Annotated in this window: 55 protein-coding genes and 2 pseudogenes (1 of these 57 cut by a window edge); 33 read left to right on the forward strand and 24 right to left on the reverse strand. The window is 66.9% G+C overall.

Annotation, left to right across the window (positions count from 1 at the left end; all coding sequences use genetic code 11):
• From Q0Q48_RS22445 to Q0Q48_RS22460, 4 genes are all read left to right on the forward strand, one after another.
• Window positions 1-683: FAD-binding oxidoreductase (locus tag Q0Q48_RS22445; protein WP_295142910.1), on the forward strand; the 683-nt coding region annotated here is incomplete at its 5' end.
• Entirely contained in the window at window positions 664-957 is a 294-nt protein-coding gene (locus tag Q0Q48_RS22450; protein ID WP_295142912.1) for a (2Fe-2S)-binding protein, read from the forward strand. The genes Q0Q48_RS22445 and Q0Q48_RS22450, both read left to right, overlap by 20 nt.
• On the forward strand, window positions 954-2,363 hold the full coding sequence (locus Q0Q48_RS22455) for an FAD-dependent oxidoreductase (protein WP_295142915.1): 1,410 nt from the start codon (window positions 954-956) through the stop codon (window positions 2,361-2,363). Before Q0Q48_RS22450 ends, Q0Q48_RS22455 begins: the two co-directional genes overlap by 4 nt.
• A gap of 1 nt (window position 2,364) precedes the next feature.
• Window positions 2,365-3,480, forward strand: a complete 1,116-nt coding sequence (locus Q0Q48_RS22460; protein WP_295142917.1) for an FAD-dependent oxidoreductase — start codon at window positions 2,365-2,367, stop codon at window positions 3,478-3,480.
• A gap of 13 nt (window positions 3,481-3,493) precedes the next feature.
• Here the strand turns inward: Q0Q48_RS22460 and Q0Q48_RS22465 are convergent, their stop codons facing one another.
• The 3 genes from Q0Q48_RS22465 to Q0Q48_RS22475 form a co-directional block, all read right to left on the reverse strand.
• Complete coding sequence (locus tag Q0Q48_RS22465) at window positions 3,494-4,429, reverse strand: glutathione S-transferase family protein (protein WP_295142918.1); 936 nt, start codon at window positions 4,427-4,429, stop codon at window positions 3,494-3,496.
• On the reverse strand, window positions 4,426-5,223 hold the full coding sequence (locus Q0Q48_RS22470; protein WP_295142920.1) for a phytanoyl-CoA dioxygenase family protein: 798 nt from the start codon (window positions 5,221-5,223) through the stop codon (window positions 4,426-4,428). Before Q0Q48_RS22470 ends, Q0Q48_RS22465 begins: the two co-directional genes overlap by 4 nt.
• Window positions 5,224-5,304: 81 nt before the next feature.
• On the reverse strand, window positions 5,305-6,309 hold the full coding sequence (locus Q0Q48_RS22475) for a 2-oxoglutarate and iron-dependent oxygenase domain-containing protein (RefSeq protein ID WP_295142923.1): 1,005 nt from the start codon (window positions 6,307-6,309) through the stop codon (window positions 5,305-5,307).
• A gap of 158 nt (window positions 6,310-6,467) precedes the next feature.
• On the opposite strand from Q0Q48_RS22475, the gene Q0Q48_RS22480 reads away from it, so the two are divergent.
• On the forward strand, window positions 6,468-7,637 hold the full coding sequence (locus tag Q0Q48_RS22480) for an alpha-hydroxy acid oxidase (RefSeq protein WP_295142926.1): 1,170 nt from the start codon (window positions 6,468-6,470) through the stop codon (window positions 7,635-7,637).
• Between the two features lie 86 nt (window positions 7,638-7,723).
• Window positions 7,724-8,518, forward strand: a complete 795-nt coding sequence (locus Q0Q48_RS22485) for a ZIP family metal transporter (protein ID WP_295142929.1) — start codon at window positions 7,724-7,726, stop codon at window positions 8,516-8,518.
• A 23-nt stretch (window positions 8,519-8,541) separates the two neighbouring features.
• Here the strand turns inward: Q0Q48_RS22485 and Q0Q48_RS22490 are convergent, their stop codons facing one another.
• Window positions 8,542-9,432 carry a LysR family transcriptional regulator gene (locus Q0Q48_RS22490; RefSeq protein WP_295142934.1) on the reverse strand — a complete coding sequence of 297 codons (891 nt, stop codon included), beginning with the start codon at window positions 9,430-9,432 and terminating at the stop codon, window positions 8,542-8,544.
• Window positions 9,433-9,643: 211 nt separating this feature from the next.
• Here Q0Q48_RS22490 and Q0Q48_RS22495 point away from each other — a divergent pair, with 211 nt between their 5' ends.
• The 5 genes from Q0Q48_RS22495 to Q0Q48_RS22515 are packed head-to-tail and all read left to right on the forward strand — an operon-like array spanning window position 9,644 to window position 13,681.
• Window positions 9,644-10,435 (forward strand): transporter substrate-binding domain-containing protein, encoded by a 792-nt coding sequence (locus Q0Q48_RS22495; protein ID WP_295142937.1) that lies wholly within the window; start codon window positions 9,644-9,646, stop codon window positions 10,433-10,435.
• A gap of 39 nt (window positions 10,436-10,474) precedes the next feature.
• Window positions 10,475-11,125, forward strand: a complete 651-nt coding sequence (locus Q0Q48_RS22500; RefSeq protein WP_295142940.1) for an amino acid ABC transporter permease — start codon at window positions 10,475-10,477, stop codon at window positions 11,123-11,125.
• Window positions 11,122-11,754, forward strand: coding sequence for an amino acid ABC transporter permease (locus Q0Q48_RS22505; protein WP_295142944.1), 633 nt, complete (start codon window positions 11,122-11,124; stop codon window positions 11,752-11,754). The genes Q0Q48_RS22500 and Q0Q48_RS22505 overlap by 4 nt, the downstream gene beginning before the upstream one ends.
• Window positions 11,747-12,541: an amino acid ABC transporter ATP-binding protein gene (locus tag Q0Q48_RS22510; RefSeq protein ID WP_295142946.1), complete on the forward strand. Its 795-nt coding sequence runs from the start codon at window positions 11,747-11,749 to the stop codon at window positions 12,539-12,541. The genes Q0Q48_RS22505 and Q0Q48_RS22510 overlap by 8 nt, the downstream gene beginning before the upstream one ends.
• Window positions 12,542-12,565: 24 nt before the next feature.
• On the forward strand, window positions 12,566-13,681 hold the full coding sequence (locus Q0Q48_RS22515; RefSeq protein WP_295142951.1) for an alanine racemase: 1,116 nt from the start codon (window positions 12,566-12,568) through the stop codon (window positions 13,679-13,681).
• 116 nt (window positions 13,682-13,797) lie between these two features.
• Here the strand turns inward: Q0Q48_RS22515 and Q0Q48_RS22520 are convergent, their stop codons facing one another.
• Window positions 13,798-14,988, reverse strand: a complete 1,191-nt coding sequence (locus Q0Q48_RS22520; RefSeq protein WP_295142953.1) for an acetyl-CoA C-acyltransferase — start codon at window positions 14,986-14,988, stop codon at window positions 13,798-13,800.
• A 112-nt stretch (window positions 14,989-15,100) separates the two neighbouring features.
• Window positions 15,101-17,194 carry a 3-hydroxyacyl-CoA dehydrogenase NAD-binding domain-containing protein gene (locus Q0Q48_RS22525; protein WP_295142955.1) on the reverse strand — a complete coding sequence of 698 codons (2,094 nt, stop codon included), beginning with the start codon at window positions 17,192-17,194 and terminating at the stop codon, window positions 15,101-15,103.
• 181 nt (window positions 17,195-17,375) lie between these two features.
• On the opposite strand from Q0Q48_RS22525, the gene Q0Q48_RS22530 reads away from it, so the two are divergent.
• Window positions 17,376-18,380, forward strand: coding sequence for a tripartite tricarboxylate transporter substrate binding protein (locus Q0Q48_RS22530; protein ID WP_295142957.1), 1,005 nt, complete (start codon window positions 17,376-17,378; stop codon window positions 18,378-18,380).
• 3 nt (window positions 18,381-18,383) lie between these two features.
• Here the strand turns inward: Q0Q48_RS22530 and Q0Q48_RS22535 are convergent, their stop codons facing one another.
• Window positions 18,384-19,769: an amidase gene (locus tag Q0Q48_RS22535; protein ID WP_295142960.1), complete on the reverse strand. Its 1,386-nt coding sequence runs from the start codon at window positions 19,767-19,769 to the stop codon at window positions 18,384-18,386.
• 41 nt (window positions 19,770-19,810) lie between these two features.
• Window positions 19,811-20,899, reverse strand: a complete 1,089-nt coding sequence (locus Q0Q48_RS22540; RefSeq protein ID WP_295142962.1) for a mandelate racemase/muconate lactonizing enzyme family protein — start codon at window positions 20,897-20,899, stop codon at window positions 19,811-19,813.
• A gap of 199 nt (window positions 20,900-21,098) precedes the next feature.
• Between Q0Q48_RS22540 and Q0Q48_RS22545 the strand changes: the two genes are divergently transcribed.
• Together Q0Q48_RS22545 and Q0Q48_RS22550 are read left to right on the forward strand one after the other, a co-directional pair.
• Complete coding sequence (locus Q0Q48_RS22545; RefSeq protein ID WP_295142965.1) at window positions 21,099-21,674, forward strand: fasciclin domain-containing protein; 576 nt, start codon at window positions 21,099-21,101, stop codon at window positions 21,672-21,674.
• Between the two features lie 126 nt (window positions 21,675-21,800).
• On the forward strand, window positions 21,801-22,367 hold the full coding sequence (locus Q0Q48_RS22550; RefSeq protein WP_295142968.1) for a dihydrofolate reductase: 567 nt from the start codon (window positions 21,801-21,803) through the stop codon (window positions 22,365-22,367).
• Here Q0Q48_RS22550 and Q0Q48_RS22555 read toward each other — a convergent pair.
• The gene (locus Q0Q48_RS22555; protein ID WP_295142969.1) at window positions 22,364-23,101 is read right to left on the reverse strand and encodes an MBL fold metallo-hydrolase; all 738 of its coding nucleotides are present in this window, start codon (window positions 23,099-23,101) and stop codon (window positions 22,364-22,366) included. The genes Q0Q48_RS22550 and Q0Q48_RS22555 overlap by 4 nt on opposite strands.
• A 3-nt stretch (window positions 23,102-23,104) precedes the next feature.
• Window positions 23,105-23,995: a TauD/TfdA family dioxygenase gene (locus tag Q0Q48_RS22560; protein WP_295142971.1), complete on the reverse strand. Its 891-nt coding sequence runs from the start codon at window positions 23,993-23,995 to the stop codon at window positions 23,105-23,107.
• A 73-nt stretch (window positions 23,996-24,068) separates the two neighbouring features.
• On the opposite strand from Q0Q48_RS22560, the gene Q0Q48_RS22565 reads away from it, so the two are divergent.
• The 4 genes from Q0Q48_RS22565 to Q0Q48_RS22580 all read left to right on the forward strand — a co-directional run bounded on the left by Q0Q48_RS22565 (window position 24,069) and on the right by Q0Q48_RS22580 (window position 26,291).
• Window positions 24,069-24,632: a chromate transporter gene (locus tag Q0Q48_RS22565; RefSeq protein ID WP_295142975.1), complete on the forward strand. Its 564-nt coding sequence runs from the start codon at window positions 24,069-24,071 to the stop codon at window positions 24,630-24,632.
• The gene (locus Q0Q48_RS22570) at window positions 24,629-25,159 is read left to right on the forward strand and encodes a chromate transporter (protein WP_295142978.1); all 531 of its coding nucleotides are present in this window, start codon (window positions 24,629-24,631) and stop codon (window positions 25,157-25,159) included. The genes Q0Q48_RS22565 and Q0Q48_RS22570 overlap by 4 nt, the downstream gene beginning before the upstream one ends.
• A 165-nt stretch (window positions 25,160-25,324) precedes the next feature.
• Window positions 25,325-25,633 (forward strand): metalloregulator ArsR/SmtB family transcription factor, encoded by a 309-nt coding sequence (locus Q0Q48_RS22575; protein WP_295142981.1) that lies wholly within the window; start codon window positions 25,325-25,327, stop codon window positions 25,631-25,633.
• Between the two features lies 1 nt (window position 25,634).
• The gene (locus tag Q0Q48_RS22580) at window positions 25,635-26,291 is read left to right on the forward strand and encodes a cation transporter (protein ID WP_295142984.1); all 657 of its coding nucleotides are present in this window, start codon (window positions 25,635-25,637) and stop codon (window positions 26,289-26,291) included.
• Here the strand turns inward: Q0Q48_RS22580 and Q0Q48_RS22585 are convergent.
• Genes Q0Q48_RS22585 through Q0Q48_RS22600 form a run of 4 tightly spaced genes read right to left on the reverse strand, consistent with a single transcriptional unit; the run spans window position 26,270 to window position 30,471 of the window.
• Complete coding sequence (locus tag Q0Q48_RS22585) at window positions 26,270-27,901, reverse strand: long-chain-fatty-acid--CoA ligase (protein ID WP_295142987.1); 1,632 nt, start codon at window positions 27,899-27,901, stop codon at window positions 26,270-26,272. The genes Q0Q48_RS22580 and Q0Q48_RS22585 overlap by 22 nt on opposite strands.
• 13 nt (window positions 27,902-27,914) lie before the next feature.
• A complete protein-coding gene (locus Q0Q48_RS22590) occupies window positions 27,915-29,063 on the reverse strand; it encodes a mandelate racemase/muconate lactonizing enzyme family protein (RefSeq protein WP_295142989.1) in 1,149 nt (382 codons plus the stop codon).
• Between the two features lie 50 nt (window positions 29,064-29,113).
• Window positions 29,114-29,482 (reverse strand): glyoxalase superfamily protein, encoded by a 369-nt coding sequence (locus tag Q0Q48_RS22595; protein ID WP_295143227.1) that lies wholly within the window; start codon window positions 29,480-29,482, stop codon window positions 29,114-29,116.
• A gap of 5 nt (window positions 29,483-29,487) precedes the next feature.
• Window positions 29,488-30,471: a 2-oxoglutarate and iron-dependent oxygenase domain-containing protein gene (locus Q0Q48_RS22600; protein ID WP_295142992.1), complete on the reverse strand. Its 984-nt coding sequence runs from the start codon at window positions 30,469-30,471 to the stop codon at window positions 29,488-29,490.
• 115 nt (window positions 30,472-30,586) lie between these two features.
• Here Q0Q48_RS22600 and Q0Q48_RS22605 point away from each other — a divergent pair, with 115 nt between their 5' ends.
• From Q0Q48_RS22605 to Q0Q48_RS22615, 3 genes are read left to right on the forward strand one after another with little or no spacing between them, the layout of a single operon-like run.
• Window positions 30,587-31,078, forward strand: coding sequence for a heme-binding protein (locus Q0Q48_RS22605; RefSeq protein ID WP_295142995.1), 492 nt, complete (start codon window positions 30,587-30,589; stop codon window positions 31,076-31,078).
• Between the two features lie 22 nt (window positions 31,079-31,100).
• Complete coding sequence (locus Q0Q48_RS22610) at window positions 31,101-32,075, forward strand: tripartite tricarboxylate transporter substrate binding protein (RefSeq protein ID WP_295142998.1); 975 nt, start codon at window positions 31,101-31,103, stop codon at window positions 32,073-32,075.
• 7 nt (window positions 32,076-32,082) lie between these two features.
• The gene (locus tag Q0Q48_RS22615) at window positions 32,083-32,514 is read left to right on the forward strand and encodes a DUF1772 domain-containing protein (RefSeq protein ID WP_295143001.1); all 432 of its coding nucleotides are present in this window, start codon (window positions 32,083-32,085) and stop codon (window positions 32,512-32,514) included.
• Between the two features lie 28 nt (window positions 32,515-32,542).
• Here Q0Q48_RS22615 and Q0Q48_RS22620 read toward each other — a convergent pair whose 3' ends face one another.
• Window positions 32,543-34,189, reverse strand: coding sequence for a 3-(methylthio)propionyl-CoA ligase (locus Q0Q48_RS22620; RefSeq protein WP_295143004.1), 1,647 nt, complete (start codon window positions 34,187-34,189; stop codon window positions 32,543-32,545).
• Between the two features lie 83 nt (window positions 34,190-34,272).
• Between Q0Q48_RS22620 and Q0Q48_RS22625 the strand changes: the two genes are divergently transcribed.
• The 3 genes from Q0Q48_RS22625 to Q0Q48_RS22635 are packed head-to-tail and all read left to right on the forward strand — an operon-like array spanning window position 34,273 to window position 38,357.
• Window positions 34,273-36,300 carry a mechanosensitive ion channel domain-containing protein gene (locus tag Q0Q48_RS22625; protein ID WP_295143007.1) on the forward strand — a complete coding sequence of 676 codons (2,028 nt, stop codon included), beginning with the start codon at window positions 34,273-34,275 and terminating at the stop codon, window positions 36,298-36,300.
• 19 nt (window positions 36,301-36,319) lie between these two features.
• Window positions 36,320-37,270, forward strand: a complete 951-nt coding sequence (locus Q0Q48_RS22630) for an aldo/keto reductase (protein ID WP_295143010.1) — start codon at window positions 36,320-36,322, stop codon at window positions 37,268-37,270.
• A gap of 13 nt (window positions 37,271-37,283) precedes the next feature.
• Entirely contained in the window at window positions 37,284-38,357 is a 1,074-nt protein-coding gene (locus Q0Q48_RS22635) for an MBL fold metallo-hydrolase (protein ID WP_295143012.1), read from the forward strand.
• Here Q0Q48_RS22635 and Q0Q48_RS22640 read toward each other — a convergent pair.
• From Q0Q48_RS22640 to Q0Q48_RS22650, 3 genes are read right to left on the reverse strand one after another with little or no spacing between them, the layout of a single operon-like run.
• Window positions 38,354-39,223, reverse strand: coding sequence for an amidohydrolase family protein (locus Q0Q48_RS22640; protein ID WP_295143017.1), 870 nt, complete (start codon window positions 39,221-39,223; stop codon window positions 38,354-38,356). The two genes, Q0Q48_RS22635 and Q0Q48_RS22640, sit on opposite strands and share 4 nt — an antisense overlap.
• Window positions 39,220-40,476 (reverse strand): MFS transporter, encoded by a 1,257-nt coding sequence (locus Q0Q48_RS22645; RefSeq protein WP_295143020.1) that lies wholly within the window; start codon window positions 40,474-40,476, stop codon window positions 39,220-39,222. Before Q0Q48_RS22645 ends, Q0Q48_RS22640 begins: the two co-directional genes overlap by 4 nt.
• A 28-nt stretch (window positions 40,477-40,504) precedes the next feature.
• Window positions 40,505-41,779: an MFS transporter gene (locus Q0Q48_RS22650; protein WP_295143022.1), complete on the reverse strand. Its 1,275-nt coding sequence runs from the start codon at window positions 41,777-41,779 to the stop codon at window positions 40,505-40,507.
• Window positions 41,780-41,892: 113 nt separating this feature from the next.
• Between Q0Q48_RS22650 and Q0Q48_RS22655 the strand changes: the two genes are divergently transcribed.
• Complete coding sequence (locus tag Q0Q48_RS22655; protein ID WP_295143026.1) at window positions 41,893-42,846, forward strand: DUF4239 domain-containing protein; 954 nt, start codon at window positions 41,893-41,895, stop codon at window positions 42,844-42,846.
• A 17-nt stretch (window positions 42,847-42,863) separates the two neighbouring features.
• Here Q0Q48_RS22655 and Q0Q48_RS22660 read toward each other — a convergent pair.
• Both Q0Q48_RS22660 and Q0Q48_RS22665 read right to left on the reverse strand, forming a co-directional pair.
• Window positions 42,864-43,064: pseudogene (locus Q0Q48_RS22660) on the reverse strand (LuxR C-terminal-related transcriptional regulator); the annotation flags it as partial.
• 108 nt (window positions 43,065-43,172) lie between these two features.
• Window positions 43,173-43,871, reverse strand: a pseudogene (locus Q0Q48_RS22665) (AroM family protein); the annotation flags it as partial.
• Between the two features lie 145 nt (window positions 43,872-44,016).
• Here Q0Q48_RS22665 and Q0Q48_RS22670 point away from each other — a divergent pair.
• The 8 genes from Q0Q48_RS22670 to Q0Q48_RS22705 are packed head-to-tail and all read left to right on the forward strand — an operon-like array spanning window position 44,017 to window position 52,166.
• Window positions 44,017-45,096, forward strand: coding sequence for a DUF917 domain-containing protein (locus tag Q0Q48_RS22670; protein WP_295143028.1), 1,080 nt, complete (start codon window positions 44,017-44,019; stop codon window positions 45,094-45,096).
• Window positions 45,093-46,175: a DUF917 domain-containing protein gene (locus tag Q0Q48_RS22675; protein WP_295143031.1), complete on the forward strand. Its 1,083-nt coding sequence runs from the start codon at window positions 45,093-45,095 to the stop codon at window positions 46,173-46,175. The genes Q0Q48_RS22670 and Q0Q48_RS22675 overlap by 4 nt, the downstream gene beginning before the upstream one ends.
• A complete protein-coding gene (locus Q0Q48_RS22680; RefSeq protein ID WP_295143033.1) occupies window positions 46,172-47,728 on the forward strand; it encodes a hydantoinase/oxoprolinase family protein in 1,557 nt (518 codons plus the stop codon). Before Q0Q48_RS22675 ends, Q0Q48_RS22680 begins: the two co-directional genes overlap by 4 nt.
• A gap of 10 nt (window positions 47,729-47,738) precedes the next feature.
• Window positions 47,739-48,614 carry an ABC transporter permease gene (locus Q0Q48_RS22685; protein ID WP_295143036.1) on the forward strand — a complete coding sequence of 292 codons (876 nt, stop codon included), beginning with the start codon at window positions 47,739-47,741 and terminating at the stop codon, window positions 48,612-48,614.
• Window positions 48,611-49,426 (forward strand): ABC transporter permease, encoded by an 816-nt coding sequence (locus tag Q0Q48_RS22690; RefSeq protein WP_295143039.1) that lies wholly within the window; start codon window positions 48,611-48,613, stop codon window positions 49,424-49,426. The genes Q0Q48_RS22685 and Q0Q48_RS22690 overlap by 4 nt, the downstream gene beginning before the upstream one ends.
• Before the next feature lie 23 nt (window positions 49,427-49,449).
• Window positions 49,450-50,496, forward strand: coding sequence for an extracellular solute-binding protein (locus Q0Q48_RS22695; protein ID WP_295143041.1), 1,047 nt, complete (start codon window positions 49,450-49,452; stop codon window positions 50,494-50,496).
• 16 nt (window positions 50,497-50,512) lie between these two features.
• Window positions 50,513-51,493, forward strand: coding sequence for an ABC transporter ATP-binding protein (locus Q0Q48_RS22700; protein ID WP_295143043.1), 981 nt, complete (start codon window positions 50,513-50,515; stop codon window positions 51,491-51,493).
• Between the two features lie 4 nt (window positions 51,494-51,497).
• On the forward strand, window positions 51,498-52,166 hold the full coding sequence (locus Q0Q48_RS22705; protein WP_295143046.1) for an AroM family protein: 669 nt from the start codon (window positions 51,498-51,500) through the stop codon (window positions 52,164-52,166).
• A gap of 3 nt (window positions 52,167-52,169) precedes the next feature.
• Here the strand turns inward: Q0Q48_RS22705 and Q0Q48_RS22710 are convergent, their stop codons facing one another.
• The 4 genes from Q0Q48_RS22710 to Q0Q48_RS22725 form a co-directional block, all read right to left on the reverse strand.
• Window positions 52,170-52,535, reverse strand: a complete 366-nt coding sequence (locus Q0Q48_RS22710; RefSeq protein ID WP_295143049.1) for a copper resistance protein CopC — start codon at window positions 52,533-52,535, stop codon at window positions 52,170-52,172.
• A gap of 41 nt (window positions 52,536-52,576) precedes the next feature.
• A complete protein-coding gene (gene hisC / locus Q0Q48_RS22715; protein ID WP_295143052.1) occupies window positions 52,577-53,641 on the reverse strand; it encodes a histidinol-phosphate transaminase in 1,065 nt (354 codons plus the stop codon).
• Between the two features lies 1 nt (window position 53,642).
• Window positions 53,643-54,230 (reverse strand): DedA family protein, encoded by a 588-nt coding sequence (locus Q0Q48_RS22720; protein ID WP_295143055.1) that lies wholly within the window; start codon window positions 54,228-54,230, stop codon window positions 53,643-53,645.
• Window positions 54,231-54,298: 68 nt separating this feature from the next.
• Window positions 54,299-54,874, reverse strand: the 3' portion of a protein-coding gene (locus Q0Q48_RS22725; protein WP_295143057.1) for an OmpA family protein. 99 nt of this gene lie beyond the right edge of the window; the window shows 576 of its 675 coding nt (coding positions 100-675); its start codon lies beyond the right edge, outside the window — the gene reads right to left on this strand; the stop codon is at window positions 54,299-54,301.

Raw genomic sequence — 54,874 nt, forward strand, 5'->3', positions numbered from 1 at the left:
GCGGCAGCTTCTGCGAACTGGACGGGCACGTGAATTCGCTGCGCCTGTTCCGCACGCTGCATGCTGCGCTCAATGCCCGCGGCGTGACCTACCTGCCGAGCCATCGCGTCGAGGCGATCACCAAGGAGGCGGGCGAGTTCCGGCTCGCGACGCCCCACGGCGAAATCCGCGCAGCCAAGGTGGCGCTGGCGGCGGGCAATGCCAACATGCGCCTCGCGCCAATGGTCGGCCTCGACTGTCCGATGAAGCCGGAGCGCGGGCAAATCGTGGTCACCGAGCGGCTGCGACCCTTCCTCGACCATCCGGTCGTCACCCTGCGCCAGACCGACGAGGGCACGGTGATGATCGGCGACTCAAAGGAAGAGAGCGTCGATCCCAGCGGCCTGACGATCGGCGTCAGCGCGACGGAAGCCGAGCGCGCCGTGCGCCAGTTTCCGCTGCTTGCCAATGTGAACGTGGTGCGTACCTGGAGTGCTATCCGCGTCATGACCCAGGACGGTTTCCCGATCTACGACGAGTCGAAGACCCATCCCGGCGCCTTCACCGTGTGCTGCCATTCCGGCGTGACTTTGGCTGCCAACCACGCACTCACCATCGCGCCGATGATCGCGCGCGGCTCCCTCGACGCCTCGCTCGTCGCTCCCTTCAGTGCCCGGAGGTTCCATGTTCAAGCGGCTGGCTGACAGCAGCCCAGCGGTCGGCATCACCGTCGACGGCAAACCCATCTCGGCACGGGCAGGCGACACGGTCGCAGCGGCCCTCATCGCCGCGGGCATCGACCCTTGCCGCACGACACCCGTCACCGGCGCGCCGCGTGCGCCCTATTGTCTGATGGGAGTGTGCTTCGACTGCCTCGTCACGGTCGACGGCGTCGGCAGCCGCCAGGGCTGCCTGATCCCGGTGCGCGAGGGCATGAAGGTCGAGACCCAGCTCGGGCGCCGGGAGGCCGGACGATGATTGCTGCGGCGGACCTCGCTTCGTCGTACGAACTCGTCGTTATCGGCGGGGGGCCGGCGGGTCTCGCAGCGGCCGCGCTGGCCGCTCGGGCCGGCGTCTCGACGGTGCTGTTCGACGAGAATCCTGGCGTCGGTGGTCAGATCTATCGCGCTATCACGTCCACGCCGGTCACGGACCGCGCGATCTTGGGCGACGATTACTGGGACGGTGCGAAGCTTGCCGACGAAGCAAAGGCCAGCGGCGCGCTGATCGTCAATGGCGCCACGGTGTGGAGCCTCGACCGGCAGCGGCTGGTCGGTGTCTCGATCGGCGGCAAGGCGCGCGTGATCGAAGCTGGCCGGGTCATCATCGCCACCGGCTCACAGGAGCGGCCGTTCCCTGTTCCCGGCTGGACACTGCCGGGCGTCATGACGGCGGGCGCGGCGCAGACCGCGCTGAAGGCGCAGGGCCTGGTTGTCGGCGGCCGAACCGTGATGGCCGGGAGCGGTCCGCTGCTGTGGCTGCTGGCGGCGCAGACGCTGCGGGCGGGCGGCAAGATCGACGCGATCCTCGACACCACGCCGCGACGTAACTGGCTGCAGGCGGTCTTCCACCTGCCCGATTTCGCGCTGTCGCCTTACTTCGCCAAGGGTCTGGCGCTGTTGCGTGAGGTCCGGGCCAGGGTGCCGGTGCATCGCGTCGATGCGATGGAGGCCGTGGGCACCGACCGGGTCCGCGAGGTGGTCTTCTCCGGCGCCGGCGGCACGCGACGCCTGCCCGTCGATCTGCTGCTGCTGCACCAGGGCGTCGTGCCCAACGTCAACCTCGCCAATGCGGCTGGCGTGGCGCATGTCTGGAACGACCGCCAGCTCTGCTTCGTACCGGTGCTCGATGCCGACTTTGGCAGCTCGGTGCCGGGCATCGCGGTGGCCGGCGACGGGGCGGGCATTGCGGGCGGCACCGCCGCCGCCGAGCGCGGGCGCATCGCCGCCATCGCGGCGGTCCGCGCGCTCAAGCCCGGTGCCGTCGTGCCGGACACACAGGCGATCCGCCAGAGGCTGCAGCGCGAGGAGATGGGGCGCGCCTTCCTCGACTGGCTGAACCGACCGGCCGATGCCTTCAGGATGCCCGAAGGCGAGACGATCGCCTGCCGTTGTGAGGAAGTCACCGCGAAGCAGGTTCGCGACACGGCGAAGATGGGCTGCGAGGGACCGAACCAGATGAAGGCCTTCCTGCGCTGTGGCATGGGGCCCTGCCAGGGAAGGCTCTGCGGCCTCACCGTCACCGAGCTGATCGCGGCGGAGCGCAAGACCAGCCCGGACGAGGTCGGCTACTACCGCCTGCGCCCGCCGGTGAAGCCGATCACCCTGGCCGAACTCGCGTCGCTGCCGATCAGCGAGGCCGAACGCAAGGCCGTGGAGCGCTAGGATGGCCCGCACGGCCGATGTCGTGGTCATCGGCGGCGGCATCCACGGCTGCTCGACGGCGCTTCATCTGGCGCTGCGCGGCCTCAAGCCGATCCTGATCGAGAAGGACTATGCAGGTCGCCACGCCTCGGGCGTGAATGCCGGCGGCGTGCGGCAGCTGGCTCGCGACCTGCACGAGATTCCGCTGTCGATCTCGTCGATGGACGTCTGGGAGCGCATCGAGGATTTGGTCGGCGACAATTGCGGCTTCGAGGCCCACGGCACCGTGCTGGTGGCGGAGAGCGAGGCCGAACTCTCGGGTTTCCGCGAGCGTGTCGACGATCTCCGCTTGCGCGGCATCGAGCATGAGGAGCTGATCGACGCCGCCGAGCTGCGGCGCCTCGTGCCGGCGGTGTCGGAACGGTGTCCCGGCGGCGTGGTCTCGCGCCGCGACGGGGCTGCCGATCCGTTCCGAACGACCCAGGCCTTCCGCCGCCGAGCGGTCGAGAAGGGGGCGGAGGTGGTGGAGGGCGTGACCGTCACCGGCCTGTCGAGGAGCGGCGCCAACTGGCGGGTCGAGACGAGCGCCGGCATTTTCGAAGCGCCGAAGATCGTGAACGCGGCCGGCGCCTGGGCGGACCGCATCGCCGCCATGCTGGGCGAGCCGGTGCCGCTCGCCGTCGTGGCGCCGATGCTGATGGTGACCAGCCGCCTGCCGGCCTTCATCAAGCCGGTCGTGATCCTGCGCGGCCGCAAGCTCTCCTTCAAGCAGCTCGGCAATGGCACCGTCGTGATCGGCGGCGGTCATCTCGCAACGCCCTGGCGCGACAGCAACGAGACGGTGCTCGACTGGGAGAAGCTCGCGATCAGCGCCCGCACTGTCTGGGAGCTGTTCCCCGCGATGCACGAGGCCACGATCGTGCGCGCCTGGGCCGGCATCGAGGCCTACATGCCGGACGGCATACCCGTGGTCGGCCGCAGCTCGACCTCGGAGGGCGTGTTCCACCAGTTCGGCTTCTCGACCCACGGCTTCCAGCTGGGCCCGGGGACGGGCGCAGTGATGGCGGAACTCGTGGCGACCGGCTCGACCAACACGCCGATCGATGGGCTGAGCATCGAGCGGTTTGCCGCGAAGTAAGAGCGAGGAACCTTTAGGTCATTGGTCGCCAATCATATCCCAGCCGCGGAAAGTGCACCGCGATCAGGCCGGCCTCGTCGTTCTCGTGCAGCAGCGCGATCTCGTCGGCATCGATGAAGTGCACCTCGCCCTCGATCCAGTCCCTGGCATTGTCGGAGGCCCGAACGCGGGCGCGTTGGCCGGGCAGGGGATCGCCTTCCTGGGGCTCCGAGGGGCGCGGCGTCGACGGCGTCGCGGCCCGTGCCTCCGCCAGCGCAGCGTCGGCCTCGATGTTCGTCCGGTGTCCATGCCCGATGGCTGCCATACGGTCGCGCCAGGCAAGCAGGCGCGGATAGGCATTCAGCACCTCGCGGCAGTCGATGTGACGACCGCGGAAGAACCAGACGACGTGATAGGTCGCGAAGTCGGCGATGCAGGGCTGGTCGCCGAGCAGGTAGGGCCGCCCGTCCACCAGCATGTCGGCGATCCATTTCACTTGTGGCCGCACGAGCTGGAGGTTGCGGAAGGCGGCCTTGCGAACGGCCTCGATGGAGGGCAGCGGCAGGCCGTGCAGCTTGGCGCGGTCGGTGTGTAGCCCTTCGGGCATGTGGTCGGCATTGATGCCCGAGACGTAGAGCGCAGTCGGTCGCATGAACTGCTGCTCGGCCCACCAGGCGATGGCGTCGGCCATGCCCGAGGTATTCGGCGGGTAGAAGGTCGGCTGCGGCACGCGCCGTTCCAGTTCGCGCGCGATCAGCTTCGTGTCGCACCAGACATCGGCACCATCCTGCAGCACCGGCGTGCGGCGATAGCCGCCCGTCAGCGGCGTCAGCTTGGGCTTGGGCGCGATCGGCGGAATCTCGACCGCCCGCCAGGTGAGGCCTTTGAAGCCCATCATCAGGCGTGCCTTCTCGGCAAAGTTCGAGAAGTCGTACTGATGCAGGATCAGTGACGGTGGAACCGAACTCACGCCGCCTTCAGGACGCCGTCGTCCGCCTCGAGGGGAAGGGGATTCCAGTTGCGGGACACCACCCAGTCGGGCCGTGGGTTCTCGCCCAGCTGTGGCCTGTTCGCGACCGTGTTGCACGAGACGTAGATGTGCCAGCGATCCTCGGCCGAGAGATTGTGGCCCGAGGCGTGCAGCACGTTGCAGTGGAACAGAACGCAGGTTCCGGCCCGGCCGGTGACGGCCACGGGCTCGGGCGAGCTCTTCAGGATCTCGATCATGCGCTGCTTCGGCATCGCCCAGAACTTGTAGGAGGTCGACTCGTCGTAGACCGGTTCGATGCGGCCGAGCTTGTGGCTGCCGGGAATCAGGTAGAGCGCTCCGCCCATCTCGGTCGTGTCGGTCATCATCAGGTTGAAGGTGGCCATGTCGGGTTGCCGGCAGCCGTCGCGCATCCACGAGCCATAATCCTGGTGCCACTGCCAGACCGTGCCCTCGATGGCCGGCTTGGTGTTGATCTTGGTATGATAGACATAGACGCCGTCGTCCTTCAGCACCTGCTGCACCGGCCGCAGGAGGCGCGGCGTTCGGACCAGCGCATGGAAGGGCTTCGAGCGGGTCGCGCCATCCTCCTCGTGAACACGGAAGATCGTTCGAACGCCCCCGGTATGCTCGCGCACGACCTCCTCGCTGTCGATACCAGAGAGCCGGGCGACCTCGCGGCGCAGCACCGCCACTTCGTTGCGATCGAATAGGTCGGGGAACACGAGGAAGCCGTCGCGATCGAACTGCTCAATCTGCTGGTCCGTCAACTCCATGACGCGGCCTCCCTTGCTGCTCTTCGGCGTTCGGCCGACGCTAACCCAAGGGTTCGGTGCGGAGTAGAGAATTTGTCCGCGTCAGGCGGCGGTGACGATCGGCGCCGCCGTGCGGGCGAAGCGGGCGTTGCGATAGGCCGCGACGGTCACCGGCGGATATTTCGCCGGACGGTCGGCCGTGGCGCATCCCGGCAGGCATTCGATCTTCGCGTCGTAGGCCGGCGCCACGAAGTAGGCGATGGACAGGCGCCGCGCGCCGCCGCCAGAGCGCGGATTGGCGACCCGGTGCAGGGTCGAGCGGAAGCGGTCGTTCGACCAGCGCATCAGGAGATCCCCGATATTTACGATGAAGCCATCCTCGACCGGGGGCGCCTCGTGCCATGTGCCGTCGAGATCGCGCACTTCGAGGCCGCCGTCGGCGGCTTCGTTCTTGAGGATCGTCAACATGCCGAGATCGGTGTGTTCGCCGGCGCGCAGCTGTCCGGGTCGGGGTAGCTCGCGCTGCGCCGGATAGTTGAGCGCCCGCAGCATGCTGCAATGGCGTGCGAGCGCCCCCGCGAACCAATCCTCCGGCAGGCCGAGCGACAGGGCGAAGATGCGGCTGATCGTGTCCTGCAGGCCTTCCATCGCCGACCAGTAGGCCCGCCAGCCGGCCTCGAAGCCGGGCACGTCCGTGGGCCAGAGATTGGGGGCGTAGTTCGGATAGGCGCCGGGTGCTTCGTGGTACCAGGGATCGTCCGCCGGAACGTCGAGAGGCCCGATGGCGAACACCTCCTTGTAGTCGGGCGGGGTCTCGTTGCCGGCCAGCCGCGCCAGGGTCTCCGTGCCCTCGGCGTGATAGGCGCGGTTCTGCTCCGGCCGGGGGCGCGCAACGACCATCTTTCGGGGCGCAGGCAGGTCGAAGAAGTCCCGCGAGACCGAGCGCATCGCCCCGATGGTTTCGTCGAGGACACGATGTCCGACGATGGCGAAGAAGCCAGTGGATTCGCAGGCCAGACGGACCCGGTCCGCGACGGCCCGGCGGCCGGACGCTCCCCCCTCGAACCACGGCTCGAGATCGACGATGGGAAATGAAAAGCCTGCCATCCGGTGCCCCGTTCGCGATTTCAGCCGAAGGCAGCAAGCGGCATGCCAGTGGCGACCGGTACGGACGCGGGGCGGAACGGGGCTCTGGCCGGAGTCGCGAAAGCGGGTCAAACTGTTGCAAACGAATGGCAGCGGCCGACGGATCGAGGAGTGAGACGATGGACGGCGTGGTGAACATCGATGATCTGCGCAAGCTTGCGAAGAAGCGCCTGCCCAAGATCGCCTATGACTTCATCGAGGGCGGCACCGACGACGAGGTCGGCCTCGTCACCAACGAGCAGGCCTTCCGCAAGGCGCGCATCGTGCCGCGCTACCTGGTCGATGTCTCGGTGCGCGACCAGTCCACCACCCTGTTTGGCCGCACCTATTCCAGCCCCATCGGCATCGCGCCGACCGGCCTCGCCGGGCTGTTCCGCCACGGCGCCGACCTGATGCTGGCCGAGGCGGCGCGCGACGCCAACGTGCCCTTCATCATGTCTGGCTCCAGCACCGGCTCGATCGAAGATCTCGGCAAGCTGGCGCCCGACCATGGCTGGTACCAGCTCTATTCCGCCAAGGATCAGGCCGTCTCGGAGGACATGATCAAGCGGTCGGCCGACGCCGGCTTGCGGACCCTCGTCTTTACCGTCGATGTGCCGGAGGGCTCCAACCGCGAGCGCAATACGCGCAACGGCTGGTCGCGTCCGCTCAAGCTCACCTGGAAGACCAAGTTCGAGGCGCTGCTGCATCCGGCCTGGATGATGCAGTGGTTCCGTCACGGCACGCCCTATTTCGACAACTGGGCCAAGTATGCCGGCCCCGATGCGACGGCCGACAAGGTGGCCGACATGGTCGCCTACCAGAATCGCGCGCCGATGACCTGGAAGCATGTCGAGCGCTTCCGCGAACTGTGGAAGGGCAACTTCGTCCTCAAGGGCATCATGCATCCCGACGATGCGATCCGCGCCCACTCGCTGGGCGTGGACGGCGTCATGGTCTCCAACCACGGCGCTCGCCAGCTCGACCTGGCGCCGTCGCCGCTCGAGGTGCTGCCCGCGATCCGCGACGCGGTCGGCGACAAGATGACGGTGATGTTCGACGGCGGCGTCCGCCGCGGCCTCGACGCCATCATCGCCCTCTGCCTGGGCGCCAAGTTCGTGTTCGTCGGCCGGCCGACGCTCTACGGCGTGACGGCGGGCGGCGTTGAGGGCGCCAAGACCGCGCTCGGCATCTTCCGGCGCGAGGTCGACATCAGCATGGCTCAGATCGGCGCCACCAAGATCTCTGATCTCGGCCCGCAGTTCATGATGTGGAAGGACGAGGAGGATCTGCGCCGCAACCGGCGCTGATCGACCTATACTCAGGGCCATGTTGCGCTTCGGCGCGAGGTCGCGCTCTCTCGCCAGACCGGGTTCGTTCTGGTGAGGGAGTCCAGATGCTTGCCGCTTTCGTTTCGTCGTCGCCGATCCTGGCCGGTGCCCTCGCCAGCCTGTGCGCGGGCCTCACGACCGCGATCGGTGCACTGCCGATCCTGTTCATCCGCAGGCTCTCGGTGCAGGCGCAGGATGTCATGCTGGGCTTCGCCGCCGGCGTGATGCTGGCGGCCTCGTTTTTCTCCCTGATCATTCCCGGCATCGACGTGGCGCAGGAGCAGGGGGCGACCAAACTAGGCGCCGTCATCCTGGTGATCGCCGGGATTCTGTTCGGGGCCGCCAGTCTCTGGCTGGTCCATCGCTACGTGCCGCACGAGCATTTCATCATGGGCCGCCAGGGACCCGACGCGCCACGCTTCCGGCGCATCTGGCTGTTCGTGATCGCCATCACCCTGCACAACTTTCCCGAAGGGCTGGCCGTCGGGGTGGGCTTCGGCGGCGACGATCCCGGCAAGGCCATCGCGCTGGCCATCGGGATCGGTCTGCAGAACATGCCGGAGGGGCTGACCGTCGCCGTGGCACTGCTCAGCCTGAACTACGGCCGGGGACAGGCTTTCTTCGTGGCACTGCTGACGGGGCTCGTCGAACCGATTGGCGGACTGCTGGGATCAGGTGCGGTCACCATCGCGCAATCGCTGCTGCCGTGGGGCCTGGCCTATGCCGGCGGCGCGATGATCTTCGTCATCAGCGACGAGATCATCCCCGAAGCCCACCGCCGCGGCTTCGAGAACCACGGCACGGTCGGCCTGATGATCGGCCTCGTGGTGATGATGTTCCTCGACGTCATGCTGGGGTAGATGAAACGAGTTTCTTCCGGTGATCACGGAAGCGGTTCGGCAAATGCCTCGCGTCGGACCTCGTCGCGCAGCGTCTCGATGAAGGCGTCGGCGATCGCGCCGCCGTTGGGTGGCCGGGCGCGGCGCAGGAGGCCGACTTCCCGATGGAACGTATCGGCGCCGAACTCGAATTCTCGCACCAGCCCGGTGAACTCGCCCAGGGCTGTTCGCGGGATGATGGCGACGCCCACGCCGCTCGCGACCAGGGTGATCATCGTGTCGAGATAGTCGACCCAGATCGTGTCGCGAAGGGGCACGCCCATGCGCGACAGGAAGTCGTCGATCTGCACGCCGGCACTCCATGAGAGGTCGTAGCCCATGAAGGTGTGCATCGCCATGGCCTCGCGCCAGGTGCCGGCGCATGTCGCGGCAGGCGCGATCAGCACGAACGGTTTGCGGAACAGCGGGATCCAGCGGATCGTGCGCAGCAATGGCAGGTTCGGAAGGACCGAGGCGGCCAGGTCGAACTCCTCGCGTTCGACATCGCCGGCCATCGGGCCTTCGCGGCGAATGAGCCGGATCGTGACCGCGGGATGGGCGCGCCGGAAGGCGACGAGCGCGCGGGCCATCAGGCTGTTGTGGACCGAGGTGATCGTGCCCACCCGCAGGCTGCCCCGGAGCTGGCCCGCGCCATGCCCCGTGCGCATGCGATCGGTGATCTGCAGCGCTTCCTCGGCGAGCGGTCGCAGCGCCTCGCCCGCGGCGTTGAGGGTCGCCGACCGGCCGGTGCGGTGGAAGAGCTGCACGCCGGTGAAGTCCTCGAGCCGATGGATGTGATCGCTGACCGCTGATTGCGTCATGCCGAGGTGCCGGGCGGCGGCGGTGAACGTGCCCCAGCGGCAAACCGCGAGGAAGGTCTGGAACTCCCGCAGCATCGGCGATTCCCTGTGTAGTCCCAGTATCGCCAATGGCGATGCTCAGCATGGGATTAACGCGCTTTGCCCTGCTGGCGCAACATGTTGAACTCTTCCGCAGGGGAAATTTTCTGCGTTTGGGGAGTAGAATATGGGTCTTTGCCGCTCGCTGCTAAGATGGGTGCGCTTCGAGCATCGCACTTCGCTTTGCTTCTCTCTCGTTTTGGGTTTCGTGACGCTTGCTGCCGGGCTGAGCGCTGCGCAGGCGGAGGAATCGCGGCTCGACGCCATCCTGAAGCGCGACAAGCTGATCGTCGCCGTGAGCAACAGCACGATGCCCACCGGCTTCATCGACGAGAACGGTACCCATACCGGATTCGAGATCGAATTTGCCCGCCTGCTCGCCAAGTCGATCCTGGGCAGCCCCGACAAGATCGAGTTCGTCGTCGTGAACGCGGCCGGGCGGTTCCCGGCGGTGCTTTCTGGTCGTGTCGACTTCGGCATCGCCTCGGCCACCATCTACCCCGACCGCGCCGTGCGGCTGGCCTTCACGCGACCGTACATGGACTCGACCACTTTCGTCGTCGTGCCGAAGGGCTCTCCGATCAAGAAGATCGAGGATCTCGACAGCGCGGACGTTGTGTTCGGCGCCACCAACACCGCCGCGATGATCGATCGTGCTAAGCGCTACGCCCCCAAGGCCAAGGCGATGTACTTCGATACCGATAGCGCTGCGTTCCAGGCGCTGAAGAGCCGGCGGGTGGGCGCCGTGCAGGCCGATTCGGCCGCGGCCGAATTCCAGGTCGCCCGTTCCAATGGGGCCTGGGTCAAGCTGCCCGGCCAACTCGGCAGCCTGAACGGCAATGCGCTGTTCATGAAGCCTGGAGACTTCCAGCTCTGGCTCTGTCTCGACACCATCGTCGGCGAATACACGCATGGTTCGCGCTACGACGAATACGAAGCGCTCTATCGCAAGTGGTTCGGCGCCGCGCCGCCGCCGGCACGCTTCTATTCGGCGAAGTGACCCCGTCTGTCCGCTGATCCGATCTTACCCACGCGTTCGATGGACACCGCCTTTCTCCTGCGCATTCTCCCGGTCCTGCTGGAAGGGCTGGAGATCACCGTGGCGCTGACGGCCCTCGCGCTGGTCGGCGCGGCGATCGGCGGCCTCGTCGTGGTCGCCGGCCGGCGCAGCCGTTTCGCCGCGGTGCGTGCCGTGACCATCGCCTACATCGACGTGATGCGGAACACGCCGGTCCTGGTGCAGATCTTCATCCTGTATTTCGGCCTGCCCGAGATCGGACTCTACCCGGAGGCGTTCGTCTGCGGCGTCATCGCGCTGGTCCTGCAGAACAGCGCCTATGCCGGCGAGATCTACCGTGCGGGTATCGAGTCGGTGAAGCGCACGCAGACCGAGGCTGCACTGTCGCTCGGCATGATGCCGCGCCGGGCGCTGTTCGACATCGTCCTGCCGCAGGCGCTGCGCCGCGTTCTGCCTGTGCTCGGCAACCAGGCCGTCGTGATCCTGAAGGACAGCTCGATCGCTTCGACCATTTCGGTGACCGAGCTGACGCAGGCCGGCAAGCTGCTGCTCGATCGCAGCGCCGCGCCCTACGAGACCTTCTTCATGATGGCGGCGCTCTATCTGGCGATGGCGGCCATCATCCTTGCGGCGATGAGATTGCTGGCCTGGCGCTTCCCGGTCCGCACATGAAGCTGACCGTTCTCACCTACATGGCCTGGGGCGCGAGCGTCACCGTGATGCTCGCCGTCGCCGTGATCCTGCTGAGCTCGGTGCTCGGCATGGCCCTGGCGCTCACCCGGCTTTACGCCTGGCCGCCGCTGCGCGTTCTGGCGGCGGGATACGCACTGGTCACCCGCGGCATTCCGTTGCTGGTCCTGCTGATCGGCTGCTATTTCAGCCTGCCCTATCTCGGCATCACCCTGCCGGTCTATGCCGCCGCCATCGTGGTGATGGGCTTCTATTTCGCCGCCTACATGGGCGAAGTGTTCCGCGGCGCCCTCATGGCGGTGCCCCGGACGCAATGGGATGCGGGTCGCAGCGTCGGCTTCCGGAGCCTGCAGAACTTCAGCATCGTCATCCTGCCGCAGGCGCGGCGGCTCTGCGTGGCGCCGTTTCTCAACACCTCGCTTTCCGTCGTGAAGAACACGTCCCTGATCAGCGCCATCGGCGGATGGGAGCTGTTCTCGACCGGTCGCGAGATCGGCGAGCGCACGGGCGAACTCATGCCGGCCTATCTCGGTGTCGCCGCCGGCTATTACCTGATCTGTTTTCCGCTGGCGCGGCTGGCGAGCTACGTGGAGCGCCATTCGCATGCCTGAGCCTCTCCCAGAACCTCTCGTCGTCATCGACAGGGTCGGCAAGTCGTTCGGCGCCAACCGGGTCCTGAAGGAGGTTTCGCTCTCCGTCGGCAGGGGAGAAGTAGTGACGCTGATCGGGCCGAGCGGCTGCGGCAAGACCACGCTCCTGCGCTGCGTCAACTTCCTCGAAACCTACGACAGCGGCGCGATCAGCATCGAGGGCGAAACCGTCGGTATCCGCCTCAGCGCCGATGGCAGCCGCAAGCCGCGTCCCGACCGCGAGGTCGCCGCGATGCGCGCCCGCGTCGGCATGGTGTTCCAGAGCTACAATCTCTTTCCGCATCTCACCGTGCTCGACAATCTGACGGTGGCGCCGGTCAAGGTGCGCGGCTTGCCGCTCAGGCAGGCGCGGGAGAAGGCGATGGCGCTGCTCGAGCGCGTCGGGCTTTCCGAGAAGGCGGCACAGTATCCGGCGGCGCTCTCGGGTGGTCAGCAGCAGCGCGTCGCCATCGCGCGCACCCTGGCAATGGAACCTCACCTCATCCTGCTCGACGAGGTTACCTCGGCACTCGATCCGGAGCTGGTGGGCGAGGTGCTGGATGTCGTGCAGTCGCTCGCCGCCGACGGCATGACCATGATGATTGTCACCCACGAGATGCAGTTCGCCAGAGAGGTTTCGAGCCGCGTGGCCTTCATGGCGTCCGGCGAGATCGTCGAACTTGCGTCGCCCGCCGACCTGTTCGGCAGCCCGAGGAGCGACCGCCTGCGCTCCTTTCTTGCCCGCTATAAGGCGGCGCACCGCATTTAGCCAACCCTTTCCAGGAAAGACATGATGCACGCCCAACGCCCCACCTGGTGCGAGATCGACCTCTCGGCCATCAGGCACAATCTCGCCACGCTGGGCGAATTGGTCGGCCCGAAGGTCGGCGTGTTCGTCTGCGTCAAGGGCGACGCCAGCGGCTGCGGCGACATCGAGGTGGCCCGCACCGCCGAGCAGGCGGGCGCGGCCGGTGCGGCCTTCGGCAACCTCGACCGTGCGATGGCCGCGCGCCAGGCGGGCGTTCGCCTGCCGATTCTGCTCTATCCAACCTGCCTGCCCGATACCGCGCCGGCGCTGGAGGCGCACAACCTGATGCCGACGCTCTCGACGCTCGAAGACGTGGCCGCCTGGTCGTCGCATGCCAAGTCGCTGAAGGTGTTCCTCAAGCTCGACGGCGGCGGGTTTCGCGCCGGGGCTTTCCCTCATCATGCGCCAGCGGTGGCGCGCGCCATCGCCGACAGCAACACGCTCGAACTGGCGGGCGCCTACGGCCACCCCATGGCGTCCTACGGTCCGGTCGATCCCGTCTATACCGACGCGCAGGTCAATTCCTGCATCGACGCGCTGCAACGTATCGAAGCGGCCGGCATCGACGTTCCCGTCCGCATGGTGTCGAGCTCGGCCATCATCCTCAGCCATCCCGACGCCGACCTGAATGCCGTCGATCCGGGACGCCTCGCCATCGGCCAGAGCTTTCCCGCGGCCCCCAGGCGTGAGCGTGTCTGGCGCCACGCGCTGGCGGGCCTGCGCAGTCATCTCGTGATGGTGAAGTCGCTCGACGATATCGGCGACGTCATGCCCGCACCGTTCCTGCCGCGCCGGCCCGGCATGAAGATCGGCCTCGTGCCTTACGGCTGGTCTGATGGTTATCCGCGCAAGATCCCGGAGAACGCGACGGCACTGCTGCATGGCAAGCGCGTGTGCCTGCTGGGACCGACGCATTCGGAGTTGCTGCGCGTCGACCTGACCGACGTGCCCGAAGCCGAGCTCGGCGACGAGGTGGTTTTTCTCGGCCGCCAAGGCAGCGAGGAGATCGGCCTCGATGAGCTGGCCGCGCAATGGAAGGTCGGCGTTTCCGACCTGTACGGCGCCATCGGCAAGTCCGTGAGGCGCCACTACATCCGGTAGGCCGGCCCCGCGAGCCACCATCCGGAACGAAATCGGCCGCCCCTGACAGGGGCGGCCGAGCTCTTCATTCGGTCTCTACAGCTGTGCCGGAGATCGCCACCGGCGAGCTGTGATGTTCAGTGCACGACCTCGAACAGGCCGGCGGCACCCATGCCGCCGCCGATGCACATGGTCACGACAACGTTCTTGGCCTTGCGGCGACGGCCCTCGATCAGGGCGTGGCCGGTGCAGCGGGCGCCGGTCATGCCGAACGGATGGCCGATCGAGATCGAGCCACCGTTGACGTTCAGCTTCTCGTTGGGAATGCCGAGCTTGTCGCGGCAGTAGAGGACCTGAACCGCGAAGGCCTCGTTCAGCTCCCACAGGTCGATGTCGTCCATCTTGAGGCCGAACCGCTTCAGCAGCTTCGGGATCGCGTAGACCGGGCCGATGCCCATCTCGTCCGGCTCGCAACCGGCGACGACCAGGCCCTTGTAGATGCCGAGCGGCTTCAGACCGCGCTTGGCGGCTTCGGCGTCGCTCATGATGACGGCGGCGGAGGCGCCGTCGGAGAGCTGGCTGGCATTGCCGGCGGTGATCCACTTGTCGGGGCCGGCGACCGGCTGCAGCTTGGCCAGGCCTTCGAGCGTCGTCTCGGGACGGTTGCCCTCGTCCTTGGTGAGCTTCACCGTTTTCCGAGTGGTCTCGTTGGTGTTCTTGTCGGTGACCAGCATCGTGGTCTCCATCGGCACGATCTCGTCATCGAACTTGCCGGCCTGCTGGCCCGCCGCGGTGCGCAGCTGGCTCTGCAGCGAGTACTCGTCTTGCGCCTCGCGGCTGATGCCGTAGCGCGCGGCGACCGTGTCGGCCGTCGTGATCATGGCGTGGTAGATGCCCGGCACATGCTCCTGCACCCACGGGTTCACCAGGCGGTTCTTGTTGCCACCCGGCGGGCCCTGGACCAGCGACACCGACTCGAGGCCGCCGGCGATCATCACCGGCACCTTGTCGACCAGCACGCGCTGCGCGGCCATCGAGATGGTCTGCAGGCCCGACGAGCAGAAGCGGTTGACGGTGACACCCGAGACGCTCACCGGCGCTCCGGCGCGGATCGCCGAGACGCGGGCGACGTTGGAGCCCGTGGTGCCCTCCGGCGCGGCGCAGCCCAGGATCACGTCCTCGACCTCGCCCAGCTCGACCTTGGCGCGCTCGGCGGCATGCTTGATCACGTGAGCGCCCATGTCGGCACCGTGCGTGTCGTTGAAGATACCGCGGAACGCCTTGCCGATCGGCGTGCGGGCGGTGGAGACGATTACTGCATCAGCCATTTGAGTTTCCTTCCAACTAGAACCTTTGTTGTTGCCTTCCCCCTCCCGGCCTCCCCCGTCTGACGGGGGAGGTGCCCGAAGGGCGGAGGGGGAAAGCCCCGAACGCGTTGCCTCAGACGCTAGAGAACTTCTTGCCTTCCTGCACCAGCTTCTTGAGCAGCGGTGCCGGCTCCCAGAACGGGTCGCCGGACGCGTCGCGGTACTTCAGCAGCGCGTCGTGGATCGTCTTGAGGCCGACCACATTGTCGGCCCACCACATCGGGCCGCCGCGATAGACCGGCCAGCCGTAGCCGTTGACCCAGATCACGTCGATGTCGAGCGAGCGCTGGGCCATGCCTTCCTCGAGGATCTTGGCGCCCTCGTTCACCATCGGGTAGAGCGCGCGCTCCAGGATCTCCTGGTCGGAGATGGCGCGGCGCGTGATGCCTAGCTTCTTCGAGGTCTCCTCGATGATCTTCTCGACCTCGGGGTCGGGGATCGGCGTGCGGTCGGGCAGGTTGTACTTGTAGTAACCCGCGCCGGTCTTCTGGCCGAAGCGGCCCAGCTCGCAGATCGCGTCGGCGACGTAGCCGGTGTAGCGAACGTTGCGCTTTTCCTTCTCCTTCTTGCCCTGGCGGATGCGCCAGCCCACGTCGTTGCCGGCGAGGTCGCTCATCGCGAAGGGGCCCATCGGGAAGCCGTAGTCGTAGATCACCTTGTCGATCTGCTGGGGAAGGGCGCCTTCCTCCATCATGTAGGCCGACTGCACGCCCCTCATGCGCAACATGCGGTTGCCGACGAAGCCCTCGCAGACGCCCACGAGGACCGGGATCTTGCCGATCTTCTTGGAGAACGACATGACCGTGGCGATGACGTCCTTCTCGGTCGCCTTGCCGCGCACGTTCTCCAGCAGCTTCATGACGTTGGCCGGAGAGAAGAAGTGCATGCCGATCACGTCGCCGGGCCGCTTGGTGTAGGAGGCGATCTGGTTGACGTCGAGGCCGGAGGTGTTGGTGGCCAGGATGGCGCCGGGCTTCGCGACCTCGTCGAGCTTCTTGAAGACGGTTTCCTTGACTTCCATCGTCTCGAACACCGCCTCGATGATGACGTCGGCGTCCTTGAGATCGTCGTAGTTCAGCGTCGGCTTGATCAGCGCCATGCGCTTCTCGACGTCCTCGGCCTTCAGGCCGCCGCGCTTGGCCGTGTTCTCGTAGTTGGTGCGGATGGTCTTGAGGCCGCGATCCAGCGCTTCCTGGCTGGTCTCCAGCAGGGTGACCGGGACACCGGCATTGGCGAAGTTCATGGCGATGCCGCCGCCCATCGTGCCGGCACCGATGATGCCGCCGGTCTTGATCTCGCGCTGCGGCGTGTCAGCCGGCACGTCCTTGACCTTGGCCGCCTCGCGCTCGGCGAAGAAGTAGTAGCGCTGCGCGGCCGACTCGCTGGAGGTGAGCAGCTCGGTGAACAGCTCGCGCTCGCGCTTCATGCCCTCGTCGAACGGCAGCTCGGCGGCGGCCTGAACGCACTTGATGATGTTCCATGGCGCCTTGAAGCCGCGCGCCTTGCGGGCAATCGCCTTCTCGGTTTCGGCGAACAACTCCGGCGACTCGAGCGTCACGGTGAGGTCGCGGACGCGGCGCAGCGGCGCCTTCTGGGCCACCAGCATCTGGGCGTGGGCGATGGCGCCCTTCAGCAGGTCGCCCTCGACGATGGCGTCGACGATGCCCTTGCTCTTGGCCTCGGCGGCCGGGATGTGACGGCCCGAGAGAATGGCGTCGAGCGCGTACTTGGCGCCCGTCAGGCGGGGCAGACGCTGTGTGCCGCCGGCACCCGGCAGCAGGCCGAGATGCACCTCGGGCAGTCCCATGCGCGTCGTCGGCAGAGAGACACGGTAGTGCGCGCCGAGCGCCGTCTCGAGGCCGCCGCCCAGCGGCGTGCCGTGGAGCGCGGCCACGATCAGCTTGGGCGAATTCTCCATGGTGGCGATGACGTCGTTCAGGTTCGGGCCCGACGGCGGCTTGCCGAATTCGCGGATGTCGGCGCCTGCGATGAAGGTGCGGCCGCCGCCGATCAGCACGATGGCATCGATGTTCGAATCGCGGCCGAACGCCTCGACGCCGTCCTTGATGCCGGCGCGCACCGCCGCGGCCAGCGCATTCACTGGCGGATTGTTGATGGTGAGAATTCCGATGCGCCCCTCTGTGGAGCGAATGACTGCGTCGGACATGGACGTTCTTCCCTGAGTGAAACCCGTAACGGACGGGTGGTCTTAGCAAGCTCTGGCTGCCCCGCCCAGCGGCCTTGCGTTTCGCCGTGCGGAGATAGGTGCAGTTACACAGCCTAGCTCCTGACAAAGTCAGCCGCTATGCATCGCCCCCTAAAAACGAAACTGGGAGGCTATGAAAAAAATGACCAATGCAACGACCACCCGTCGCGGCCTGCTGCGGGCCGGTGCAGGTGCGGGCCTGATCGTCGCCGCGCCGTCGATCGTGCGTGCGCAGGGGGCCGCCTGGCCGAACAAGCCGATCACCATCGTCGTCAATTTCCCGGCCGGCGGTCTCACCGACGGCATCGCCCGCGCCTTCGGCCAGTCTGTCAGCCAGGCAACGGGTCAGCAGGTGATCGTCGACAACAAGCCCGGCGCCAGCGGCAACATCGGGGCCGCCCAGGTCGCGCGCGCCCCGGCCGACGGCTATACGTTCCTGCACTCGGTCTCGAGCACGCTCATTCAGAACCGGGTGATGTTCAAGACGCTGGGCTTCGACCCCGACAAGGACTTCACCGTCGTCTCGGGCACCTCGTCGGGCGTGCTGCCGGTGGTCGTGCACAAGTCGCTGCCGGCCGAGGTCAAGGACCTCAAGTCGTTCATCGAATACGCCAAGAAGAACAAGGTGAACTTCGGATCGTGGGCGCTGGGCTCCTCGGCGCACGTCTTCGCGGAGACGCTGAAAGACAAGTACGGACTCGATATCGAGATCGTGACGTACAAGGGAGAGGCGCCGATGTGGCAGGACATGGGCGCGGGCCAGCTTCAGGCCGCGATGGGCAGCCCGCAGGCGATGAACGCCCTGATCGTGAAGGGCGACGTGCGTGGCATCGTCGCGCCGTCGAAGGTTCGGGCGCGCGTGTTTCCCAACGTGCCGACCTCGCAGGAGCAGGGGTTCGACAATGACGCCTTGACCGTATCGGGCTGGCTGGCGCTCGCCGCACCGGCTGCCACGCCGAAGGATATCGTCAAGCGGATGTCCGATCTCTGGGTGGCGGCCGCGGACTCCGAGCCCGGCAGGAAGATGATGGACAGCTTCGCCCTCGTGGAGAAGCCTATGCCCCACGAGGAAGTCATGATCGACTATGAGCGCCTGAAGAAGACGCTCATTCCGCGCATCGTCGCGCTCGGCATCCAGCCGGTCTGACGATCAGGCCGAGACCCGCTTCAGGGTCTCGTCGAACCAGCGCGCGAGGCCGGTCATGCGGGCGTCCTCGTGCTTCTGGCCCATCAGCTGCAGGCCGACCGGCAGGCCGCCGACGCTCATCAGCGGAACCGTGACCACGGGCGCGAACAGCATCGAACTCGGCGCATTGAACACGAAGTCGCCGGTCGGACGCGGCGCCAGGGGCTGGCCCGGCACGTCGCCCGACCAGAGCGGCGCGGGTCCGGGACAGGCGAGCGTGATCACCGCATCGGCGAGCGGGGCCATGGTCGCATGCAGGCGCTGGGCATTCTCGCGTGCCAGCAGCGCCATCCGGTAGTCGTCCAGCGTCATCGCCTCGGCCCTGGCGAGCGCCGCCTTCGTGCGTTCGCTGACGCCGGTGGGATTGTTGTCGACGATGCCGCGCTGACCCCAGCGGTTCTCCCAGCCCGTCACGCCGCCGCAGATGGCGCGGCCGTTGGCGATCGACTTCTCGAGCGCCTCGACCCAGGGATGATCCTTGCGGAAGATCAGTTCGACGCCGGCATCGCGGAGCTGTTTCAGCACGCCGTCGAAGGCGGCCTTGGTCGCGTCGTCGACCTCCACCCAGCCCTCGGTCTCCAGCACGACGAGGCGGTTGGGCTTCACGGCGGCGGGCAGGGTGGAGGGGCCCATCAGGCCGACCTCGCCGCGGTCGCCGCCGGCGCGTCGCGCGATCTCGATCGCGACCTGCCACGTGTCCTGCAGCGAGTTGGCGTGCGGCCCGTGCGTGCTCTGGCTGGTCGCCTGGCGTTCGCCGCGATTGATGCCGCCCTGCGTCGGCTTCAGCGCGAAGTTCCCGCAATAGGCGGCGGGCCTGATGATCGAGCCGCCAACCTGGGTGCCGATGGCGGCCGGCACCATGTTCGCACCCACGGCAGCTGCCGAGCCCGAGGAGGAGCCGCCCGGCGTACGCGTCGCGTCGAACGGGTTGGTCGTGGCGCCGGGATGCGCGCCGCCCAGTTCGGCCGTCACCGTCTTGGCGAGGACGATCGCACCGGCTTGGCGCAGCGCCCAGACGGCGGCATTGTCGCGCTTGGGGAAGTTGCCCTTGAAAGCCTCGCAGCCCATCTGCGTCGGCATGTCCTTGGTTTCCAGCAGGTCCTTGATGGCGATCGGCAGGCCGTCGATGGAGGAAAGCGGCTTGCCTTCTTTCCAGCGCGCGGTACTGGCATCGGCCGCTTCACGCGCGCCTGCTTCGTTGATCGCGGTAAAAGCCTTCACCACCGGCTCGCGTGCCGCCACGGTCTCCAGGCAGCGTTCGAGATAGGCACGTGGCGTGTCGCTGCCGTCGGCGAAGCGCTTCGCTGCATCGTGGAAGGTAAGCGGCTTGAAATCACTGTACGCGGTCATCGTCGATCGGTCCCCTGTTGAGGACCCGACCCTATCACGCGTCAGCGCACCCGATAGCGCTCGATCGCGTCGGGATCGAAGGTGAAGCCGAGGCCGGGGCGATCGGGCACCGCGATGCATCCATCCTCGACCCCAACCGACTCGCGATAGAGCTTGGAGGTCCAGGGCATGTATTCCAGCCAGGTCGTGTTGGCGAAGGCGCCGAGGATGCCGATGCTCTGCTGCGTGAAGAGATGGTTGGAGATGGCGATATCGTGTGCCGCCGCGAGATGCGCCACCTTCACGAACTCGCTGACGCCGCCGACGCGGCCCAGATCGGCCATCCAGATGTCGGCAGCATCGTGCGCCAGCATCTCCCGGAAGCCGTAACGCGTCGCTTCGGTCTCGCCGCTGGCGATGGGCGTATCGAGCGCCGCCGCAACCTTCGCTGAACCGCGATGATCGTAGGGCGCTACCGGCTCCTCGAACCAGGTGAGGTCGAATTCCTCCAGTTTGCGGCCAAGCCGGATCGCGTGGTCGGCGGTGAAGCCGCGGCTGGCATCGCACATCAGCGCGACCTTCGGCCCAATCGCCTTGCGCACGGAGGCGACCCGTTCGACGTCTTCCTCGAGGTGCTTCTTGCCGACGCGCATTTTCACTCCGCGAAAGCCTTCGGCCACGTAACCGGCGGCTTCCTTCGCCAGCTCGTCCGGCGTCGCCGACAGCCACAGGCCGGCGCTGGAATAGACGGGAATGCGATCGTGCGCGGCGCCCAGCATATGGGTGACCGACTGGCCCAGCGCCTTTCCCTTGGCGTCCCACAAAGCGGTGTCGACGCCGGCAAGGCCGAAGATCGTCACACCCTTGTGGCCGAGGAAGTAGAGTTCTCGCCACATCCGTTCCCAGAAGCGCTCGGCGTAGCGGATGTCTTCGCCCAGCAAGGCGGGTTTCAGGCTGTCGACCATCGCGCGCAGCACCTCGATGCGCCGTCCACCCAGGGTGAACAGGAAGCTCTCACCGGTGACGCCGATGTCGGTGTCGACGAATATCAGAACGGCGCCGATACGGTCGTTGCTGACACCGCTCGAATTGCGCGTCGGGCGGTCGAGCGGCACCTCGACAAGGGTCGTCCTGAGATCTGTGACGCGCATGCCCGTTCTGCTCCCTTTGGATCACCGGGTTCCACACCGCCCCGTCACGAAACTGTGTCAGCGCCGCGATGAACCGGCTTTGGAAGCCCGGCGTAGCACAGGGTGAAGAGGCTGTAACACCTACGGCCTCTTCGGACTGGTGACGAGCGCGCCGTCTTCGGTCTGAAACGGCGAGTCAATCCTCAACTGGAGAGAACACATGCTCAAGCGTCACACGCTGATCGCGGCTGCGTCCCTGTGCCTGCTGGCCGTCACGCCGGCCATCGGCCAGACCGCCGCCTCGACCCCGGTCAATCCCATGGTCGGCGGCGCGCCGATGTATGCCGACAAGACGATCGTCGCCAACGCGGCGAACTCCAAGGACCACAAGACGCTCGTCGCCGCCGTCCAGGCCGCCGGTCTGGTCGAGACACTGCAGGGGCCGGGCCCGTTTACTGTCTTCGCGCCAACCGATGCTGCCTTCGCGAAGTTGCCGGCGGGCACGGTCGAGATGCTGGTGAAGCCCGAGAACAAGGCCAAGCTCACCAAGATACTGACTTGCCATGTCGTGGCCGCAAACGCGCTGTCGCCGGCGATCGCCAAGATGATCGCGGACGACAAGGGCACGCACCCGGTCAAGACGGTGGGCGGCTGTGTCCTTCAGGCGAAGATGATGGGCGACAAGATCACGCTGACCGACGAGAACGGCAACGTCGCCACGGTGACGATCGCCGACGTGAGGCAGTCCAACGGCGTGATCCACGTCATCGACACGGTTCTCCTGCCCAAGGGCTGAGTTCCGTTGCTTCGGTGAGGGCGGCGGGGGCCTTTTCCCCGCCGCTTTCATTTGCGCTAGGGTATCCCGCATCCATTGGCCGGCACGGTCGTTGTCCGGCTCATCAGGTGTTTGCAGGGGCTGTCCATGACCACCAGGCGACCGCGCATCCAGGGCTTCGCGATCATCTCCAGCGAAGGCATGATCGCGGCATCGGACGGGTCCTTCCCTGAGAACCTGAAGATCCCCGCCGACCAGAAGTTCTATCAGGACGCAGTCGACCGGGCGGCTGCAGTGGCGAACGGCCGACACTCCGCCGAGGGGGGCCCCAAGGAAGCCGCCCGTCGGCGCATCGTGCTCACCCGCCGGGTCGAGCGCGTGGTGCCCGACCCGGACAATGCCAATGCCATCCTCTGGAATCCGGCGTCGGCGCCGTTCGAGGAGGCCTGGATGAGGCTCAACGTCGACGATGGAACGCTCGCCGTGGTCGGCGGCACGGACGTGTTCGGCCTCTTCCTCAACATCGGCTACGACGTCTTCTTCCTGACGCGCACCGACGCCAGCGTGCCGCGGGGCCGGCCGGTCTTTCCGGGTGTCGGGCGGAGTGCGACACCGGAGGAGGTCTTCGCCCGGCATGGCATGGTCCTGCGCGCGACCCGCCTGCTCGACCCTGCGAGCAACACGCGGCTCGAGGAGTGGGTGCCGAAGAGCTAGAACTCCACCATCAGCCCGTCATGCGCCGCTTCGAGTGCGATCTCCGCCGTACGGCCGAGCAGTTCGGCGCTCATGTGGGTGACGATGGTCCGCTTTGCGCCAATGCTCGGCAGGTGCTCGACGAGCGTGCTGTAGTCGATGTGATACTTCATCACCTTGTCGAAGAAGTACGCCTCGCAGATGAACAGGTCGGCGTCGCGGGCCGCAGGGATCAGCTCCTCCACCCATTCGGTGTCGCCCGAATAGGTCAGCACCTTGCCTTCGGTTTCGATTCGGAGAGCGTAGGAGGGCGCGCCGCTATAGTGCTTCATCAGGTAGGGCGTGACGGCAAGGCCGTTCATCTCGACCCGCTCGTGCAGCTCGAGCTCACGGATCTCCAGCGCGAATTTGCGCTGGACCTGGGTGGAGCCCGCGAACATCGCTTCCATGACGGTCATCAGCCGGTCGTGGAAGCCGGGAGGGCCGGCCAGTAGGAGAGGGGCCGTGCGCCGGCTGACCAGCTGCGCGTCGAGCAGGAAGAAGGGCAGGCCGGCGAAATGATCGCCATGCAGGTGGCTCACCAGGACCGTCGAGACCGCGTTGGGCTCGACCTCCCACTTGCGGATGGCGACCATGGACGACGCGCCGCAATCCACCAGCAGGTTGCCGTGGGCCGCGCGCTCGACGTGGAAACAGGTATTGAACCGTCCGCCGCTGCCGAAGGCATCGCCGGATCCGAGGAACTGCAGACGCATCTTCTAGGGTGCCTGTTCCAGGCTGGAGACGATGTTGGTGAGCGTCGTCCGGCGCATGTCTCGCACCTCGCTCGAGTTGAAGCGGCGGGCGCGGTGCATGGTGGCGCGGTTGTCCCACATCACCAGGTCGTGCGGCCGCCAGACATGGGCATAGACGAATTGGCGCTGCGTCGCGTGCTCGGTCAGGTCTCGCAGGAACGCACGGGCCTCGGGCACCGGCCAGCCCTCGATGCCGCCGGCGTGGCTGGCGAGGTAGAGCGACAGGCGGCCCGATCCCGGATGGCGGCGTACGAGACGCTGGCGCACCGGCGCCCACTTCGCGCGCTCGGCCTCGGTGAAATCCTCGAAGCCCAGCATGCCGCGCGAGTAGATCTGGCTGTGCAGGCAGATCAGGTCGTGGACCTCGCGCTTGGTCGCCTCGTCGAGCGCATCATAGGCCGCGCGCATGTCGGCGAACTCGGTATTGCCCCCGGCCGACGGGATCGTGCGCGCCGACAGGAGCGAATAGAGGGCCGGCACTTCCTTGAACGAACTGTCGGAATGCCAGAGCTGGTTGCCGAGGCCGAATAGGCGGCGGCGATCGTCGCGTGCCAGCACGTTGCCGTTGCGGTCGAGATTGGAGATGTCGTTCAGGTCCATGCTCATGCGCCGTTCCTCGGGCGGCATGATGTCGCCGGTCGCCTGTTCGAGGGGGCCGAGCTGGCGGCTGAAGGCGAGCTGGCTCTCGTCGTCGAGTCTTTGGTCGCGGAATACCAGAACGCCGTACTGGTTCATCCCCTCGTGGATGAAGGCGACCTCCTCGTCGCTGAGGCGCCGCGTGAGGTCGATGCCTGACACCTCGCCTGCGAAGAACGGGCGGTTCTGCGGATCGATGGGGCGAATGGCTTTGCTCATGGTGGAAGGAGGCTAGCGCGGCCGCGAACGGTGCGCGAGGCGCGCGGACCGGATTTTGCTAGTCTGGCTCGCAATGCAGCATGACACTTCAGCGTCGCCGCGCCGCACCATAAGCAAGGCGGATCTGTTCTTCGGCTTCCTCAAGATCGGGCTCCTGGGCTTCGGCGGCGTGGCGCCATGGGCCCGCCACATCATTGTCGAGGAGCGGCGCTGGCTCAGCGACCGCGAGTTCGCCGAGATCCTTGGCATCGGCCAGGTGCTTCCGGGGCCCAACACGATCAATGCCGCCGTGATCATCGGCGACCGCAACCAGGGGGTCGTCGGCGTCCTGCTCTGCCTGCTGGGGCAGATGGCGATGCCGCTGGTGATCGTGGCCGCACTCGCCGTGGTCTACGAGCAGGTGGCGTCGATCCCCGAAGTGGGCGCGGCGCTGATCGGGGCCGCGGCAGCTTCCGCCGGCCTCGTGCTGGGCACCGCGCTCAAGATGATCCGCAACATCCGGCCGACCCCGCTCTCCTATGCGATCGGCGCGTCGGGCTTTGCGGCGATCGGCTTGCTGCGCTGGCCGCTGGTGCCGGTGGTCCTGGTGCTGGTGCCGGTCGCCATCGCCGCAACTTGGTGGGAGCGCCGCAGATGATCGGCGTTCTTGCGGAACTAGCGCGGACGTTCGCGCTGCTGTCGCTCGTGTCGATCGGTGGCGTGAATGCGCTGCTGCCCGAGATCCACCGGCAGGTCGTCGACATTCACGGCTGGATGACCGACGCATCCTTCGCGACCGCCTTTGCCATCGCCAATGCCTCGCCTGGCCCCAACGTGATCTTTGTCAGCCTGATCGGCTGGCAAGTCGCGGGCCTGTCCGGCCTGCTGGTGGCGACCTTCGCTCTCCTGATTCCCTCCAGCGCGCTGGCCTACTTCGCCGGCCGCGTCCTGGCGCGCTGGTCGCACCATCCCGCCGTGGCGGTGCTGCGCGACGCACTGATACCGGTCGCGCTCGGCATGATGCTGGCGTCCGGCGTCTCGATGATGCGCACGGTGGATCGTGATGTGGTCACGGTGCTGATCAGCCTCGCCGCGGCGGCCTTCGTCTATACGACCCGACGCAATCCGCTGTGGGCACTTGGCAGCGGCGCGATCGCCAACGTGGCGGCGCTGCATCTGTTTTGAATCGCCGTCATCCAAGCGTCCGTCGTCCCGTGCGAGGTCGCTCGAAGGGCGGCGAAGTGGAGTGGGAACTTTCGCTCGGGGGCATGGACTTGTGCTGAGATAACGTAACGAACGCGCGGGGTTGACGGTCAGGCAGAGATTTCTTACATTTGAACAGTTATTCAAATGTCTAAATCAAAGAAGACCCTCCTGTCCGACGACCATGCGGTGGCGCTGGCCGACCTGTTCCGGCTGCTGGGCGATCCGACGCGGCTGAAGATCGTGGTCTCGTGCTTGCGCACGCCGCTAGCGGTGTCGGATATCGCCGACCGGCTCGGCCTCTCGGTGTCGCTGGTGAGCCATCACCTTCGGCTGCTGAAAGGTGCGCGCCTGGTGCGGGCCGACCGGCAGGGCAAGCAGGTCTACTACCAGGCCGACGACCTCCATGTCCGCCGTATGGTCGAGGACATGGTCAGCCATATCGAGGAGCACTGACATGAGCGCCGGTTGCCACAGTCACGGTCACGAGCACGCCAACGCCGCGGCGAACTCTCCCGCCTACAAGCGCATCCTGTGGATCGCGCTGGCGGTGAACCTCGCCATGTTCGTCGTCGAGATCGGCGCCGGTGTGGCCGCGCAGTCGGTCTCGCTGCTGGCCGACTCGCTCGACTTCCTGGGCGACGCCGGCAACTACGGCATCAGCCTGTTCGTGCTGGGCATGGCGATCCACTGGCGTGCCCGCGCCTCGCTGCTGAAGGCCGCCAGCATGGGCGCCTTCGGCCTGTGGATTGCCGTCACGACGATCAACCACGCGATGGCCGGCACAGTGCCGGCGGCGCCGGTGATGGGCGTGGTCGGCGCCTTGGCGCTGGCTTCGAACTTCGCCGTGGCGCTGCTGCTCTATCGCTGGCGTGCGGGCGATAGCAACATGCGCTCGGTCTGGATCTGCACGCGCAACGACGCGATCGGCAATCTCGCGGTGCTCGCCGCTGCCGCGGGCGTGTTCGGCTCGGGCAGCGGCTGGCCGGACTACGTCGTCGCCGCGATCATGTCCGGCCTCGCCCTGGTCGGCGCGTTCCAGGTGACGCGCCATGCCCTGGTCGAGTTGCGTCGCCCGCGGGGCGGCACCCCTCAGGCGGTCGGGAGCCTGTAGCTCTCGAACTGCTGGCGCAGCGCCGTCTTCAGGATCTTGCCGGTGGCGCCGTGCGGGATGGCGTCGATGAACTGCACGTCATCGGGCATCCACCACTTGGCGATCTTGCCTTCGAGGAACTTCAGCACGTCGGCCTTCTCGAGGTTCGCATCCGGGCGGCGGACGACGATGAGCAGGGGGCGCTCGTCCCACTTGGGATGGGCGACCCCGATCACCGCGGCCTCGGCCACGCCGGGGCAGCCCATGGCGGCATTCTCGAGGTCGATCGAGCTGATCCACTCGCCGCCCGACTTGATCACGTCCTTCGATCGGTCGGTGATGACCACGGAGCCGTCGCTCTCGATCTTGCAGACGTCGCCGGTATGGAACCAGTCGTTCTCCAGGAACTGGCTCTTGCCGTCGCCCTTCATGTAACCCTTCACGATCCACGGGCCACGCACGACCATGTTGCCCGAGACGCTGCCGTCGAGCGGCAGGTCGTTGCCCGCATCGTCGATGATCTTCATCTCGCAGCCGAACACCGGGCGGCCTTGCTTGGCAGTGATGGCGAAGCGCTCGGCGTCGGGCAGGTTGCGTTCGCCCCTGTTGAAGCGGGTGAGCGTGCCGAGCGGGCTCATCTCGGTCATGCCCCAGCCCTGGGCCACCTCGACGCCATGCTCCTTCCAGAAACGCTCGATCATGGCATAGGGAACGGCCGAGCCGCCGATCAGGGTGCGCTTCACCGACGACATCTTGAGCTTGTTCTGCTGACAGTAGTCGAGCAGGGCCAGCCACACGGTCGGCACGCCGGCCGACAGGGTCACCTGCTCCTTGTCGAGCAGCTCGTAGATGCTGGCGCCGTCGAGCTTGAAGCCGGGGAAGACCAGCTTGGTGCCGCAGAAGGGACCGGCATAGACGAGGCCCCAGGCATTGGCGTGGAACATCGGCACGACGGGCAGGATGGTCGTGTCGGGGTCGAGCGCCAGCACGGGACCCGAGCACATCATCATCGAATGGATCATCGTCGAGCGATGCGAATAGAGCACGCCCTTCGGATTACCCGTGGTACCCGACGTGTAGCAGAGCGACGAGGCGGTCTTCTCGTCGAACTCCGGCCACTTCAGGGTGCCCGGCTTGTCGGCGATCAGCTCCTCATAGCAGAGCAGGTTCGGGATCTTGGCCGAGGTTGGCATGTGGGCACGGTCGGTCATGACCACGACATGCTTCACGGTCTTGAGCTGGTCCCAGACGCCCTCGACGATCGGCACCAGGTTCAGGTCGACGAAGATGATCTGGTCTTCGGCGTGGTTGGCGATATAGGCCACGTGTTCGGGCGCCAGGCGCGGGTTCAGCGTGTGCAGCACGGCACCAATGCCGGAGATGCCGAAATAGAGCTCGAAATGCCGGTAGGTGTTCCAGGCGATGGTGCCGACCCGGTCGCCGAGCTTGATGCCGAGCCCCTGCAGCGCCTCTGCGAGCTGCTTGGCGCGCTTCTGCGCGTCCTTGTAGCCGTAGCGGTGGATCGGTCCCTCGACGGTGCGGGTCACGATCTCGACGTCGGGATAGGCGGCGGCCGCATAGTCGATGATCTGCGAGATCAGCAGCGGACGGTCTTGCATCAAACCCAGCATGGCGTTTCCTCTGTTACGCGCGCCGCTCGATATGAAGGCTTCTTAGGGTCAGGAGCGGCTTGATGTCTGGTTCTAGACCGAGTCCTTGCCCGCCGGGAAGGGTGACGCTGCCGTCACGCACCGAAAAAGCGTCCTGAAGGATGCCCTCGCGTAGCGGGTTGGGGTTGGCGTCGACCTCCAGCAGGCCGGGGCCGCGCACCGCGGCCAGCAGGTGCAGCGAATGGAGCAGGCCGACCCCGCCGCCCAGGAAGTGCGGGCAGAAGGTGCGACCGGCCGCCAAGGCGGCGCGGGCGACCGGCAGGCAGCCCGAATGGCCGCCCCACTTGGCGGCATCGGGCTGGATGACACCGAACAGACCGCTGTCGATGGCTTCCTGGAAGGGGCCGGCGCCGCGCAGGTTCTCGCCGACGGCCAGCCGGGTCGGCGCCACCGCGGCGACCTGGGTCCATTCCGAGAGGGGCCGGTCGGCCATCAATGGCTCCTCGATCCAGCCCAGCCCGAACTCGGCGAGCTTCGGCGCCATCTGGCAGGCGGTGCGCAGGTCCCAGCCCTGGTTGGCGTCGACCATCAGCCGCTCGCCCTCCTGAAGCTCGGCGGCGACGGGGCGCAGCGAGCCGAGATCGGTTTCCTCGCCGAAGCCGACCTTGATCTTGAAGGCGCGATAGCCGGTCGCCCGCATGCGGCCCACCGTGTCATAGGCGGCGCGGCCGGGATTGAGTCCCGACGCGTAGACCGGCACCGGTGCGTCGTCGCTGCCACCAAGCGATCGCCACAGCGGCAGGCCGCGTTTGCGCGCGCGCAGGTCGTGGATCGCGAGATCGAGCCCGGCCGCCGCGGCGGAGAGGGCGCCGGCATCGCCGCTCTGCACGCGCAGCACATGCAGTGCGCGATCGATCTCGCCCCACAGGCCGACCGGATCGTCGAGCAATCGGCCCAGCGCGCGCGGCGCCACGATGTCGGCGAACAGCAGCGCGCGATGCTCGGCGGCGGCGTTGGGGAAGTTGCACCAGATCTCGCCCCAGCCCCGGCCACCGTCGGAATCCTCGACCTTCACGAACACCGCGGCCCGTTCGGTCATGGTGCCGAAGGAGGTGCGGACCGGCTCCGCGATGGGGGCGCGAAAGACGTGCGCTTCGACGCGAGCGAGGGTTGCGCCACTCATTCTCAGCTGTTCCTCCCAAGCCTCGGCTTTCTGCCGATGGCGCGGGAAGTCTATTCGGTCGGTTCGCTGAAGGTAAGCCTATTGGCGAACGGATCGGCGACGGTGATCGTGCGTGCACCCCAGGGCTGATCCTCCAGACCGGGCCGGGCGTAGCGATACTTCTTTGCCGTGAGTTCGCGATGGAGCGCGGCGATGCCCTTCGTCTGGATCGTTATGTGTGAGCCTGGCGCGCCATCGCCGTGATGCTCGCTGAGGTGAATGACGACACCGGCGCGCGAAATTTGCGCATAGAGCGGCGCATTGTCGTCGAACCGATGCTCCCAGTCCCAGGTGAAGCCGAGGAAGTCCACATAGAACTCGCGGGCCTTGGCGATGTCGAACATGCGCAGGATCGGGACGACAGGTCCCAGCGTGACCACGTCACTCACTCTGCGGCCTGCTGCGGGGTGTTGAGCACGTCGTAGTTCCGCTTCAGGTACCAGATCATGTAGTCGCTGTACCAGGTGGTCGGATATTTCGGCGGCCTGTCCGGGCCGACGGTGGTCGGCACGGCGGCGACCGGCCAGTCGATACTGCTGTCGCAGAAGAAGGGGAGCGCATAGCGTTCACCCGCCGTCTTGTTGATGGCTCGGTGGGGTGTCGCGAGGAACGTGTCGTTGGTGTAGCGCTGCAGCATCTGCCCGCCGTTCACGACATAGGCATTGTCGATCGCGGGCATGTCGATCCAGGTCCCACCTTGGCTGCGGATCGACAGGCCCTGCACCTCGTTGGGAGCCAGCAGCGTCAGGAAGCTCGTGTCAGTATGCGGCGCCAAGCCGAACTCATCGTCCGCGGGACCGTCCTGCGGCGGATAATGCGTCATGCGCATCGAGAACATCGGCTCGGCGAAGGCGGTGTCGAAATAGTTGGCCGGCAGGTCGAGTGCACGGGCATAGAGCCGCACCATTTTCTGCACCAGCCGCTCCATCTCGTTGCAGTAATCGATGACCGTGTCGCGAAAACCCGGCAGGTCGGGCCAGCGGTTGAGGCCACGAAAGCGGCGGCCCGACAGCACGTCGGGATGATCCGGTCCCATCTCGCGCTTCACGAAGAACGCCTCGTTGAGGTTGGGCTTGGTGCCGGTCTGCACGGTAGAGGTGCGCAGCGTGTTGCCGCGCATGGGGAGATAGCCGGTATTGTGCTGATCCAGCTTCAGCTCGAGCTTCTTCTCGATCGGCTGGTCATGGAAGCGCTTCGCCTCGGCGAACATGGCCGCGATCTTCTCCTGCGCGATGCCGTGGTTCACGATGAAGTAGAAGCCGATCTCGGTGAGCGCGAAACGCAGCTCCTTGGCCGTACTGTCCATCGCGCCGGGCTCGCCCGCGAGGTAAGGGCCGAGATCGATGATGGGAATCGCTTCGGTGGCCACGGGGGCTCCCTCTTTTCTTCACAATCGATGTCGGAATGAACGATACTGCCGTGCAAGGCGCGCGGTCCAGCCGCACAAATGCGCTGTTCAAGGTAACGGGGGGAGTTCTTCAGGCATGAGCGATCACTATGTCATGCATGTTCAGTCGAGCCTGACGCTGGCTCAGGCCGAGCGGATGATCGACGGCGCCCTGCAGGCCGCGCGTGCAGCGGAGTTGTTGCCGCTCACCGTCGCCGTGCTCGATGCCGGCGGCCATCTGGTTGCCTTCAAGCGTGAGGATGGCTGCGGCGTGCTGCGCTTCGACATCGCCTTCGGCAAGGCATGGGGCGCCCTGGGCATGGGCATCTCCAGCCGCACCATCCGCGATCGCCTCGGCAATCGGCCCGCGTTCCAGGGTGCGCTCGCCGCGGCCTCGGGCGGCCGGTTCGTGCCGGTGCCGGGCGGTGTGCTGGCTGTCCGCGGTGAACGCAACGTCGTGGGGGCGATCGGCATCAGCGGCGATGCATCCGATCGCGACGAGTATGCCGCCATCATGGGAGTGCGTGCAGCAGGCCTCATCTCGCACCCCGAGGAGCCTGCCGAGAATTGGCAGTCGGCGGGCCTGTAAAATGATTCGCGAAGGAAATCCCATGCGTCGCCGCACTCTTCTTGCTGCCGCCGGCGTAACGCTGGCCGCGCCATCGCTCGTCCGTGCCCAGACCTGGCCCGCACAGCCGGTCCGGATGGTCATTGGCTTTGCGCCCGGAGGACCGACCGATGTGTACGGCCGCCTGTTTGCCGATCGCCTTAGTCGCGCGCTCGGCCAGCCCGTGGTGATCGAGAACAAGGCGGGCGCCGCCGGCATCATCGGGAGTACCGGCGTCGCGCGCGCCAAGCCCGATGGCTACACGCTGGTGTTCGGCACCGGATCGACCCAGGCACTCTACCCCTCGATGACCGGCAAGCCGGACTACGACGTCCTGAAGGACTTCACCTATGTCGCCCATATTGGCGGTGGGCCGGCGGCCTTCATGGGCAACCTGGCTCAACCCGATTCGCTGAAGGGCCTGCTCGAGGCCGCGCGCGCCAAACCGGGCACCTTGAGCTACGGCTCGCCGGGGGCGGGCACGCTGCTGCACCTCACGACAGAGCGCCTCAAGGCCGCGGCCGGAGGCGTCGACATGACCCACGTGCCGTATCGGGGCAGCGGTCCCGCCATGACCGACCTGCTGGCGGGCCAGATCGCCCTGGTGACGACGACGCTGGGAGCCGCGCTGCCCTTCCATTCTTCCGGCAAGGCGCGGCTGCTCGCTGTCGCGACGGCCCAGCGGACCGCCCTGGCGCCCGACGTGCCGACCGTGTCGGAAACGCTCGGTGGCATGCCGTTCGAAGCCGTGCTGTGGCACTGCCTCGCCGGTCCGGCTGGTCTGCCTCCCGAAGTGCTGGCACGCCTTGCCGCGGCGGTCCGTGAGACGATGAACGATCCCGCACCACAGAGGGCACTGGCCGAGCAGGGCATTGTCCCCGTCAGCGATTCGACGCCTGACTCGACCGTGGCTTTCGTTCGGGCAGAGGTTGAGCGGTGGGCGCCGATCGTGAAGGCGTCCGGCGTCAAGATGGAGTGAACCGACCATGATCCTCGGCATCCTGGCCCTGGTAGCCGCGGCGCTGTTCACCGGCGCGGCCTTCTATGTGAGCTTCGCCGAGCACCCGGCCCGGTCTGAACTCGACGACCGGGCGCAGCTCCAGCAGTGGAAATTCGCTTACCGGCGCGGCACGATCATGCAGGGCTCACTGGCCGCCCTGGGCTTCGTGCTGGGCATGGCGGCCTGGTGGCAAGGCCGGGATGAGCTCTACATCGTCGGCGCCATCTTCATGGGCGCCAACTGGGCCTATACGGCTTTGATGATCATGCCGGTCAACAATGAGCTGAAGGCCATCGCCCTCGACGATGCCGGCGAGGACAGCCACGCGCTGCTGCGCCGCTGGGGCAAGCTCCACGCCAAGCGCACGATGCTGGGCGTGGGGGCGACCCTGCTGTTCCTGTGGGCGGTGTTGAGCTGAGTTACCAGCCGATCCGGCCGGAGTGTCCTTACGCCGTCGGCAGCTTGTAGTCCTTGAAGTCTTCGCGCAGGCGGGTCTTCAGGATCTTGCCGGTGGCGGTGTGGGGGATCGCGTCGACGAACTGCACGTCGTCGGGCAGCCACCACTTGGCGACCTTGGTCGCGAGGAACTCGACCAGCTCCTGCTTGTCGATCTGGGCGTCCGGCTTCCTGTGCACGATCAGCAGCGGGCGCTCGTCCCATTTCGGATGGACGACGCCGATCACCGCCGCCTCGGCGACGGCGGGATGCGCCATGGCCGCGTTCTCGAGGTCGATCGAGCTGATCCACTCACCACCGGACTTGATCACGTCCTTGGAGCGGTCGGTGATCTGCATGTAGCCGTCGGGATCGATGGTGGCGACGTCGCCGGTGGCGAACCAGCCGCTGCCCTTGCCCTCGATGTCCCGCAGGACCTCGCCGCCTTCGCCCTTGAAGTAGCCCGAAGTGATCCAGGGACCGCGCACCAGCAGGTCGCCGAACGCCTTCCCGTCGCGCGGCAGTTCCTTGCCGGCATCGTCGACGATCATCATTTCGACGCCGTAGGGCGGGCGGCCCTGCTTCAGGCGCACCTGCAGCAGGTCGGCGGGCGAGAAGTCGAGATGCTTCTCCTTGGGATGGTTGACCGTGCCCAGCGGGCTCATCTCGCTCATGCCCCAGGCATGCAACACCTCGACGCCGAACTCCTTGTCGAAAGCTTCGATCATGGCCGGCGGCGCGGCCGAACCACCGATCACGGCGTACTTGACGGTCGAGAGCTTGAGCTTGTTGGCCTTCATGTGATTCAGCAGCGCCAGCCACACGGTCGGCACGCCGGCGGTGAAGGTGACGCGCTCCTTCTCGAACAGCTCTTGCAGGCTCGCGCCGTCAAGGGCGACGCCGGGGAATACGAGCTTGGCGCCGACCAGGGCGGCAGAGTAGGGCAGGCCCCAGGCATTGACGTGGAACATCGGCACGACTGGCAGCACCACCGAGCGCGCCGAGAGGTTCAGCGTGTCGGGCAGTGCCGCACCATAGGCGTGCAGGATGGTCGAGCGATGGTGGTAGAGCACGCCCTTGGGGTTGCCGGTCGTGCCGGACGTGTAGCAGAGCGACGAGGCGGTGCGTTCGTCGAATTCCGGCCACTCGTAGGTGCCGGGCTTGTCGGCGATCAGCTCCTCGTAGACCAGCAGGTTGGGGATATTGCAGTCCTTGGGAAGGTGCGCGCGGTCGGTCATCGCCACGACATGGCGCACGCCCTTCATCTGCGGCAGCAGCTTCTCGACGGCAGGCAGAAGATTGAGGTCGACGAAGAGAAGCTGATCCTCGGCATGGTTCACGATGTAGACGATCTGTTCCGGGAAGAGCCGCGGGTTGATCGTGTGGCAGACCGCGCCCATGCCGGAGATGCCGTAATAGAGCTCGAAGTGGCGGTAGCCGTTCCAGGCCAGCGTTCCGATGCGGTCGCCGACCTTGATGCCAAGGCCGAGCAGGGCCTCGGCGACCTTCTTCGCGCGCGTGTTCGCATCGCGGTAGGTGTAGCGGTGGATCGGGCCCTCGACGGTGCGGGAGACGATCTCGGTATCGCCATGGTTGAGGGCGGCATGCTCGATGAGCTGCGAAATCAGAAGCGGGCGATCCTGCATGAGGCCGAGCATCGGGGCGTCTCTCCTGTCGTGTCGTCTGGCGGCTGGGCGCCAATTGCCTTAGGTTCGGGAATACATCCTTTGGGGGAGAATCAATGAAACGGTCAAGCTGTGGCGGCGCCTTGGCGATCGGGGCACTCGCCGCCACCTGGACGTTTCCGGCCACGGCCCAGACGGTGACGGGCGGCCACAGTGCCGCGGCCGGCTTCCTCCTGGTGATGACCGAGCGTTTCGAGTTCACGGTCGCGCAACTGCCCGCACTGGGCGCGCATATTCTGGCCCTGCCGCAGACGGTCGGCGGCCGCACGGCGCTTCTCTTGGTCGGCATCGTCGTGGCCGGTCTCATTGCCGAATTCGTCGCGCGCTTGGTCTTGAGTCGTGCCCGGGTCAGTGCCTTCGACCGGCTGGCGAGCAAGACTCCCCTGCGCGCCTTCTTTCGCGCGCTGCTTCTCGATGCCCTGGCGCTGGTGGCGTTGGCGGTCGCGGGCCGCCTCGTACTGGGCCTGCTCGGCCCGTCGGACAGCCTGGGCTCCCGGCTCGGGCAGATGGTGCTACACGCGCTGGTCTACTGGCGCGCCTTCAACCTGGTGTTCCGCGCCTTCCTGCGCCCGCACCTGGCGGAGGGCCGCATCGCGCCCGTCGACGACGGCACGGCGCGCCGCCTGCTGGTCGCCCTGGACTTCGTGATCCTGTTGCCGCTGCTCGGCAGTCTTGTCGCCCGCGCCCTCGATGCGACCGGCGCAAACCGCGAGATGACGAGTGCCGCCATCATTCTCTACGTGCCGGTGATCGCCGTGCTGCTGGTCGTCGTCGTCTGGCGCTGGCGCTTCGACATGGCCGCCTGGCTCACGGCGATGGTTCCACCCACGGGCATCAGCCGCCAGCTCAAGCTCGACGCGGCGCGCAACTGGTGGATGGGCGGCCTCGCCTTCTACGTGCTGCTGGGCGCTGCCTCCGTCTATGCCGCACTGACGGAGAGCGGCACGGCCGCGCGGGGGCTGTCCGTCATCGAATCGGCGCTCATCGCCCTGTTGTTGTTCGAGACGCTGATGCACCGCATCACGCGCCACATCGTCTCCGAGCTGCCGATGGCGGGCGACGTGGTGGCCGATTGCGTGCGTCTGCTCGTGCGCCTTTACGTGGCGATCCTGATCGCCGAAGCCCTCATGGTCCGCGTCCTTGCCGCGGCGACGGCAGACGAGTGGGTGGCGCACGATCGCGGGGCCAAGGTGGCGGCGATCACCGCGGTGGCGATCTACGCCGGCTGGCGGTTCCTCAAGTACCGCATGGACTCCTACATCGCCTCCAATCCGCTGCCGTCGGCCGACGCTTCCGGAGACAGCGAGGACGATGTCCAGGTCGCCGCGTCCCGCCTGCGCACGCTGATGCCGCTGCTGCGTGTCGTCGCCGGCGCCACCATTGCCGTCATTGGCGGCCTGCTGGTGCTGTCGGAACTCGGCGTCAACATCACGCCACTGATCGCCGGCGCCTCGGTATTCGGCCTCGCCGTCTCGTTCGGCAGCCAGTCGCTGGTCCGCGACATCGTATCGGGCATCTTTTTCCTGGCGGAGGATTCGTTTCGCATCGGCGAATATGTCGACTGCAGCAAGGTCAAGGGCACGGTCGAAGGCTTCAGCGTGCGGTCGCTGAAGCTGCGCCACCAGAACGGCCAGCTCCACATCGTGCCGTTCGGCCAGGTCGGCCACATCACCAACTTCAGCCGCGACTGGACGGTGGTGAAGTTCAACATCGCCTTCGCCAACGGTACCGACATCGAGCTGCTGCGCAAGACGGTGAAGAAGATCGGCCTCGCGATGATGGAGGAGGCTGCCTACAAGCCGATCCTGCTGGACCCGCCCAAGATGCAGGGCGTCGTCGACATCAAGGACAATTCGGTCATAGTCCGCTTCAAGTTCATGGCGCGGCCCAAGAACCCGACCCTGGTCCAGCGCATGGTGATCCGGCGCATGTACGAGCAGTTCCCGGCACTCGGCATCCAGTTCGCCTCCGGCAACACCTATCCGTTCCCGCTACCGGCCACGCCGGCTGTTCCCCCGCAGGCAGCGGAGCCGACCGCCAGGAGTGCAGCGCCGGCCGAGGCGTCGCCCAGGGCTGCGGAATAGACCTTCATAGGAGTCACAGATGCAAAAGCGCAAACTCGGTAAGTCCGATCTCGAATTCGTCCCCATCGCCTTCGGCGGCAATGTCTTCGGATGGACGGCAGACGAGGCGACGTCGCACAGGCTACTGGATGCCTTCGTCGACGGCGGCTTCTCCTTCGTCGACACCGCCGACGTCTATTCGCGCTGGTTCCCGGGCAACAAGGGCGGCGAGAGCGAGACGGTGATCGGCACCTGGCTCAAGAACGATCCGTCGAAGCGCGACAGGATTGTGCTGGCCACCAAGTGCGGCATGGGCCTGCCCAGCGGCGCGCTTTCGGCGAAGAACATCAAGGAGTCCGTGGAGGCGTCGCTGAAGCGGCTCAACACCGACCGCATCGATCTGTTCCAGTCGCACAAGGACGATAAGGACACGCCGCAGGAGGAGACTCTTTCGACCTATGGCGAGCTCATCAAGGCGGGCAAGATCCGCTTCATCGGCGCCTCCAATTTCGAAGCGCCGCGCCTTGCCGAGGCGGCGAAGATTGCCAGGGAGAAGGGGCTGCCGCGCTACGAGAGCCTGCAGCCGCACTATAACCTGATGGAGCGCGGCCTGTTCGAGGGCGCCCTGGAGGACGAATGCCTGAAGGAGGGGATCGGCGTGATCCCGTACTATTCGCTGGCCAGCGGCTTCCTGACGGGCAAGTACCGGTCAGAGGCCGATGTCGGTAATGCCCAGCGCGGCGCCGGCGTGAAGAAGTACATCAACCCGAAGGGCATGGCCGTCCTGAAGGCGCTCGATGACGCGGCGGAGAAGAACGGCGCGACGCTCGCGCAGGTCGCGCTCGCCTGGCTGCTACAGCGAAAGGCGATTACTGCGCCGATCGTCAGCGCGACCAGCCTGAAGCAGCTCGACGACGTGCTCAATTCGACCACCCTGGAGCTCGATCCGGAGTCGGTCGCCGCCCTCGACAAGGCCAGCGCGCCAGCCTGAGGAGGAGAGGCCGATGCTCGTCTTCCGCCAGCTCTTCGACCCGACCTCGTCGACCTACACCTATCTGCTCGGCTGCAGCGTTTCGAAGGAGGCGCTGCTGATCGATCCGGTGTTCGAGCAGGCGCGGCGCGATGCGGCGCTGATCGGTGAACTCGGCCTCACGCTCGCCTGGACGCTCGACACCCACGTCCATGCCGATCACGTAACCGGCGCGTGGCTGCTGAAGCAGCGGCTGGGCAGCAAGATCGCGCTGTCGGCGGCGGCGGGCGCGGCGGGCGCCGACCGGCTGCTGCAGGACGGCGATCGGATCGAATTCGGCCGCCGGTTTCTGGAGGTCCGCGCCACGCCGGGCCATACCTCGGGCTGCGTCACCTACGTGCTCGATGACGAGAGCATGGCCTTCACCGGCGACTGCCTGCTGATCCGCGGCTCCGGCCGCACCGACTTCCAGCAGGGCGACCCGCGGGCCCTCTATCGCTCCGTGCGCTCGCGCATCTTTGCCTTGCCTGAAAGCTGCCTGCTCTATCCCGCGCATGATTATCGCGGCCTAACGGTCAGCAGCGTGATCGAGGAGAAGCGGTTCAATCCCAGACTGGGCGGCGAGATCGGCGAGAACGACTATGTCGGCTACATGAAGAATCTCGACCTGCCTCATCCGAAGAAGATCGACGAGGCGGTGCCGGCCAACCTGCGCTGCGGTCAGCCCGGCAATGAGACGCCGCCGCCGGCCGAGCCCGCGTGGGCGCCGCTGCGCTTCACCTTCGGCGGCGTCTGGGAAGTCGAGCCGCACTGGCTCGAGGAAAATCTCGCGAAGGTGAACATCATCGACGTGCGCGAACCGGCCGAGTTCTCGGGCCCGCTTGGACACATCCACGGCGCCACGCTGCTGCCCCTGGGCGAACTGGCGGCTCGCGCGAAGGAACTGCCGAAGGACAGGCCGGTCGTCGCCGTCTGCCGCGCCGGCAGCCGCTCGGCTCACGCGACCGCCATCCTTCAGAAGGCAGGGATCGCCGACGTTGCGAACCTCCCCGGCGGCATGCTGCGCTGGCGCGCCGAGGGCCGCGCCGTCGAAGGCGGGGCGGCTTAGAACCCGTAGAGCTTGGTCGGCGTATCGATCAGGATCGTGCGCCGCGTCGCCTCGTCCGGCACCCAGTCCTCGAATGTCCTGAGCGTGATCGGATAGGTCGTGACGCGGTTGAGGTCGGTGTCGGTGTGCGGCCAGTCGCTGCCCCACATCAGGCGTTCGGGGCCGAAGGCATCGAGCAGCATCGGCGCCGCCATCCGCGCGCGCTCCGGGCCGACGCGGTAGGCGCCGCACATCACGACGAAGACGCGGCCCGTCCTGGCGCTTTCCAACAGGACCTTGAAGCCGGGATCGCGCGCGGGTCCCAGGGTGCGGTCGAACATGCCGTAGTGGGGAATCACGACCTTGTGGCCGCCGTCGAGCAGGAACGGCAGCATCTCGGGCAGGCGTTTGCTCTCGACATAGAGATGGATCGGCCAGTCCCGCTTCAGCGCCTCGCCCAGCATGTCGTGATAGGCCGACCATTGCGGCGTCGGCAGGCCGAAGATCGGGAACCGCAGGCCGCGCACGCCGATGCGCGCCATCTCCTCCCACTCTTCGGGCCGGGTTTCGACCGAGGGCGAGACCCAGGGTACACCGCGGAAGCGCTGGGGCGCGGCCCTGAGCGCGTCGAGGAGATAGGAATTGTCGTAGCCCAGGAACGAGGGCTGCAGCAGCACCGTGCGGCCGACGCCATTAGCCTCGGCCAGCGCCAGCAGGGTCTGCCACGAGGCATCGTAGGTCGGCGCATAGCGCGCATCGATGGCGAGCTTCAGCCCGCGCACGAAGGCGTGGGCATGCGCGTCGATCCATGGGGGCGACGCTGCCCGGGCCGGGAGCGCCGCTGCCGCGAGCGCCATCGGCGCCAGCGCGCGGCGTGTGATCCTCACGGCGGCAGCGTCGCGTCGCGCGACGTCTCGCGGAAGGTGAGGAGGGTGGCAATCGAAAGGGCGGCGGCGCCCATAAACAGCCAGGCCGGGCTGAGGTCCATTTCCGTGCGCGCGATCAGCCAGGCGGCGGTGAGCGGCGTCAGGCCCCCGATCACACCGAAGGCGATATTGTAGCCCAGCGAAATCGCGGTGCAGCGGACCCGCCCCGCCACTGCCTCGGTCAGGATGGAGGGAAGGATGCCTAGCCCCATGCCGGCCGGCACGACCAGGGCGAGCTGCCCGGCCAGGATCAGCCTCGGATCGGAATGGTGCATCAACCAGAGAAACGGCAGCGCGCCGACGAGCCCCAGGATCATCGCGGCGAACATCAGCGGCCGGCGGCCGAGGCGATCCGAGAGCCAGCCGGACAGGAGCATCACCGGCAGCAGGAAGAACATGCTCACCGTATTGATCTCCAGGGCGCGCGCCGGCGGAATCCCGTCGACGGTCTGCAGCCAGGTCACCACGTAGAGGAACATCAGGTAGAAGCCGACGGCGTTGAAGATCGTGATGCCGGCCACGCGCATCACGGCGCGGCCGTGATGGCGCAGGGTCTCGGCCAGGGGCGATCCGTGGCCCGCCTTGGGCGGCGCCTCCTCGACGATGACCTGGCGGATCCACCAGCCGACGACACCCAGCACCAGGCCGAGCAGGAACGGCACGCGCCAGCCCCAGGCCGCCAGCGCCTCCGCCGGCAGGAGCGCCGCGAAGGTCGCGCCGATCGCCGAGCCCAGGAGGAACCCTCCGGTGGCGGCCAGCGAACAGAAGCTTCCTACCAGACCGCGGCGTCCGGCAGGAGCCTGCTCGACCAGAAAAACCATCGCGGTCGTGGCCTCGCCGCCAACCGACAGGCCCTGAACCATGCGCAGCAGTGTCAGCAGGATCGGCGCCGCCATGCCGAGCGTCTCGTATCCCGGCAGCAGGCCCACCAGGAAGGTCGGGAGCGCCATGGCGGCAATCGAGAAGGTGAGGGCGGCGCGCCTCCCGAGGCGGTCGCCGATATGGCCGACGACAACGCCCCCCAGCGGCCGCATCAGGTAGCCCAGCGCGAAGATGCCGAAGGCGGCCAGGACCTGCGCCACGGCATTCTCAGCCGGGAAGAAGACACGGCCGATCGTGGCCGCGAAGTAGCCGTAGATCGCGAAATCGTACCATTCGAGCAGGTTGCCGATGGTACCGGCCGCAACGATGCGGCGTGTGCTGACGAGGCTCATCTCGCCGGACTATGCCACGAGATGGCGGTCATTGCTGCCCGTCGCCTCCTGTCGGTCGTTCGTCGGGCATCCCCGTCCTGTCGCGAAACGAGGCGGTGGCGATCAGGGAAACCGCCGCCGCCGCCATGATGAGGAAGGCGGGGCTGAGATCGTTCTCCGTTCGGTGGATCAGCCATGCCGCGGCGAGCGGCGAGAGGCCGCCCAGGATGCCGGCAGGCAGGTTGAAGGCGAGCGCGACCGCCGTGCAGCGGATCGGGGCGGGGGTTGCCTCCACCATGAAGGCGGGTTCGATGCCGAATACCGTGCCGATGATGAGGACGAACCCGAACTGGCCTGCCAGCACCAGCAACGGATCGGAATGATGCATGAGCCAGAACAGGGGCGCGGCACCGAGCATCGCAGCCGCCATGGCGCACAAGAGCAGCCTGCGTCGGCCCACGCGATCGCTCAGCCAGCCAGCACCGAGATAGACGGGCAGGGCGACCGCCATGACGACCGTGTTGAAGGCCAACGCCGTAACGGGCGCGATGCCGTCGACGAACTGCAGCCAGCTCACGAGATACAGAAAGACGATATAGAAGGTCACGGCACCCAGTGCGGCGATGCCAGCGAGCCGAAACAGCAGCCATGGATGGTGCTTCAGCACCTCTCGGACCGGCGCGGCGACGGCGACGCCGGTTCTCGGCGGTTCGGGTACCCGACGGCGCAGCCAGATGCCCAGAAAGCCGACGGGAAGGCCCAGCAGGAACGGAAGCCGCCATCCCCAGTTCTGCAGAACATCAGGGGGCAGGAGCGCGGTGAGGAGGGCGCCGGCCGCGGATCCCACGAGAATCCCGGCGGTGCCGCCGCCCGTCGCCATCGCGCCGGCCAGGCCGCGCCTGCGGGGGCCGGCATGCTCGATCATGAAGATGAAGGCCGTCGGGCACTCGCCCCCGATCGCCAGGCCCTGAACGACACGAAACGCCGTTAGCAGCACCGGGGCGAGAATTCCCAGGGTCTCATAGCCGGGCAGGCTGCCGACGAGGAACGTCGAGAAGGCCATCCCGATCATCGAGACGTTGAGCGCGGCACGACGGCCGTAGCGGTCGCCGATGCTGCCCGAGACGAGGCTCCCCAGCGGCCGCATCAGGCAGCCGATGGCGAAGACGCCGAAGGCCGAGAGCAGCTGGGCGACCGAATCCTGATGCGGAAAGAAGGTCTGGCCGATGGTAATCGCGAAATAGCCGTAGATCGCGAAATCGAACCATTCGAGGACGTTGCCGATGGCGCCAGCGCCGACGATGCGCGTCTTCTCGGAAAGCATCTTCCCCATGTTCCAGATGAGCCGAACGGGACCCGTCACAACGCCGGCCTGGATCGCAGGAGAAGGCGATGGCGTAGCCTAACTGTGTGGAGACGTTGCGCACAAGGTGCGGCGTGGACAGAAAGCTCTCGTCGGGGAACGCCAGCGAGACACGCCGAAGAGTCGAGCAGCTGAATCTCGCGGAAACGATGCGCAAACGCGAATACGCACGACTAATCCCCAGCAAATTGCGGGCCGTGCCCGTTTCGCAGGAGTGCTACAACTCTTTTGTTCGCCATCGTTCGGCGCTCGGGGGAAAGGTCGATTTCGTGCAACCCATCTGGATCTCGCTAGCCGCCTGCGGTGTCATGCTGCTCGGTGCGGTCATCGGTGTGTTGCTGCGCCGCAGGTTGCCCGGTCATCATCTCGACGACCATGCCCGGGACATCGTCCGGTTGGGCGCCGGTCTCGTCGGAACGATCGCGGCCCTGGTCCTGGGTCTCCTCATCAACTCGGCGAGCAACATCTATGAGACCCAGCGCGCCGAGGTCCGCCAGATTGCCGCCAATCTCATCCTGCTCGACGCGGTGCTCGATCAATACGGCCCGGAAACGAAGCCGCTCCGCGGTCTTCTGAGGGAAGCCGTCGATCAGATGATCGAGCGGATCTGGCATGGCCCGGACGCCAAGGTTCGTGGTGCGCTGTACGGCAGCGGGACGCTGGCGTCGCAGGTCTATGCCGGTCTCCATGCGCTTCCCGGCGATACGACCGTGAAATCGGCCCTCGTCGCACAGGCCCTCCAACTGGCGGTCCCAATTTCGCAGGCCAGGCTCGCGCTCTACGAGCAGTCGAGGTCAGGGTTGCCGACGCCGATCCTCGTCGTGTTGATTTTCTGGCTCACTGCGCTGTTCGCCAGCTACTGCCTGTTCTCGCCGGTGAATCCGACTGCGGCCGTGGCGCTCGGACTGGTCGCGCTTTCGGCGGGCGCCGCCCTTTTCCTGATCCTCGAAATGGTCGAACCCTTCTCTGGCCTCATGCAGATCTCGAGCGCGCCGATCCGGGCCGCCGTGCCGCCGCTCGCGCCTTGAAGGGGCGCCGTTGGACCTCAGCGTTCCGGCTGTCTTAGGGCCCGCCGGATGAGTTCCGGGGTGGACGTCGCGCCGAGCTTCAGCATCGCGCGGGCGCGATGGATCTCGACGGTGCGATGGCTGATGCCCAGTGCCCGCGCGATGGATTTGTTGGCGGCGCCTTCGAGCACCTGGACCAGCACCTCCGTCTCGCGTCGCGTGAGCGTTTCGCGGGCGGGCTGGGGAAGGCGCCGCAGCAGTTCGGCGCCCGTATAGGTCGCCGCCTGCTGATCGAGCGGCTTGCCGGCAATCTCGGACAGGCGCAGGCGCGCCGTGCTCCCGATGATGCGACAGGCGGTGACGACCGGCTTGCCGCTGGTTCGCGCGACCTGCTGGGCCATCTCGCCGGTGTAGCCGACCGAGTTCATCACGATCAGGTCGGCGCCGGATACCCGGTCTATGGCCTGGGTCAGGTCTGAGCTCTGACTGCCGGCAATGGTCGCCAGCGAACTCTTCAGCATGGTGCCGTAGTCGCTTTCGCTCGCGGCCGACTGCTGGCTTGCCAGGGGGAAGATGATGCCGATCCGCGAGTTGCTGGCGACCAGCGCGGAGATCCAGGCATCGAGTGTGTCCTGGCCATGGATGAGCGGCGTCCGTGTTGCAAGCCGTGCGCGCATACCGGTCATCGCGAGGATGAGGAGGTCGTAGTTGCGAGCATCGAGCTCCGCGACGAGAGCCTCGGTGCGGCTCGTAACGAAGTCGGCTTCGACGATCACGTGACGGCCGTCGCGCAGCTGTGTGAGGTAACTCAACTCGTCGCCGCGCGGCGCCATGCTCGCGATCATCGATTCAGGATCGTTGTCGAGGGCGCCGAATTCGTCGTACTCGGCTTCGCCGAGCAGGGGGGCGATTTCCCGCATCACATCCGGACGCGGGGCGTGGCCCATCGTAATCACGGCGATGCGTGGTATGCGCCTGCTCCCCAACGGTCTTCTCCCCATACGTGCTCGCACGTATTGATGCCTGCCTGCCCAATCCATAGACATGCCTGAACACGGGGCAAGATGTCATGCGGGCTGGAACTCATCACGCGACGAAACACGCTGCGTCGATGGTCCTGATCTTGCAAGGCGTCGCTCCGGCGGACCTCGTCTGACCCGACAAGAGCGAACGCGCCCGAAGCACTGGCCCATGCCCCTGACCGACATCACTCTCGACGACATCGAATCGCTGGCTGTTGGCGCCTGGGTCCTCGGGACCGGCGGCGGCGGCAGCCCGTATCTCGGCCTGCTCAACATGCGGGCGCTTTACAAGGAAGGGTACCGCGTCCAGCTGATGCCGGCCTCTGAGCTGGCCGACGACGACTGGGTCGCCGCGGTTTCCAACATGGGCGCACCCTTGGTCGGGCAGGAGCGTCTCACCGACAGTCGCACCATCGCGCGCGCCGTCGACCTGATGGAGCGCCACACCCGCTATCGCTTCCGCGGGATCATGGCGCTGGAGATCGGCGGCGGCAATTCGATCCAGCCGCTGATGGCGGCTGCGCACCTGAAGCGGCCGGTGATCGATTCCGACATGATGGGCCGGGCCTATCCCGAAGCACAGATGACGTCGGTCGCGGTCGGGGACCTCATGCCGTGTCCGCTCACCACCGTCGACGTGCGCGGGCTCGAATCGATCGTGGAGAAGGTGCCGACCTGGAAGTGGATGGAGCGCGTGAGCCGCAAGATCTGCGTCGAGTACGGCTCGATCGCCTCGACCTGCAAGGCACCGCGGACCGGCGCCGAGGTGAAGAAGTGGGGCATCCATGGCACCACGACCAAGGCCATCGCCATCGGCCACGCGGTGCGAGAGGCCCAGCGCCGGCACGAGGACCCGATCGCGGCCATTCTTGCCGTCGAGCCGGGCAAGCTCCTCTACAAGGGCAAGGTCGTCGATGTGGAGCGGCGCGCGACCGAGGGCTTCCTGCGCGGTCGCACCCGTTTCGACGGCATGGACGACTGGCGCGGCTCTTCCATGGAAATCAACTTCCAGAACGAATGGATCGTGGCCTGGCTCGACGGCAAGCCCGTCGCCATGTCGCCCGACCTGATCTGCGTGCTGGATTCCGTGTCCGGCGAGGCCGTCGGCACCGAGACGATCCGATACGGCCAGCGCGTGACGGTGATCGCGCTGCCACCGCCACCCGTCTTCCTCAGCCCAAAGGGCCTGCAGCATGTCGGGCCCAGGGCGTTCGGCTACGACATCGAATTCAAGAGCGTCTTCGCTTGAGCCGACGGGACATCACCGAGGACGAAATCGAATCGCTGGCCGTCGGCGCCTGGGTGCTGGGCACCGGCGGCGGTGGCAATCCGTATCTGTCGCTGCTCAACATGCGGGTGCTCTACCGCGAGGGCAAGCGCGTGCAGCTGATCGACGCCGAGGACCTGGCGGACGACGCCTATGTCGCGGTGATCGCCGGCATGGGCGCGCCGCTGGTCGGTATCGAGCGTCTGACAGATCATCGCGTGTTCACCCGCGCCGCGGTGCTGATGGAAGAGCACACCCGGCGCAAGTTCGATGCCGTCATGGGCATGGAGATCGGCGGCGGCAATGGCGTGCGGCCGCTGATGGTCGCGGCCAATCTCGGTATCCCGGTCGTCGATTCGGACACGATGGGGCGCGCCTATCCCGAAGCGCAGATGACCTCCGTGGCGGTGGGCAAGCTTAAGCCGTGTCCGATGACGGTGGTCGATGTTCGCGGGCTGGAGGCCGTCGTCGAGGCCGTGCCGACCTGGAAGTGGGCCGAGCGGATCGGCCGCAAGATCGTGGTCGAGTACGGCTCGACCGCCTCGACCTGCCAGCCGCCGCGGACCGGTGCCGAGGTCAAGAAGTGGGGCATCCACGGCACGACCACGAAGGCGATCGCCATCGGCCGCGCCGTGCGCGAGGCGCAGCGGACACACGCCGATCCGGTGGCGGCCATCCTTGCCGTCGAGCCGGGCAAGCTCCTCTATCGTGGTAAGGTGGTCGACGTCGAGCGACGCGCCACAGAGGGTTTCTTGCGCGGCGTCGCGCGTTTCGAGGGCATGGACGACTGGCGCGGCTCGGCAATGCAGATCGACTTTCAGAACGAGTGGATCGTGGCGCAACGCGACGGCGAGCCGTTCGCCATGAGCCCCGACCTGATCTGCGTGCTCGATTCGGTGTCGGGCGAGGCGGTTGGCACCGAGACCATCCGTTATGGCCAACGGGTGACCGTGATCGCCTTGCCCGGTCCCGACATCTTCCTCACCCCCGAAGGCTTGGCGCATGTCGGCCCGCGGGCTTTTGGCTATGATCTGGAATTCAGGAGCGTGTTCGCGTCATGAGACGAATCGGTATCGATGTCGGCGGCACCAACACCGACGCCGTCCTGATCGAAGAGGGCAGGGTCGTGGGCGCAGTGAAGGCGCCGACCAGCCAGGACGTGACGACGGGCATCCTCGACTCGCTGAAGAAGCTGGGCGCGACCGGCGTGCTGAAGGGCGCGGATGGGACGCCGAAGAAGGTCGACGGCGTGATGATCGGCACCACGCATTTCATCAATGCCGTGGTGCAGCGCCGGCATCTCACCAAGGTGGCGGCGCTCAGGCTCGGCCTGCCGTCGGGTGCGTCGCTGCCGCCGTTCTGCGACTGGCCGGAGGATCTCGCGACGCTGGTGCGCGGCGGTGTCTGGATGGTCGAGGGCGGCCATGAGTATGACGGCCGTCCCTTCATGCCGCTCGACGAGGCGACCGTGACGAAGGCGGCGCATGAAATGAAGGCCGCGGGCCTGCGGGCGGTCGGCATCTCCTCGGTCTTCTCGCCGCTCGATCCCAGCCACGAGAAGCGGGCGGCCGAACTGGTCGGCTCGGTGATCCCCGATGCGGCGATCACCTGTTCGTCCGATCTCGGCCGCATCGGCCTGCTGGAACGCGAGAATGCCGGATTGCTGAATGCCGCCCTGGCCGACCTGTCACGCGACACGATCGCGGCCTTCGAGAAGGCGATCCGCGATTCGGGCATCGATGCGCCGCTGTTCATCACCCAGAACGACGGCACCGTGGCCGAGGCGAGCCAGGCACGGCGCCTGCCGGTCTACAGCTTCGCCTCGGGCGCCACGAACTCGATGCGCGGCGCCGCCTATCTCTCGGGCCTCAGCGACGCGATGGTGATCGATGTCGGCGGCACCACGACCGACGTGGGCCAACTCAAGCTCGGCTTCCCGCGCGAAGCCAACTCCGTGGTCAAGGTGGGCGGCGTCCGCACGCTGTTCCGCATGCCCGACCTCCTGTCGATCGGCCTGGGCGGCGGCAGCCATGTGGTGCTCGATCCGCTTTCCATAGGCCCGCTTTCGGTGGGCTACCGGCTGCTGACCGACGGCATCGCCTTTGGTGGCGCGCAGCTCACCACCACAGACGTGGCGGTCGCGGCCGGCATTCTCGATCTCGGCGACAGGACGAAGGTGGCGCATCTCGATGCCGCGACCTGCGCGAAGGTCTTTGCCGAGGCGGCACGGCTCGCCGAGGAGGCGGTCGACCGCATGAAGACGGAGGCGGGCGACGTGCCGCTGATCGCGGTCGGTGGCGGCGCCTTCCTGATCCCCGAGAAGATGGCGGGAGTCTCGCAGGTGATCCACGTCGAGCATGGCGACTGCGCCAATGCCGTCGGCGCCGCCATCGCCCAGGTCTCGGGCGAATGCGACCAGATCTTCAAGGACATGAGCAGGGTCGAGGCGCTGGCTGCGGCGCAGGAGATTGCCAACGACCGCGCCGTTGCGGCCGGCGCCGACCGCGCGACCCTGCACACGATCGAGAGCGAGGACATGCCGCTCGCCTACCTGCCCGGCAACTCGGTGCGCGTGCGCGTCCGGGTCGTGGGCGACGTCGCCGCCACCGCGTGACCGTGCCAGCATGACGAACGCCGCCCGCCCGTCACCGATCGCCTGGCTGATCGCGCCGGCCGGGCTGCTGTTCGTCCTGTTCTTCGTGCTGCCGTTCGCCGTCATGACGGCGATGTCGTTCTACTCCGGCAATCCGGTCAGCAATCCCAACGCCTTCCTCACGACACGGCACTACGAGCGCTTCATCTTCGACACGGCCGGCATCTTCCATGACGCCCTGTGGTCGACCTTGCGCATCGGCCTCATCACCACGATCGTCTCGCTGCTGATCGGCTATCCGCTCGCCCACTGGATGGCGCGCATGCAGTCGCGTCTGGGTCATGCGCTGGTACTGATGGCGGTGATCGCCCCGATGCTGACCGGGATCGTCGTGCGCACCTTCGCGTGGATGACCATCCTGCAGGACAAGGGCGTCATCAACACGACCCTGATGCAGTGGGGCCTGATCGAGAAGCCGCTGCCGCTGATGTACAACGAGTTCGGCACGATCGTGGCACTGGTGCATATCTATGTGCCATTCATGGTGCTGACGCTGACCGGCGTGATTGGCCGTATCGACGAACGCCTGGAACAGGCGGCGCGCAGCCTGGGTGCCGGCCGCATGCGGGCCTTTGTCGAGGTTACGCTGCCGCTCAGCCTACCCGGAATCCTGGCAGGCTCGCTGCTGGTCTTCGCGCTGTCGATCAGCGCCTACGTGACGCCCTCGCTGATGGGCGGCACGAATGTGCTGACCCTGCCCATGCTGATCGCCCAGCAGGTCGGTACCAGCTTCAACCCGAACTTCGCGGGTGCGCTCGGCGTCATCCTGCTGCTGGTCTCGTTGGCCATCGTCGTTGCCTACAACCGCATCCTGGCGCGGCTGGCGGGCGGGCAGGGGATGGCATGAGTCCCGCGCCCAACCGCCGGCCGTTCGATGCGGGCCGCGCCGCCTATCTCGCGCTCAACGCGTTGCTGCTCGGGTTCCTGCTGCTGCCGATCGCCATCGTGCTGGTGTTCGCGCTCAACCCCACGCCCTACATCTCGTTCCCGCCGGTCGCCATTAGCCTGCGCTGGTTCGCGAAGTTCTTCACGAATGCCGAGTTCATGAATGCGCTGTGGCTGTCGCTGTGGGTGGCGGCCGTGGTGCTGATCCTGTCGATCGCGATCGGCGCCGCCTGCGCGCTCGCCCTGGCGCGCGGCAGCCTTCCGGGGCGCGCGGTCCTGACGGCCTTCTTCATGTCGCCGCTGATGGTGCCGGCCATCCTGACCGGTCTCGCGCTGTTCCAGGCCTATCTCCTGTCGGGGATTGGCCGGCCGGTGTGGGGGCTGATCGCGGCCCACACGCTGGTCGCGGTGCCCTATGTCATCCGCACGACCTTGGCCGTACTGCACAATTTTGATCGCCGCATCGAGGAGGCCGCCGCCGTGCTGGGGGCCAGCCCGGCCCGGGTGTTCTTCGAGGTGACCCTGCCGTTGATCCGGCCGGGTGTGTTCGCGGGCGGGGTCTTCGCCTTCATCGTGTCGTTCGACCAGTTCCCGGTATCGTTGTTCCTGGTGGTGCCGAAGGGCGAGACCCTGCCGGTGGTGCTGTTCAACTACATGAAGTTCGATCTCGACGGCGCCATTGCGGCCGCCTCGATGGTCTCGATCTTGCTCGCATTGTCGGTGGTTCTGGTTCTGGAGAGGCTGATCGGCCTCAAGGCCTACGTTAAACTGTGATGGGAAACGAACAGGGGGTTGCCATGATTTCACGTCGCAAAGCGTTGCGTGTCGGTGCGGGCCTCGCGGCCCTCGCCGCGGTAGGGGCGCCGTCGATCCTCCATGCCCAGACCAAGACGCTCAAGATCACCACCTGGGGCGGCAAGTGGGGCGAGGTGATGAAGGGCACGGTGCTGCCGGCCTTCGAGAAGGAGTTCAAGTGCACGGTGTCGGCCGACCAAGCCTTCCCGTTCCTGCCCAAGCTGCAGGTCAGCCCCAAGAACGACCCGATCTACGACGTGCTGCACGCCAATTCCAACGAGCAGTGGAATGCCGTCATCGAAGGGCTGGTGATCGACAAGATCACGGCCAAGGAAGTGCCCAACATCGCCGACGTCTATCCCTACGCGGTGAGCGACAAGATCGTGGGCATCACGATCTTCACCAGCGCCATCGGCCTGGGCTATCGCACCGACAAGGGCCTCACGAAGCCGACCTCGTGGAAGGATCTGGCCGATCCCAAGCTGGCCGGCGCGCGAGGCGGCTACCTGATCCCGGTGAACAGCCTCGGGCAGGCGCACCTGATGATGCTGGGCAAGGTCTATGGCAAGGGCCTCACCGACCTCGACGCCGCCTACAAGGCGCTCGAGGCGCTGAAGCCGATCAAGCTGGTCGATTTCACCGGCCAGATGGAAAAGATGCTGCTGTCGGCCGAGGTGTCGATGGGCGTCATCCACGATTCCGGCGTCTATCGCTACGAGGGCGCGAACATGCAGCCGGTCGACTTTGCCAGCCCGTCCGAAGGCGTGCTGGCGCTGGAGCAGGTGCTGAACGTCACGCCGGGCTCGAAGGTCAAGGAGTTGGCCTTCGCCTATATCGACTACATGCTGCGCCCCGACGTGCAGAAGCTGCTGGCCGAGGCCGTGTGGTATTCGCCGGCGAACAAGAAGGTGAAGCTCGATGCCAAGTACGACGCCAAGCTCCTCACCACGCCGGAGAAGGTGGCGACGCTGATCCAACCCGACTGGAAGTGGTACAATGCACGCCGCGAGGACATCGACGCGCGCGTCACCAAGATCCTGAAGGGCTGAGGGGCGGCGTGCGTAAGTGACCTCCGCGGCCATCAAGCTCGACCAGGTGACCAAGACGTTCGACGGCCGTGTGCTGGCCGTCGATTCGGTGACGCTCGACATCGCCGCCGGCGAGTTCTTCTCGCTGCTCGGGCCTTCGGGCTGCGGCAAGACGACGAGCCTGCGCATGATCGCGGGTTTCGAGCATCCCGATTCGGGCCGCGTCCATGTCGGCGGCAACGACATCACCGACCTGCCGGTGCACCGGCGCGACATGGGGATGGTGTTCCAGTCCTACGCCCTGTTCCCGCACCGCACGGTGGCGGAGAACGTGGCGTTCGGGCTGCGCATGCGCGAGGTCCCGCGGCCGGAGATCGAGCGGCGGGTCGCGGCGGCGCTGGCTCAGGTGGCGCTGACGGGTTTCGAGACGCGCAAGCCCGGCCAGCTTTCCGGTGGACAGCAGCAGCGGGTGGCGCTCGCGCGCGCGCTGGTCGTCGAGCCGCCCGTCTTGCTCTGCGACGAGCCGCTGGGCGCGCTCGACCGCAAGCTGCGCCAGCAGATGCAATTCGAGCTGAAGGAGCTACAGAAGCGCCTGGGCGTCACCCTGGTCTTCGTGACCCATGACCAGGAGGAGGCGCTGGCCATGAGCGACCGCATCGCCGTCATGAACAAGGGCAAGGTCGAGCAGGTGGGCACGCCGACCGAAATCTACGAGCGGCCGAGGACGCGCTTCGTCGCCGACTTCATCGGCGAGATCAATATTCTCGAGGAGCCCGGCCGGCTCCGCGCGCTGCGGCCCGAGAAGATCCGGCTCGTGGCCGCCGAGGGCGCGCGCCTCTCGGGCACGGTCGAGACCTCGAACTATCTCGGCGGCTCGACCTTGCTGCGCGTTCGGCCGACCGCCGGCCCCTCGATGCTGGTGCGCGAGACACATGCCGGCGAGCGCGCTTCGCGTGCGCCCGGCGACCAGGTTGGTCTCGCCTGGAGCGATAGCGACGCCGTGGCATTGGAGGGCTAGGAACATGAGCACCCTGGGCATCGTCACCATCGGACAGGCGCCGCGCGACGACATCGTCGAGCTGTTCGCCGCCCAGGCGCCGGCCGGCACGAAGGTGATCCTGCGCGGTGCGCTCGATGGCCTCAGCGACGCCGAGGTCGACGCGCTGCCGCCGCTCAACGGTGCCGACACGCTCTACACGCGGCTGCGCGGCGGCCGCGACGTGAAGATCTCCAAGCAGGCCGTGATCGCCCGCTCGCCGGGCACGCTGGCGAAGCTGCGCGCCGATGGCTGCGACGCCATCGTCTATGCCTGTACGGGCGAGTTCCCGGCGATGGACGGCGATGCCGGCGTGCTGTTCCCGTCGCGGGTCCTGAGCGGCATTGCCGAAGGCCTGCTGTCGCGCGGCCGCCTCGGACTGCTGGTTCCGTTTGCCGAGCAGGGCGAGAAACTCGCCACCAAGTGGGCACGGAGCGGCGTCTCGGTCACGGTCGAGGCGCTCGTGCCGAGTGCCGGGCCGGAAGAGGCGGCCGACGTGGCTCGTCGTCTGGCGGCGAGCAGGCCCGACCTCGTGGCGCTCGACTGCATGAGCTACGGGCCCGCAACGAAGGCAGCCGTGAAGGCCGTGTTGAAGGTGCCGACATTGCTCGCCATCACGGCCACCGGCCGCGTGCTGCGCGAGCTGCTCGACTGATCCTCAGTCGTTGCCGACGGTGAACGGGATCTCGCCATCGAACTGCGGCGAGCCGCCGACGAGCCAATGCAGGCTGTAGCGGCCCGGCTGCAGGGTGGGTGCGCGGGCGAACAGCACCTCCGGGGCTGACTCGAGTCGAGGATGAAGGACCTCGATGATCCCGCCATCCCGCTTGATGGCGAGGCGGGAATCCTCGTGGTCGACCGGACGATTGAAGCGGACATAGAACGCGCTGCTGCGCTGGCCGATCACCGCGTTCGCCTTGGGCGCGGAGTCCAGCACGCGCAGTTCCTGGGCCCGTATCGGGCCAGCGAGCCCGAACAGGCCAAGCGAGGCCCCGACGAAAACAGCCTGTCGACGCGTGATCATCTTACCCATCCTCATTGCGGGCCGCTGCGTCGTTGTCCCGGCTAGCGGCTCTTCAGGATATCCGAAGCCGCCGCGATCAGCTTCCGGACGTCGTCAGGCGTGCCGACAGTGATGCGCATGTACGGCGCAGAGCGGGGCTTGTCGAAATGCCGGACCAGGATCGCGCGGTCGCGCAGGGCCGTGGCGAACGCCGCGCCGCCCAACGCGGGGTGGCGTGCGAAGACGAAGTTGGCGTTGGAGGTTAGGACGATGAAGCCCAGTGACGCCAGCTCGTGAGTCATCGTCTCGCGCGTCGCCACCACCCTCGCGCAGCTCTCGCGGAACCAGGCATCGTCGCGCACCGAAGCGGTGGCGCCGGCCTGGGCGATGCGCCCCAGCGGGTAGGAATTGAAGGAGTCCTTCACCCGGCGCAGTGCCTCGATCAGCCCCGCATCGCCCAGCGCATAGCCGACGCGCAGGCCGGCCAGCGCGCGCGACTTGGACATGGTCTGCACGACCAGCAGGTTGGGATGATCGGCGATCAGCGGCGCCGAGCTTTCGCCGCCGAAATCGACATAGGCTTCGTCGATCAGGACGGGAATGTCGGCATGCTCGTCGAGCAGGCGGGCGATGGCGGCGCGCGGCAGGGCGATCCCGGTCGGCGCGTTGGGATTGGCGATCACGATCGCGCCGGCTTCGCGGCGATAGTCCTCGATGCGCACGCCCATTCCCTCGTCGAGCGGCACCGTCTCCAGGGTGATGCCGAAGAGCTGCGCCCACACCGGATAGAAGCTGTAGGTGATATCGGGGCAGAGGAGCGGCCGGTCGTGTTTCAGCAGGCCGGCGAAGGCATGGGCCAGCACCTCGTCGGAGCCGTTGCCGACGAACACCTGCTCCCGCTTCACGCCATGATGGTCGGCCAGCGCCTGGCGCAGTTCCACGGCCTCCGGGTCGGGATAGAGCCGCAGCGAGTCGGAGGCCGCCGCCCGCATCGCCTCCTCGGCGCGAGGTGAAGGGCCGAACGGGCTCTCGTTGGTGTTGAGCTTCACGAGGTTGGCGATGCGAGGCTGCTCGCCCGGCGTATAGGGCGACAGGTCACGTGCAATCTGGCTCCAGAAGGGATTCATCCTAGTTGCGCTCCATTACACGCTCCAGGCGTCGCGTCAGGAACCAGCCGAGCGCCAGGAAAGCCACCAGCATGGCAATGCCGAAGACCGAGAGCGCATCGGTCATGGTCTTTTCGGAGACGAAACCGAAGCCATAGCCCGTCGAGACTGCAATACCAGCCCACAGGCCGGCAGCAACAAAGTTCAACAGAAGGAAGCGCGGCCAGCTCAGAGTGGAGGCCCCATAGGCGAACCCCGCGACGTTGCGGATGATGCGTGGATAGCGGTGGATCAGGATCATCCAGGCATGGTGCCGGTCGGCCACCCGCGCCGCCGACTCGACGGCGCGCTGCAGGCGCGGAATGCCCCTGAGCCAGCGTGTGCCGAAGCGCCGACCGACCCAGAAGCGCACGATGTCCCCCGCGAAGGTACCGACCCAGCAGGCGGCGAGCGCCTGCTCGAAGCCCAACGCGCCGGCCTGCGCGGCATAGCCTGCGAACAGCGCCAGCAGGAGGCTGTTGGCCATCGAATAGACGGTGAGGAAGGCATAAACGGCGTCGCCGTGCCGGCGGATGAAATCCAGGAAGGAAGCGAGGTCGCCGTCGAACATCGGCCCTGCCTACAACGAAAAAGGCGGCCCCGCGAGGGGCCGCCTTCCGTGGTTCAGCGGGCCGGCTCTCAGGCCGGACCGATGGGACGGCCGGGCCAGCGATAGCCGGGCGCCGGAAGCGGGATCTTGACGCCGATCAGCGCGTCTTCCAGCACCGGGATGCCGGCGGCGTAGTCGCCCTGGTCGCACTTCGCGATGGCGGCCGCCTCACGCGGCTCGATCACAGAGGTACGATACTGGCGCCACTTGTCGCTCAGCGCCTTGCAGTAGGAGGCCGGGTCGGAGAACACGGTGCTGACCGTGGTCTGGCCGCCCACGACGATCTCGACTCGGCGGTTCTGCGGCTCGCGGACGTTGTCGCCGGTCTGTACGAGCAGGCCTTCCTCGCCGCGGCCGTTGACCGTGATCGCGGTGGCCGGCACGCCCTCGCGGACCAGCTGCTGCTTCACCGAGTTCGCGCGGCGCAGCGACAGCGCCATGTTGTACTGCGGCGAGCCCGAGGTGTCGGTGTGACCGGTGGCCACGATGCTGGCGGAGCCGCGGGTCTTGTAGGCCTGGGCGGCCTGGCGGACCGTCTCAACGGCCTGGGTAGTCAGGTTGGAGCGGTCCCAATCGAAGAAGACCATGAAGGTCTGCGCCTGGAC

This window comes from uncultured Reyranella sp. (assembly GCF_945957355.1).
Taxonomy (GTDB): domain Bacteria; phylum Pseudomonadota; class Alphaproteobacteria; order Reyranellales; family Reyranellaceae; genus Reyranella.

Coding starts and splice junctions, on each gene's coding strand:
- Q0Q48_RS22615 (WP_295143001.1), top strand. CDS start 32,083: ATGATCCTCGGCATCCTGGCCCTGGTAGCCGCGGCGCTGTTCACCGGC.
- Q0Q48_RS22470 (WP_295142920.1), bottom strand. CDS start 5,223: ATGGAGTTGACGGACCAGCAGATTGAGCAGTTCGATCGCGACGGCTTC.
- Q0Q48_RS22525 (WP_295142955.1), bottom strand. CDS start 17,194: ATGTCCGACGCAGTCATTCGCTCCACAGAGGGGCGCATCGGAATTCTC.
- Q0Q48_RS22610 (WP_295142998.1), top strand. CDS start 31,101: ATGCGTCGCCGCACTCTTCTTGCTGCCGCCGGCGTAACGCTGGCCGCG.
- Q0Q48_RS22630 (WP_295143010.1), top strand. CDS start 36,320: ATGCAAAAGCGCAAACTCGGTAAGTCCGATCTCGAATTCGTCCCCATC.
- Q0Q48_RS22480 (WP_295142926.1), top strand. CDS start 6,468: ATGGACGGCGTGGTGAACATCGATGATCTGCGCAAGCTTGCGAAGAAG.
- Q0Q48_RS22645 (WP_295143020.1), bottom strand. CDS start 40,476: ATGAGCCTCGTCAGCACACGCCGCATCGTTGCGGCCGGTACCATCGGC.
- Q0Q48_RS22530 (WP_295142957.1), top strand. CDS start 17,376: ATGACCAATGCAACGACCACCCGTCGCGGCCTGCTGCGGGCCGGTGCA.
- Q0Q48_RS22550 (WP_295142968.1), top strand. CDS start 21,801: ATGACCACCAGGCGACCGCGCATCCAGGGCTTCGCGATCATCTCCAGC.
- Q0Q48_RS22575 (WP_295142981.1), top strand. CDS start 25,325: ATGTCTAAATCAAAGAAGACCCTCCTGTCCGACGACCATGCGGTGGCG.
- Q0Q48_RS22635 (WP_295143012.1), top strand. CDS start 37,284: ATGCTCGTCTTCCGCCAGCTCTTCGACCCGACCTCGTCGACCTACACC.
- Q0Q48_RS22535 (WP_295142960.1), bottom strand. CDS start 19,769: ATGACCGCGTACAGTGATTTCAAGCCGCTTACCTTCCACGATGCAGCG.
- Q0Q48_RS22510 (WP_295142946.1), top strand. CDS start 11,747: ATGCCTGAGCCTCTCCCAGAACCTCTCGTCGTCATCGACAGGGTCGGC.
- Q0Q48_RS22485 (WP_295142929.1), top strand. CDS start 7,724: ATGCTTGCCGCTTTCGTTTCGTCGTCGCCGATCCTGGCCGGTGCCCTC.
- Q0Q48_RS22605 (WP_295142995.1), top strand. CDS start 30,587: ATGAGCGATCACTATGTCATGCATGTTCAGTCGAGCCTGACGCTGGCT.
- Q0Q48_RS22670 (WP_295143028.1), top strand. CDS start 44,017: ATGCCCCTGACCGACATCACTCTCGACGACATCGAATCGCTGGCTGTT.
- Q0Q48_RS22455 (WP_295142915.1), top strand. CDS start 954: ATGATTGCTGCGGCGGACCTCGCTTCGTCGTACGAACTCGTCGTTATC.
- Q0Q48_RS22565 (WP_295142975.1), top strand. CDS start 24,069: ATGCAGCATGACACTTCAGCGTCGCCGCGCCGCACCATAAGCAAGGCG.
- Q0Q48_RS22520 (WP_295142953.1), bottom strand. CDS start 14,988: ATGGCTGATGCAGTAATCGTCTCCACCGCCCGCACGCCGATCGGCAAG.
- Q0Q48_RS22500 (WP_295142940.1), top strand. CDS start 10,475: ATGGACACCGCCTTTCTCCTGCGCATTCTCCCGGTCCTGCTGGAAGGG.
- Q0Q48_RS22590 (WP_295142989.1), bottom strand. CDS start 29,063: ATGAGTGGCGCAACCCTCGCTCGCGTCGAAGCGCACGTCTTTCGCGCC.
- Q0Q48_RS22560 (WP_295142971.1), bottom strand. CDS start 23,995: ATGAGCAAAGCCATTCGCCCCATCGATCCGCAGAACCGCCCGTTCTTC.
- Q0Q48_RS22450 (WP_295142912.1), top strand. CDS start 664: ATGTTCAAGCGGCTGGCTGACAGCAGCCCAGCGGTCGGCATCACCGTC.
- Q0Q48_RS22720 (WP_295143055.1), bottom strand. CDS start 54,230: ATGTTCGACGGCGACCTCGCTTCCTTCCTGGATTTCATCCGCCGGCAC.
- Q0Q48_RS22625 (WP_295143007.1), top strand. CDS start 34,273: ATGAAACGGTCAAGCTGTGGCGGCGCCTTGGCGATCGGGGCACTCGCC.
- Q0Q48_RS22685 (WP_295143036.1), top strand. CDS start 47,739: ATGACGAACGCCGCCCGCCCGTCACCGATCGCCTGGCTGATCGCGCCG.
- Q0Q48_RS22690 (WP_295143039.1), top strand. CDS start 48,611: ATGAGTCCCGCGCCCAACCGCCGGCCGTTCGATGCGGGCCGCGCCGCC.
- Q0Q48_RS22515 (WP_295142951.1), top strand. CDS start 12,566: ATGCACGCCCAACGCCCCACCTGGTGCGAGATCGACCTCTCGGCCATC.
- Q0Q48_RS22705 (WP_295143046.1), top strand. CDS start 51,498: ATGAGCACCCTGGGCATCGTCACCATCGGACAGGCGCCGCGCGACGAC.
- Q0Q48_RS22545 (WP_295142965.1), top strand. CDS start 21,099: ATGCTCAAGCGTCACACGCTGATCGCGGCTGCGTCCCTGTGCCTGCTG.
- Q0Q48_RS22710 (WP_295143049.1), bottom strand. CDS start 52,535: ATGATCACGCGTCGACAGGCTGTTTTCGTCGGGGCCTCGCTTGGCCTG.
- hisC (WP_295143052.1), bottom strand. CDS start 53,641: ATGAATCCCTTCTGGAGCCAGATTGCACGTGACCTGTCGCCCTATACG.
- Q0Q48_RS22650 (WP_295143022.1), bottom strand. CDS start 41,779: ATGCTTTCCGAGAAGACGCGCATCGTCGGCGCTGGCGCCATCGGCAAC.
- Q0Q48_RS22695 (WP_295143041.1), top strand. CDS start 49,450: ATGATTTCACGTCGCAAAGCGTTGCGTGTCGGTGCGGGCCTCGCGGCC.
- Q0Q48_RS22490 (WP_295142934.1), bottom strand. CDS start 9,432: ATGCTGCGGGAGTTCCAGACCTTCCTCGCGGTTTGCCGCTGGGGCACG.
- Q0Q48_RS22585 (WP_295142987.1), bottom strand. CDS start 27,901: ATGCTGGGTTTGATGCAAGACCGTCCGCTGCTGATCTCGCAGATCATC.
- Q0Q48_RS22505 (WP_295142944.1), top strand. CDS start 11,122: ATGAAGCTGACCGTTCTCACCTACATGGCCTGGGGCGCGAGCGTCACC.
- Q0Q48_RS22555 (WP_295142969.1), bottom strand. CDS start 23,101: ATGCGTCTGCAGTTCCTCGGATCCGGCGATGCCTTCGGCAGCGGCGGA.
- Q0Q48_RS22680 (WP_295143033.1), top strand. CDS start 46,172: ATGAGACGAATCGGTATCGATGTCGGCGGCACCAACACCGACGCCGTC.
- Q0Q48_RS22570 (WP_295142978.1), top strand. CDS start 24,629: ATGATCGGCGTTCTTGCGGAACTAGCGCGGACGTTCGCGCTGCTGTCG.
- Q0Q48_RS22580 (WP_295142984.1), top strand. CDS start 25,635: ATGAGCGCCGGTTGCCACAGTCACGGTCACGAGCACGCCAACGCCGCG.
- Q0Q48_RS22460 (WP_295142917.1), top strand. CDS start 2,365: ATGGCCCGCACGGCCGATGTCGTGGTCATCGGCGGCGGCATCCACGGC.
- Q0Q48_RS22475 (WP_295142923.1), bottom strand. CDS start 6,309: ATGGCAGGCTTTTCATTTCCCATCGTCGATCTCGAGCCGTGGTTCGAG.
- Q0Q48_RS22620 (WP_295143004.1), bottom strand. CDS start 34,189: ATGCTCGGCCTCATGCAGGATCGCCCGCTTCTGATTTCGCAGCTCATC.
- Q0Q48_RS22540 (WP_295142962.1), bottom strand. CDS start 20,899: ATGCGCGTCACAGATCTCAGGACGACCCTTGTCGAGGTGCCGCTCGAC.